At 53.6% G+C, this 56811-nt stretch carries 54 protein-coding genes and 3 tRNA genes (2 of these 57 running past the window's edge); 20 read left to right on the forward strand and 37 right to left on the reverse strand.

What is annotated here, in order from left to right; translation table 11 throughout:
- The 3 genes from RBR60_RS00480 to RBR60_RS00490 form a co-directional block, all read left to right on the forward strand.
- Positions 1–273 carry the 3' end of a MinD/ParA family protein gene (locus tag RBR60_RS00480; RefSeq protein ID WP_320353637.1) on the forward strand. The gene continues 615 nt to the left of window position 1, outside the view, so the window shows 273 of its 888 coding nt (coding positions 616–888); its start codon lies beyond the left edge, outside the window; its stop codon occupies positions 271–273.
- A gap of 88 nt (positions 274–361) precedes the next feature.
- The gene (locus tag RBR60_RS00485) at positions 362–808 is read left to right on the forward strand and encodes a MerR family DNA-binding transcriptional regulator (RefSeq protein WP_320353638.1); all 447 of its coding nucleotides are present in this window, start codon (positions 362–364) and stop codon (positions 806–808) included.
- Between the two features lie 31 nt (positions 809–839).
- Positions 840–2090, forward strand: a complete 1251-nt coding sequence (locus RBR60_RS00490; protein ID WP_320353639.1) for an acyl-CoA dehydrogenase family protein — start codon at positions 840–842, stop codon at positions 2088–2090.
- Positions 2091–2145: 55 nt separating this feature from the next.
- Here the strand turns inward: RBR60_RS00490 and RBR60_RS00495 are convergent, their stop codons facing one another.
- Positions 2146–3216 (reverse strand): DUF933 domain-containing protein, encoded by a 1071-nt coding sequence (locus RBR60_RS00495; RefSeq protein WP_320353640.1) that lies wholly within the window; start codon positions 3214–3216, stop codon positions 2146–2148.
- A gap of 441 nt (positions 3217–3657) precedes the next feature.
- On the opposite strand from RBR60_RS00495, the gene RBR60_RS00500 reads away from it, so the two are divergent.
- The gene (locus tag RBR60_RS00500) at positions 3658–3861 is read left to right on the forward strand and encodes a cold-shock protein (RefSeq protein ID WP_320353871.1); all 204 of its coding nucleotides are present in this window, start codon (positions 3658–3660) and stop codon (positions 3859–3861) included.
- Positions 3862–4031: 170 nt separating this feature from the next.
- Positions 4032–5204: an HD domain-containing protein gene (locus RBR60_RS00505; protein ID WP_320353641.1), complete on the forward strand. Its 1173-nt coding sequence runs from the start codon at positions 4032–4034 to the stop codon at positions 5202–5204.
- Here RBR60_RS00505 and RBR60_RS00510 read toward each other — a convergent pair.
- Positions 5155–5775 carry a LysE/ArgO family amino acid transporter gene (locus RBR60_RS00510; protein WP_320353642.1) on the reverse strand — a complete coding sequence of 207 codons (621 nt, stop codon included), beginning with the start codon at positions 5773–5775 and terminating at the stop codon, positions 5155–5157. The two genes, RBR60_RS00505 and RBR60_RS00510, sit on opposite strands and share 50 nt — an antisense overlap.
- A gap of 185 nt (positions 5776–5960) precedes the next feature.
- Here RBR60_RS00510 and RBR60_RS00515 point away from each other — a divergent pair, with 185 nt between their 5' ends.
- Positions 5961–6845 (forward strand): LysR family transcriptional regulator ArgP, encoded by an 885-nt coding sequence (locus tag RBR60_RS00515; protein ID WP_320353643.1) that lies wholly within the window; start codon positions 5961–5963, stop codon positions 6843–6845.
- 195 nt (positions 6846–7040) lie between these two features.
- On the opposite strand, the gene trpA is transcribed toward RBR60_RS00515, so the two are convergent.
- From trpA to RBR60_RS00570, 11 genes are all read right to left on the reverse strand, one after another.
- Positions 7041–7844, reverse strand: a complete 804-nt coding sequence (gene trpA, locus RBR60_RS00520) for a tryptophan synthase subunit alpha (RefSeq protein ID WP_320353644.1) — start codon at positions 7842–7844, stop codon at positions 7041–7043.
- Positions 7845–7856: 12 nt separating this feature from the next.
- Positions 7857–9089, reverse strand: coding sequence for a tryptophan synthase subunit beta (gene trpB / locus RBR60_RS00525; protein ID WP_320353646.1), 1233 nt, complete (start codon positions 9087–9089; stop codon positions 7857–7859).
- 50 nt (positions 9090–9139) lie between these two features.
- Positions 9140–9766: a phosphoribosylanthranilate isomerase gene (locus tag RBR60_RS00530; RefSeq protein WP_320353647.1), complete on the reverse strand. Its 627-nt coding sequence runs from the start codon at positions 9764–9766 to the stop codon at positions 9140–9142.
- Positions 9763–10575, reverse strand: coding sequence for an indole-3-glycerol phosphate synthase TrpC (gene trpC / locus RBR60_RS00535; RefSeq protein ID WP_320353649.1), 813 nt, complete (start codon positions 10573–10575; stop codon positions 9763–9765). The genes RBR60_RS00530 and trpC overlap by 4 nt, the downstream gene beginning before the upstream one ends.
- 509 nt (positions 10576–11084) lie before the next feature.
- On the reverse strand, positions 11085–11267 hold the full coding sequence (locus RBR60_RS00540) for a hypothetical protein (protein WP_320353650.1): 183 nt from the start codon (positions 11265–11267) through the stop codon (positions 11085–11087).
- Between the two features lie 4 nt (positions 11268–11271).
- Positions 11272–11661 (reverse strand): hypothetical protein, encoded by a 390-nt coding sequence (locus RBR60_RS00545; RefSeq protein WP_320353651.1) that lies wholly within the window; start codon positions 11659–11661, stop codon positions 11272–11274.
- Positions 11654–12403: an AAA family ATPase gene (locus tag RBR60_RS00550; protein WP_320353653.1), complete on the reverse strand. Its 750-nt coding sequence runs from the start codon at positions 12401–12403 to the stop codon at positions 11654–11656. Before RBR60_RS00550 ends, RBR60_RS00545 begins: the two co-directional genes overlap by 8 nt.
- A gap of 137 nt (positions 12404–12540) precedes the next feature.
- A complete protein-coding gene (locus tag RBR60_RS00555) occupies positions 12541–12876 on the reverse strand; it encodes an AAA family ATPase (RefSeq protein ID WP_320353654.1) in 336 nt (111 codons plus the stop codon).
- Between the two features lie 394 nt (positions 12877–13270).
- Positions 13271–14299 carry an anthranilate phosphoribosyltransferase gene (gene trpD, locus RBR60_RS00560; RefSeq protein WP_320353655.1) on the reverse strand — a complete coding sequence of 343 codons (1029 nt, stop codon included), beginning with the start codon at positions 14297–14299 and terminating at the stop codon, positions 13271–13273.
- Positions 14300–14302: 3 nt separating this feature from the next.
- Complete coding sequence (locus tag RBR60_RS00565) at positions 14303–14899, reverse strand: aminodeoxychorismate/anthranilate synthase component II (RefSeq protein WP_320353656.1); 597 nt, start codon at positions 14897–14899, stop codon at positions 14303–14305.
- 33 nt (positions 14900–14932) lie between these two features.
- Complete coding sequence (locus RBR60_RS00570) at positions 14933–16420, reverse strand: anthranilate synthase component I family protein (RefSeq protein WP_320353658.1); 1488 nt, start codon at positions 16418–16420, stop codon at positions 14933–14935.
- 694 nt (positions 16421–17114) lie between these two features.
- Between RBR60_RS00570 and RBR60_RS00575 the strand changes: the two genes are divergently transcribed.
- Entirely contained in the window at positions 17115–19613 is a 2499-nt protein-coding gene (locus tag RBR60_RS00575; protein WP_320353660.1) for a zinc-dependent metalloprotease, read from the forward strand.
- A 170-nt stretch (positions 19614–19783) separates the two neighbouring features.
- Here the strand turns inward: RBR60_RS00575 and mqnB are convergent, their stop codons facing one another.
- The 10 genes from mqnB to RBR60_RS00625 form a co-directional block, all read right to left on the reverse strand.
- Entirely contained in the window at positions 19784–20506 is a 723-nt protein-coding gene (mqnB, locus tag RBR60_RS00580) for a futalosine hydrolase (protein WP_320353662.1), read from the reverse strand.
- Positions 20503–21147, reverse strand: coding sequence for a TetR/AcrR family transcriptional regulator (locus tag RBR60_RS00585; protein ID WP_320353664.1), 645 nt, complete (start codon positions 21145–21147; stop codon positions 20503–20505). Before RBR60_RS00585 ends, mqnB begins: the two co-directional genes overlap by 4 nt.
- Entirely contained in the window at positions 21144–21599 is a 456-nt protein-coding gene (gene aroQ, locus RBR60_RS00590; protein WP_320353666.1) for a type II 3-dehydroquinate dehydratase, read from the reverse strand. The genes RBR60_RS00585 and aroQ overlap by 4 nt, the downstream gene beginning before the upstream one ends.
- Positions 21599–22276: a ribulose-phosphate 3-epimerase gene (gene rpe / locus RBR60_RS00595; protein ID WP_320353667.1), complete on the reverse strand. Its 678-nt coding sequence runs from the start codon at positions 22274–22276 to the stop codon at positions 21599–21601. Before rpe ends, aroQ begins: the two co-directional genes overlap by 1 nt.
- Positions 22273–23388 (reverse strand): PASTA domain-containing protein, encoded by a 1116-nt coding sequence (locus RBR60_RS00600; protein WP_320353668.1) that lies wholly within the window; start codon positions 23386–23388, stop codon positions 22273–22275. Before RBR60_RS00600 ends, rpe begins: the two co-directional genes overlap by 4 nt.
- Positions 23389–24768, reverse strand: a complete 1380-nt coding sequence (rsmB, locus tag RBR60_RS00605) for a 16S rRNA (cytosine(967)-C(5))-methyltransferase RsmB (RefSeq protein ID WP_320353670.1) — start codon at positions 24766–24768, stop codon at positions 23389–23391.
- A 54-nt stretch (positions 24769–24822) separates the two neighbouring features.
- Positions 24823–25752: a methionyl-tRNA formyltransferase gene (fmt, locus tag RBR60_RS00610; protein ID WP_320353671.1), complete on the reverse strand. Its 930-nt coding sequence runs from the start codon at positions 25750–25752 to the stop codon at positions 24823–24825.
- Positions 25752–26267 (reverse strand): peptide deformylase, encoded by a 516-nt coding sequence (gene def / locus RBR60_RS00615; RefSeq protein ID WP_320353672.1) that lies wholly within the window; start codon positions 26265–26267, stop codon positions 25752–25754. The genes fmt and def overlap by 1 nt, the downstream gene beginning before the upstream one ends.
- Positions 26268–26597: 330 nt before the next feature.
- On the reverse strand, positions 26598–27695 hold the full coding sequence (locus RBR60_RS00620; RefSeq protein WP_320353673.1) for a lysylphosphatidylglycerol synthase transmembrane domain-containing protein: 1098 nt from the start codon (positions 27693–27695) through the stop codon (positions 26598–26600).
- Positions 27692–28648, reverse strand: coding sequence for a bifunctional riboflavin kinase/FAD synthetase (locus tag RBR60_RS00625; RefSeq protein WP_320353675.1), 957 nt, complete (start codon positions 28646–28648; stop codon positions 27692–27694). Before RBR60_RS00625 ends, RBR60_RS00620 begins: the two co-directional genes overlap by 4 nt.
- Positions 28649–28827: 179 nt before the next feature.
- Between RBR60_RS00625 and RBR60_RS00630 the strand changes: the two genes are divergently transcribed.
- Positions 28828–28914 (forward strand) — tRNA-Leu (locus RBR60_RS00630).
- A gap of 60 nt (positions 28915–28974) precedes the next feature.
- A tRNA-Leu gene (locus RBR60_RS00635) sits at positions 28975–29061 on the forward strand.
- Positions 29062–29579: 518 nt separating this feature from the next.
- Here the strand turns inward: RBR60_RS00635 and RBR60_RS00640 are convergent.
- From RBR60_RS00640 to RBR60_RS00655, 4 genes are read right to left on the reverse strand one after another with little or no spacing between them, the layout of a single operon-like run.
- Positions 29580–30872, reverse strand: coding sequence for a TRAP transporter large permease (locus RBR60_RS00640; RefSeq protein ID WP_320353676.1), 1293 nt, complete (start codon positions 30870–30872; stop codon positions 29580–29582).
- Positions 30869–31366 carry a TRAP transporter small permease gene (locus RBR60_RS00645; RefSeq protein WP_320353677.1) on the reverse strand — a complete coding sequence of 166 codons (498 nt, stop codon included), beginning with the start codon at positions 31364–31366 and terminating at the stop codon, positions 30869–30871. The genes RBR60_RS00640 and RBR60_RS00645 overlap by 4 nt, the downstream gene beginning before the upstream one ends.
- On the reverse strand, positions 31363–32436 hold the full coding sequence (locus RBR60_RS00650; RefSeq protein WP_320353678.1) for a TRAP transporter substrate-binding protein: 1074 nt from the start codon (positions 32434–32436) through the stop codon (positions 31363–31365). The genes RBR60_RS00645 and RBR60_RS00650 overlap by 4 nt, the downstream gene beginning before the upstream one ends.
- A gap of 26 nt (positions 32437–32462) precedes the next feature.
- A complete protein-coding gene (locus RBR60_RS00655; RefSeq protein WP_320353680.1) occupies positions 32463–33050 on the reverse strand; it encodes a TetR/AcrR family transcriptional regulator in 588 nt (195 codons plus the stop codon).
- Between the two features lie 230 nt (positions 33051–33280).
- Between RBR60_RS00655 and RBR60_RS00660 the strand changes: the two genes are divergently transcribed.
- Positions 33281–35491: a DUF3141 domain-containing protein gene (locus RBR60_RS00660; RefSeq protein WP_320353681.1), complete on the forward strand. Its 2211-nt coding sequence runs from the start codon at positions 33281–33283 to the stop codon at positions 35489–35491.
- A 246-nt stretch (positions 35492–35737) separates the two neighbouring features.
- Entirely contained in the window at positions 35738–36142 is a 405-nt protein-coding gene (locus RBR60_RS00665; RefSeq protein WP_320353682.1) for a hypothetical protein, read from the forward strand.
- 114 nt (positions 36143–36256) lie between these two features.
- On the opposite strand, the gene RBR60_RS00670 is transcribed toward RBR60_RS00665, so the two are convergent.
- The 3 genes from RBR60_RS00670 to RBR60_RS00680 form a co-directional block, all read right to left on the reverse strand.
- Positions 36257–37912 (reverse strand): hypothetical protein, encoded by a 1656-nt coding sequence (locus RBR60_RS00670; RefSeq protein ID WP_320353683.1) that lies wholly within the window; start codon positions 37910–37912, stop codon positions 36257–36259.
- An 86-nt stretch (positions 37913–37998) separates the two neighbouring features.
- The gene (locus tag RBR60_RS00675) at positions 37999–39030 is read right to left on the reverse strand and encodes an LPP20 family lipoprotein (RefSeq protein ID WP_320353685.1); all 1032 of its coding nucleotides are present in this window, start codon (positions 39028–39030) and stop codon (positions 37999–38001) included.
- Between the two features lie 116 nt (positions 39031–39146).
- Positions 39147–39761: a penicillin-binding protein activator LpoB gene (locus tag RBR60_RS00680; protein WP_320353686.1), complete on the reverse strand. Its 615-nt coding sequence runs from the start codon at positions 39759–39761 to the stop codon at positions 39147–39149.
- A 339-nt stretch (positions 39762–40100) separates the two neighbouring features.
- Between RBR60_RS00680 and RBR60_RS00685 the strand changes: the two genes are divergently transcribed.
- The 3 genes from RBR60_RS00685 to RBR60_RS00695 all read left to right on the forward strand — a co-directional run bounded on the left by RBR60_RS00685 (position 40101) and on the right by RBR60_RS00695 (position 41649).
- Positions 40101–40185: transfer RNA gene (locus RBR60_RS00685), tRNA-Leu, on the forward strand.
- A 93-nt stretch (positions 40186–40278) separates the two neighbouring features.
- Positions 40279–41376 (forward strand): DUF3524 domain-containing protein, encoded by a 1098-nt coding sequence (locus RBR60_RS00690; RefSeq protein ID WP_320353687.1) that lies wholly within the window; start codon positions 40279–40281, stop codon positions 41374–41376.
- 72 nt (positions 41377–41448) lie between these two features.
- The gene (locus tag RBR60_RS00695; protein ID WP_320353688.1) at positions 41449–41649 is read left to right on the forward strand and encodes a hypothetical protein; all 201 of its coding nucleotides are present in this window, start codon (positions 41449–41451) and stop codon (positions 41647–41649) included.
- A 155-nt stretch (positions 41650–41804) separates the two neighbouring features.
- Here RBR60_RS00695 and typA read toward each other — a convergent pair whose 3' ends face one another.
- Positions 41805–43631, reverse strand: coding sequence for a translational GTPase TypA (gene typA, locus RBR60_RS00700; RefSeq protein ID WP_320353690.1), 1827 nt, complete (start codon positions 43629–43631; stop codon positions 41805–41807).
- Between the two features lie 452 nt (positions 43632–44083).
- Between typA and RBR60_RS00705 the strand changes: the two genes are divergently transcribed.
- A complete protein-coding gene (locus RBR60_RS00705) occupies positions 44084–44662 on the forward strand; it encodes a recombinase family protein (RefSeq protein ID WP_320353691.1) in 579 nt (192 codons plus the stop codon).
- Positions 44663–44718: 56 nt separating this feature from the next.
- Here the strand turns inward: RBR60_RS00705 and RBR60_RS00710 are convergent, their stop codons facing one another.
- Both RBR60_RS00710 and RBR60_RS00715 read right to left on the reverse strand, forming a co-directional pair.
- On the reverse strand, positions 44719–45918 hold the full coding sequence (locus RBR60_RS00710; RefSeq protein WP_320353692.1) for an aminopeptidase: 1200 nt from the start codon (positions 45916–45918) through the stop codon (positions 44719–44721).
- Between the two features lie 13 nt (positions 45919–45931).
- Positions 45932–46195, reverse strand: coding sequence for a cytoplasmic protein (locus RBR60_RS00715; RefSeq protein WP_320353693.1), 264 nt, complete (start codon positions 46193–46195; stop codon positions 45932–45934).
- A 181-nt stretch (positions 46196–46376) separates the two neighbouring features.
- Between RBR60_RS00715 and RBR60_RS00720 the strand changes: the two genes are divergently transcribed.
- Positions 46377–47333 (forward strand): alpha/beta hydrolase, encoded by a 957-nt coding sequence (locus tag RBR60_RS00720; protein ID WP_320353694.1) that lies wholly within the window; start codon positions 46377–46379, stop codon positions 47331–47333.
- 22 nt (positions 47334–47355) lie between these two features.
- On the opposite strand, the gene RBR60_RS00725 is transcribed toward RBR60_RS00720, so the two are convergent.
- Positions 47356–48207 (reverse strand): formylglycine-generating enzyme family protein, encoded by an 852-nt coding sequence (locus tag RBR60_RS00725; RefSeq protein ID WP_320353696.1) that lies wholly within the window; start codon positions 48205–48207, stop codon positions 47356–47358.
- Positions 48208–48311: 104 nt separating this feature from the next.
- On the opposite strand from RBR60_RS00725, the gene RBR60_RS00730 reads away from it, so the two are divergent.
- Complete coding sequence (locus RBR60_RS00730) at positions 48312–49028, forward strand: LysM domain-containing protein (RefSeq protein WP_320353698.1); 717 nt, start codon at positions 48312–48314, stop codon at positions 49026–49028.
- Here RBR60_RS00730 and RBR60_RS00735 read toward each other — a convergent pair.
- Together RBR60_RS00735 and RBR60_RS00740 are read right to left on the reverse strand one after the other, a co-directional pair.
- Positions 49025–50374 (reverse strand): serine/threonine protein kinase, encoded by a 1350-nt coding sequence (locus RBR60_RS00735; protein WP_320353699.1) that lies wholly within the window; start codon positions 50372–50374, stop codon positions 49025–49027. The two genes, RBR60_RS00730 and RBR60_RS00735, sit on opposite strands and share 4 nt — an antisense overlap.
- 13 nt (positions 50375–50387) lie before the next feature.
- Positions 50388–51122 (reverse strand): metallophosphoesterase family protein, encoded by a 735-nt coding sequence (locus RBR60_RS00740; RefSeq protein ID WP_320353701.1) that lies wholly within the window; start codon positions 51120–51122, stop codon positions 50388–50390.
- A gap of 636 nt (positions 51123–51758) precedes the next feature.
- On the opposite strand from RBR60_RS00740, the gene RBR60_RS00745 reads away from it, so the two are divergent.
- The 3 genes from RBR60_RS00745 (at position 51759) to RBR60_RS00755 (ending at position 54615) form a co-directional block, all read left to right on the forward strand.
- Entirely contained in the window at positions 51759–52658 is a 900-nt protein-coding gene (locus tag RBR60_RS00745; protein WP_320353702.1) for a poly(R)-hydroxyalkanoic acid synthase subunit PhaE, read from the forward strand.
- Between the two features lie 91 nt (positions 52659–52749).
- Positions 52750–53994 carry a class III poly(R)-hydroxyalkanoic acid synthase subunit PhaC gene (phaC, locus tag RBR60_RS00750; RefSeq protein ID WP_320353704.1) on the forward strand — a complete coding sequence of 415 codons (1245 nt, stop codon included), beginning with the start codon at positions 52750–52752 and terminating at the stop codon, positions 53992–53994.
- A gap of 201 nt (positions 53995–54195) precedes the next feature.
- Positions 54196–54615 (forward strand): MaoC family dehydratase, encoded by a 420-nt coding sequence (locus RBR60_RS00755; protein WP_320353705.1) that lies wholly within the window; start codon positions 54196–54198, stop codon positions 54613–54615.
- A 132-nt stretch (positions 54616–54747) separates the two neighbouring features.
- Here RBR60_RS00755 and ppdK read toward each other — a convergent pair whose 3' ends face one another.
- Positions 54748–56811, reverse strand: the 3' portion of a protein-coding gene (gene ppdK, locus RBR60_RS00760; RefSeq protein ID WP_320353706.1) for a pyruvate, phosphate dikinase. 651 nt of this gene lie beyond the right edge of the window; the window shows 2064 of its 2715 coding nt (coding positions 652–2715); the start codon falls outside the window, past its right edge; its stop codon occupies positions 54748–54750.

The raw sequence follows: 56811 nt of genomic DNA on the forward strand, positions 1-56811 counted from the left end.
GCTGCTGCAAGGCTTTCCCAGGATCTGGCGGCTCTGCGTTTTTATCTGTTGCTGAATCAGGTGCGTAAAACCCTGGATGCGGAGGTGGCTTCACAGCTTTTATCCTTTTATCCGAAATTTTTTGGTCCGGTTTTTTCCCTGGGCGCTGTGGTCAGTTATGGGGATGGGGTGGGCGAGAGTGTCATGGCGCGGGAACCTTTTTTGTACAAAAACAAGACCCATGCCATCACTCGCCAGACCATGGGGCTTGTGCGTCAGCTTCTGATGCCCTGAAGAAAGGGGCCGTGGGTTCCTGCTTGGGGGATATGGGAATATCTGCCCTGATAATTAAAGTTGACTTTAACTTTAAAGAGACTTAAAAATGAAATCCAAAACCATGTATGCCATATCCGAACTAGCGGCAGAGCTGGAGATCAGTCCTTCCACCATTCGATTTTATGAAGAAAAGGGGCTGATCCAACCCGAACGCAGTGCAGGCAACCAGCGACTCTACTCCCGCAGACACAAGGCAAGACTCAAGCTGATTCTGCGGGGTAAACGTTTCGGGTTTTCCCTTGCGGAGATTGCGGAAATGATCGGCTATGCCGACAGTCCCATGCATGAGGAAACGCAGATCCGTAAAAGTCTTGCCTTTGGCCGGAAAAAACTTGAGGAGATAGCCCGCACCAAAGAAGAGCTGGCCCTCCTTGAAGCGGATATTCTGGCCGTTCAGAAAATTCTCGAAAAACGCTTGCAGTCCCTTGAAAAAGAGGCAGACCCTTCCGGGAAGCCTGTTCCGGAAAACCCGATGCAGACACCGGATTCCTGACCCTTTTCCTTCATCCCAAAAGGAGATCACCATGTATGATTTTTTGCTTTCCCCGGAAGCCCTGGCCTTGAGAACGGAAGTCCGGGAATTTGTGAAAACCGTGCCAAGACAGCTGCTTCTGGATATGGATGCGGACAGGGTGCAGTTTCCCAAAGATTTTCTTGCGGAGGCGGGAAGGCGAAACCTCATGGGCTGCCGTTATCCCAAAGAGTGGGGCGGGCGTGGGCTTGACTGGGTCAGTACGGTCATGGTCATGGAAGAAATCGGAACCCTCGGTTACATCATGGCCTGCACCTTCGGGGTGGGGGCGGAGCTGGTCTGTGACGCCATCATCCGTCATGGAACGGATGCACAGAAGGAAAAATACGTAAAGCCTCTCTTAAAAGGAGAAATTTTTGCGGCGGAATGCCTCACAGAACCGAGAGGCGGTTCGGATTTTTTCGGCACCACCACAAGGGCGGAAGACAGGGGCGATCATTTCATTCTGAATGGCCAGAAGCGTTTCATTGTGGGTGGAGAAGGGGCGGATTATTTTCTCGTATACGCGCGAACGGAGTTTGATCCCAAGGTCAAATCCCACAAGGCGCTGACCTGTTTCATTGTGGATCGAAGTGCCGGGGTGGAGGTGGAGTACCTCTACGGTCTCATGGGATGCCGGGGAGGGGGAGCAGCCCGCATTGTATTCAGGGATGTTGTGGTTCCGAGGGAAAACATTGTGGGAGAACTGCACGGCGGGTATGCGGTGTTCAACACCATGATGATCCCGGAAAGGCTGGGTACTGCGGCCATGACCATTGGTGCGGCCAGACCTGCTCTGGAAGTGGCTACGGGGTATACCACAAGACGCAAGGCCTTTGGCCAGGAAATTGCCCGGTTTCAGGGGGTGAGCTTTCAGGTGGCGGAGGCGGCCATGCTTCTGGATGCCTGCCGGAGTATGGCCTACACCACCAGTCGCGCTGTGGATTCAGGTGTTCCGGAAAATGAAATCCGCAGGCTTGTTTCCGAAAGCAAGAAGTTCATCACCGAATCCTGCCAGAAGGTGGTGCACAACAGCATGCAGGTGATGGGGGGCATCGGGTATACCAATGTCTTTCCCGTGGAGCGGATTTTCAGGGATGTGCGCCTGGCCTCCATCTGGACAGGGTCCAATGAAGTCATGAGCCTCATCATTGCCAGCGAGTGGTACAGAAAATACATGGAGGACAGAGCTTCCGCCACTACCCGGAACTGTGAAGATGATGCAGCGGAAGCTTTTGCTCTGGAAGAAAAAATTTACGAATAACCCGCATGGCGCCATCAACCACAGGGATCTGCCTGCGGTTGATGGCTTTGTAAGTTCAGACCTTGAAGCGGATATTGAGAATATCTCCGTCTTCGACCCGATAGTCCTTGCCGTTCACGTAGAGCTTACCCGCCTTTTTCACTTCGGCTTCGTTTCCTAAAGCCATCAGTTCCGCATATTTAATAACTTCCGCACGGATGAAGCCGCGTTCCAGATCCGAATGGATCACGCCTGCGGCCTTGGGTGCAGGTGCATCTTTACGCACCAGCCACTGCCGGACCTCGTCTTTGCCTACGGTAAAAAAGCTGATGCGGCCCAGGGCCTTCAGGGCCGTACGGGTCAAAAGCCCCAGAGCGGGTTCGAGTATGCCCAGATCCTGAAGAAAGGCGGCCTTTTCCTCGGGGTCTTCAAGCAGGGCGATCTCCGCCTCCATTCCGGCGCAGACCTGGATCACGGGCATATGATCCCGGAGGCTGCGTTCTTCCAGGGCCTGGGGGGTCACGGGGTTGCCGATGGCATCTTCCCCGGTATTGAGTACCAGCAGCATCTCCTTGCGGGTGATGAGGGGATAGCTGCGTACCAGGGCTTCCTCTTCATCGCTCATTTCAAAAAGGCGCAGGGGACTTTCTGCTTCCAGGTGGGCCTGCATGCGCTGAAGGAGGGCAAATTCTTTTTTCTGGTCTTCATCCTTGATTTTTTTCAGGCTGAGTTCAAGGCGCTCCAGACGTTTTTCCACAAAAATCTGGTCGTGAAGAAGAAGCTCTCCACAGATTCTTTCCGCATCCCGCACAGGATTCACGTCTCCGTCCACGTGGAAGATGGCCTCATCCTCAAAGGCACGCACCACAAGACAGATGGCATCCATATCCGCAATGTCCTGAAAAATAAGACCCTTGGCAATGGTCTCTTTTTCAAGCTTGGGCAGGAGGACAAAATCAATGCGTGCAGGCTGCTGTTTTTTGGGTTCATACAGGGCCACCAGACGGTCAAACCGGGGGTCCAGGATATCCGCAGTTCCGGGAAGGGGCTTGGAAAGCTGGGTGCCCTCCTGAATTTTAATGCCCGTCAGTACGGTGAAAAGGGTTTTTTTTCCGCTCTGGGGCAGACCAATGATCCCGACTTTCATGGTTGTTTTTCCTCGCTTCCAAGGCCTTGTCGGCCTTTATATCCTGCCCCTTTGGGCGGTTGATACACATCTGACCTGTCTTTTTGCATAAAAAACGGTGCGGTTCCCGATTTGCGGCATTCGGGGCCTGCACCTTGCTTTGCCTTTCTGTCTTTGGCATAAAATGGCTTCCGCCTCAAGCCCCAGAAAAAAAATGGTTCACCGCAAAGGCAGGTACAAGCCCTTGGATGCGCAAAGGAGTGCTTGGGATTCAGATTTTTTTTAAACTATCTGAAAACGAATCATTGACAGATGCTCAACAAAACTTTAAAAGATAAATCTCAATCAGGTGCATCATGGTTGATGGCGCTTCATGGGCAGCAAGCAATTATGGTAATTGCGTCCATGCTTTCAAATTTTTTATGCACCACTTTAGATACACACGATGTTAAGGAGAAGAAATTGGCTCAAGGTACTGTAAAATGGTTTAACGAGGCGAAAGGTTTTGGTTTTCTTGCAACGGATTCCGGTCAGGATGTGTTTGTTCACTTTTCTGCCATCCAGAGCAGCGGGTTCAAAACCCTTCAGGAAGGTCAGCGGGTTCAGTTTGACATTGTCAGTGGTCAAAAAGGACCGGCAGCTGATAAGGTCGTACCCCTGGGTTAATCCAGACTTTTGAAAAAATTCAAGCGATCATCCCGTGGTTGTAAGACGGGGTGATCGCTTTTTTTGTTTCTGGAAGCTAGTGTCGGCGTTCAGGGCATCCATGTTAAGCTTTGTGACAGATTAAGGCCTGTGTGCCTTGAAAATCCAAGCCCATGACAGGTGAAAAGATTATGCTGAAAATCTATGCGGTGGGCGGAGCCGTCCGGGACAGACTTCTGGGCCGCCCTGTGAAGGACAGGGACTTTGTGGTTTTGAATGCGGATGAAGCGACCTTTCTTAAAACCTTTCCTGCAGCCCGCAGACAGGGGAGGGAGACCCCGGTTTACCGCATCGGTGCGGATGAGTATGTGCTTTCCAAAGCTTCCAGCATTGAAGAGGATCTTGAGGGCAGGGATTTGACCATCAACGCCCTGGCGGAAGATGAAAATGGCACTCTTTTTTCTCATCCCCTTGCCCTTGCAGATCTTGAAGCCGGAATCCTTCGACCCGTTCGCAAAGAAAATTTTCTGCATGACCCCCTTCGGGTCATGCGGGCCGGACGGTTTGCGGCCTTTTTTCCGGAATTTGAGCCTGCCCTTGAATTGAAGGAAGCCATGACCCAGGCAGCCGCTTTTCTGCATCGTCCTGCGCCGGAACGGGTGGCAAAGGAAGTACTCTGCGCCCTTGGGGGCTGCAAACCCTCACGTTTTTTCAGACTTCTTGCCCAAACCCAGTGCCTTGATCCTTGGTTTCCTGAGATGAAAAAAGCCATCGAAGTACCCGCAGGCCCCTTTCCTTATCATACAGGCTCCCTTTTTGAGCACCTCATGGCTGTTGTGGACACCCTGCACGGCAAAGCCCTTTTAGGCTGGATGGGGCTTTGCCATGATCTGGGCAAGCTTGCAACCTCGCCTGAAAAATGGCCTTCCCACCATGGACATGACAGGGCAGGGGAGGTGTTTGCGCGGGAGTTTGCCCGGAGATTGCGGCTTTCCAGCCGCTTTACGGAAGCCGGAGTGCTGGCTGCCCGGCATCATATGCATGCCGGAATATATGACAGGTTGAGGCCGGGAACCCGGGTGGATCTGCTTTGTGCCCTTTTGCGTGCCGATCTTGTGGAATCCCTTTTTCGTCTGGTCCGGGCGGATCACGGGGAAGATTTTCTGCCCATGGCCCTGGAAGACCTGCAGTGTATTCTTTCTGTGCATCTTCCTGAAGATCATGGCCTCACAGGCAAGGCCGCAGGAGTTCGCCTGCGGGATCTGCGTTCTCAGGCCCTTAGTCGGAAGGTGCAGGTGAAAAATTCAAACGCTCTCAGAGTGTTCTCGCCTGCTGCACAAGGGCAGCGGCAATGCCCCACATGATCAGGCAGACCCCAGCATCCAGAATCCGCCAGGCCGAAGCCTTTTTAAACCAGGGAGCCATGAAGCGGGCGCCAAGGGTGAGGGAAAAAAACCAGAGCGTGGAGGCGCAGACCGCACCCAGCCAGAATCCAAAGCGTTCCGTTCCCGCGTAAGGGGCAGAGAGCCCTCCCATCAGCACAATGGTGTCCATATAAGTGTGGGGGTTCAGGAAGGTTACACCCAGGGTGGCGAGAATGAGGGAAGGGGTTTTGATGGTGACCTCTTCCCTTTGTATTTCAAGGCTTGCCCCTCCACGGATGGAGGATTGGAGGGCGCGGAAACCGTACAAAATGAGAAAAAGGGCACCTCCCCAGGTAGCCCAGCGAATAAAATCCGGCCTGGATACAAGGATGCTCCCCAAACCTGCCACGCCGATGCCAATGAGCAGGCTGTCACAAAGAATGCAAATGAGGGCGATGAGCAGCGGTTTGTTGTTGCGGATGCCCTGGGTCAGGATAAACGCATTCTGGGCGCCAATGGCAATGATCAAACCGAGACAGACAGAAAATCCATACAATGCAGGGGTCAGCATGGCCGTGTTCCTTGAAATCCGGGTTGCGTTTTATTCGGGAGCAAAATAAGACGGAAAAAATTAAAAGTAAAATTCATTATTTTTATAATTTATAAAAATTGCTTATATGTTTTTGGAAAGCGAGGCGGAAAAAAGCTGGAATCAGAAACAAAACCCATACCCAAGAACGCACGGGGGAAGGTGCCATGCTGGATTATAAACTCCTTGAAGCTCTGGCCAGGGTGCTGGAGGAGGGAGGATTTGAGCGGGCGGCTCAGGCGCTTTGTATCACCCAGTCCGCCGTATCCCAGAGAATCAAACTTCTCGAAAGCCAGGTGGGGCAGGTGCTGCTGGTGCGGAGCACCCCGCCCAGGGCCACGGTGGCGGGGCTGGGGCTTTTGAAGCATTACCGCCAGGTTGCCTGCCTGGAGGCAGACTTAGAAAGCGCCCTCCTGCCCCAGGGACCGGAGGGATTCAGGACGCTCAAAGTGGGACTCAATGCGGACAGCCTCATCACCTGGTTTCCTGGGGCTGTGAAAAATTTCCTTCTTTCCGGAAAAGTGCTCCTGGATCTTTTCACCGATGACCAGGATGTGACCCACCGTCTGCTCCAGGATGGGGAGGTGATGGGCTGTATCACAAGCCGGGATAAAGGTTTGCAGGGCTGTCGCATCCATCCACTGGGCAGCATGCGGTACCGTATGCTGGCCTCGCCTGCTTATATGAAACGCTGGCTGCCCCAGGGGGTGTCCGGCTTGAAAGATTTCGGGGGGCCTGTTCTGATCTTCAATCGCAAGGATCGTTTGCAGGATCGTTTTTTCAGTGCCGTACTGGGATTTTTCCCCAGCCCGCCACTGCATTATGTGCCTTCTGCCACAAGTTTTCAGACCTTTGCCCTTCTCGGGTTGGGCTGCGGCATGATTCCCGATCTCCAGAGCCGGGATCTGCGTTGTTCAGGAGCCTTGGTGGAGGTGGTACCGGATATGCCCATGGATGTACCCCTGTACTGGCATTGCTGGGATCTGGATTCCGCACTCCTGACGACATTCACGGACATGCTGGTCAGGGAAGCCGGAAAGTGTCTTTTGTGAGGATCTGTCCATGACAACCCGAGCCAAGGACCGTGGCCGATGGAGGAGAATGCACTGAAAGAAGGCAAGGACGGGATGAAAACCTGGGCAACCCCAGAGGCTGCCCTTTAGAAAAAAGCCTTTCCATCTGCGGAAACGGGCATGAAAAAAACAGAGACCGGGATGCAGGCCTCTGTTACGGAGAAGATGTTGTTTTTATCGGCCTTGCTTGCAGGCTGCCTTGAAATCCCGCGTCATCTCCCCAAGGAGGGCCGGGATTTTTTCTTTGTCCGCCGTCTCCCCGATTACCCGGACAAAGGCGGAGCCAATGACAATGCCATCACTTTCAGGAGCTAAAGCCTTCACCTGGGAGGCCTCGCTGATGCCAAAGCCAAGGGCCACGGGAACAGGGCTCAAGGCCCGCACCCTCCGGGCCAGGGCACCCGCCTTTTCAGGATCAAGGCCGCCGGAGCCGGTGACACCGGTCATGGACACAAGATAGACAAAACCTTTGGCGTTTTTGCAGATTTCCCGCATCCTTTCTTCCGGTGTGGTGGGGGCCACAAGGGGAATGGCAACAAGCCCCGAAGCCTCAAGAAAGGGAAGAAGCTCCCGGGATTCCTCAAGGGGCATGTCCACCACCAGCACTCCGTCGGCCCCGGCTTCTGCGGCATCCTTACAGAATTTCTCCGGGCCATGGGCCAGAATGGGGTTTAAGTAGGAAAAAAGCACGATGGGCGTTGGGTGGCGTTCCCGGATCTCTTTTACCATCTTCAGGGCGGCCCTGACGTGCATCCCGGCCTTGAGGGCCCTTTGGGAGGCAAGCTGGATGGCGGGCCCGTCCGCCGTGGGATCGGAAAAGGGAATCCCCAGTTCCAGAAGATCCAGGCCCGCATCCAGCATGGAGAAGATAAGGGCGCGGCTGGTGTCGATGTCCGGATCGCCTGCGGAGACAAAGCCGATGAGTGCGGCCTCATTCCGGGCCTTGCACTGCTCAAACATGGCGCGTATGCGGTTCATGGCGTTTTTTCCTTATGCATTGAGAAGAAGTTTGGGATCAATGCGTTCAAATTCCGGATGGCCCGTGGCATTGGCCATGTCCTTGTCGCCTCTTCCGGAAAGGTTCACGAGAATGCACTGGCTTGCCGGACGCTTCCGGGCTTCGAGGATGGCGGCGGCCAGGGCATGGCTGGATTCCAGGGCCGGAAGGATGCCTTCCGTCAGGGTGAGGAGCTTGAAGGCAGAAAGGGCTTCTCTATCCGTGATGGCGGTGTAGCGCACCCGCCCGCAGTTCTTGAAGAGGGAGTGTTCCGGCCCCACACCGGGATAGTCAAGCCCTGCGGACACACTGTGGGCCTCCAGAATCTGGCCGTCCTCATCCTGAAGCACGTAGGACTTGGAACCATGGAGAACGCCGATGCTGCCCTTCAGAAGGGTGGCCGCATGGCGGCCTTCAAGGCCCTCGCCTGCGGCTTCCACGCCCAGCATTTCCACTTTCGTATCGAGAAAGGGAAAGAAGAGTCCCATGGCGTTGGAGCCGCCGCCCACTGCGGCCACAAGAAGATCCGGGAGGGCTCCCGTTTTCCGGAGAAACTGCTCTTTGGCTTCTTCGCCGATCACCTTCTGAAATTCCCGCACCATGAGGGGATAGGGATGGGGGCCAGCCACGGAACCGATCACATAGAAGGTGTCTTCCACACAGGCCGTCCAGTGACGGAGGGCCGCGTTCATGGCGTCTTTCAGGGTGGCGGTTCCTTCGTCAACGGAAACCACCTCCGCACCGAGAAGCTTCATGCGGGCCACGTTGGGAGCCTGACGGCGGATGTCTTCCTTTCCCATGAAAACCGTGCAGGCCATGCCGAACCGGGCGGCGGAGGTGGCCGTGGCAACACCGTGCTGACCGGCTCCGGTTTCCGCGATCACCCGGCGTTTTCCCATGCGGTGGGCCAGCAGCACCTGCCCCAGGGTGTTGTTGATCTTGTGGGCTCCGGTGTGGGTGAGGTCTTCCCGCTTGAGAAAGATCCGTGCGCCGCCCGCCATGTCCGAAAGGCGGTCTGCGGGGTAGAGGGCCGTGGGACGGCCTGCGTAATCCTGAAGAAGGCTGAGAAGTTCCCGCTGAAAATCGCTATCCCTGCGGACGGCTTCAAAGGCTTTTTCCAGCTCCAGCAGGGCGGGCATGAGGGTTTCGCCCACATAACGGCCCCCAAAGGGCCCAAAATGGCCCTCTGGATCGGGAAGGGCGGTGAAATCCGGGTAAGCTGTCATGGTTTTATCCTTATGAATGAAAGGGTTTCCTGTGAATCGGATAGCTGATTTCAGATTTCAAGGCTGCGGACGGCTTCCACAAAGGCCCTGATTTTTTCATGATCCTTGATGCCAGGGGCGGATTCCACCCCGGAGCTGACATCCACCCCAAAGGGGCCTGCGGCCATGAGGGCCTCCCTGACGTTCAAGGGGCTGAGTCCGCCCGCAAGCAGGGCCGGATATTTCTGGCAGAAATCCCTTGCCGCAGACCAGTCCCAGGTTTTGGCATTACCGCCGGGCATGACACCTGAGGACGCTTCCACAAGAAAGCGGTCTGCGGGATAGCGGGAGGCGGAGGCTGTGGAAGGCTCCTGATGCAGATACAGCCCCTTGATGAGAAAAAAGCCTTCTTCCATGAGGCGTGCCGCAAGTTCGGGGCTTTCTCTGCCGTGAAGCTGGATGGCCCGGCATCCGGCTTCTTTTGCGGTGCGGATGGCCGTTTCCGCATCCGGGTTCACCATCACGGCCACGGTGAGGATGTCCGGGGAAACCGCATCCGTGATGCGTTTTGCCGTCTTCACATCAAGATGCCTCGGGCTTTTCGGGAAAAAGACGCAGCCGATGGCATCCACGCGAAGTGCTGAGCAGAAACGGGCCGTGTCCGGACGGGTGAGACCGCAGATCTTGATGAAGCTCATGGGAGACCCCCGCTTTCCACCATGGCCTTCAGGTCTTTTTCCGGATCAGGGCTGCACACAAGGCTTTCGCCCACAAGAAAGCTGTGCACCCCAAGGTGTCTGGAGGCGGCGATGTCCTCAGGCCCCCGGATGCCGGAAAGGGCCACGGGAATCACCCCCTGGGGCAGGAGGGAAGCCATGCGGGGGGCAAGGCGGATGTCCGTTTCAAAGGTGGCAAGGTCTCTGTTGTTGATGCCCACAAACCGGGCTCCGGCATCGAGGGTCTGGGAAATTTCCTCTTCCCCGTGGATTTCGTGCAGCACCTGAAGGCTGAGATCGGAAGCCAGAGCCGCCAGCTCTTTGTGAAGCTGCCGGTCGAGAATCCTTGCGATGAGAAGGATGGCATCTGCCCCCATGACGGCTGACTCCAGCACCTGATAGGGGTGAAAGATGAAATCCTTTCTCAGTACGGGAAGAAGGGTTGCCGCCCGTGCGGCCTCCATGTCTTCAAGGCTGCCTCCGAAAAAATCGGGCTCCGTGAGAACGGAAAGGGCCGAAGCCCCGCCCTTTTCATAGGCTTTTGCAAAAGATGCAGGATCAAGATCCGGATTCAGGTCTCCCTTGGAAGGAGATCTGCGCTTGATTTCCGCAATAAGGGCCGCGGGTTTTTGGGCGTTCTGGTGCAGACCAGCTCCGAAATTCCGGAGGAGGGGCCTTTGGGAAAGCATGCCAAAGAGAAGGGCTTCAGACCGCTTTTTTTGTGCGTCCTCAATGCGAAGTTTTCGTTTTTCAACGATCTTTTTCAGGATGGATGTCATGGTATCGGCCATGGGCGGACTCCTTGGGAGAATTAGGACAGAAGGATAACAAAAAAGGGCTGCGGTATTCCCGCAGCCCCATCTGTAAACCGGATTCTTATCCATGGCTGCGGGTGTGTGTCGGACACCCATCAGCCTGAAGAAAAGCCTATGCCGTGGTATGCCCGGAAGAGAAGGGCCACCACCAGAGAAAGTTGTGCATTTTTTGTGTGCCGAGGCTTTTCATGTTCTTTCCTTTTGAATCTTTATGTTTCTGTTGATAGAAACATTTGGGATATAAACATGCGTTCTTTCTCTTGTCAAGGATCATTTTTTTATGGTGAGATTCAGTCTCCTGTTTTTCTCTCCTTGGGTGAGAATATTCTTTATGGAACCCTCACCCAAGGGGCAGGCACAGGGGCCTGCCCCTACAAAACAGAGGCTGCACAATTCATTCGCAGGTGCAGATTGTGTCTGCCCTACCTGCTCCTTTATGACGTAGAGGCCGGTCGTGAGTATTGTCGTTAAGGACTTTAAGGTCTTTAAGGAAAGTGAGGGAAAAAGAGCATTGGGACACCCTCAAAACTATATTTTTGCAACTCAACAGGCTTGATAAAATCAGATTCAAGAATCGCTGCGGCAAGCCAGGTTCCTGAGGATTGGGCAGGCATGCACAGGAGGGTTTTATTCCCCTTTTTCACCCTTCCCAACCAGCTTTCCAGCATATTTTCAAGCTGCTCCACGGTGCTGAGAACAGGGGGGGCAGGGCTGATTGCAGGGAAGGGGATGCCATACCATCTGCCGTGCCAGATCCATAACCTCTGGTCCGCAATCTGCATAACGAAATGTCGCCACATCCACATCCAGATGAATGATGACCAGGTCAAAGAGGGAAAGGGTGGGATCATCGTCCAGGGTTTCCGTATGGCGGAGACGGGTGTCATGGCACCACTTCAGCACACCACCCCAGCCTCCTCCAAAGGAGGGGCGTGTCGGTTCCGGCGGAATCAGGGTCAGGATGAAGGGACGGGATTTTTCCAGTACGGCACCAAGGGCCGCTTCAATGATTTCCTTATCCGTTGGCCCTTCCGCAACAAGGGCGATGTGCAGTTCAGACATTGGGGACGGCTCCCAGATGCCCCATGAGCCAGAGCCGTGAAAGGGGATACTGGGCATGGAGTGCCTGAAGTCTGGAATCGGGCAGGATACGACGAACCCGTGTCAGACCATGACTTGTGCGCTCAACGGCAAAGAGCCGGGTTTCCGGGTCATCCAGATCCAGGCCATCCAGCACCGCAGGATTGTGCACCGTGAACAGAAGCTGTCGATCCGGCCCGCTGTGATGAAGCCAGCCCGAAAGACGTGCGGTCATCCGCGCCAGAAGCCTGGGATTGAGGGCCTGATCCAGGTTATCGATGGCAAAAATGGCCGGAGCCTGGGGCAGCAGGCAGAGGATAGCGGAAAAAAGAATATATAAAGCCCCTTCACTTGCATCGTAGGCTGTAAGTTCGTTGCGGGAGCGGTTCATGAAGCGGTCGGTGAATTTCAGCATCAGCCGGGTTCTGGGAACCTTGGAAGACACAAGGGAAGCCCCATGGCTGGTGGTCTGCACATCGTCCACCCAGTCGATCAGTTCCAGCACCTGATCCAGCATGGCAAGGCCTTCCTCCCCCCCTGACTCCAGATGCCTGCGCAGCAGGGCAAAACCCTCGGCCAGTTGCCCCCCGTTGAGTCCTGCGGGTTGGCGGGACTGCATGTCCGGAACAATGCCCCGCAGGGTGGGGGTATTGGGACAATAGATGGCATAGGATTGTAATTTTCCCATGAGGCGGGCCGCCGCATTGTCCGGATTCAGATCCACCTGCTTCAGGGCTGCAAGGCCAGCTTTAGGGTTCAGATTCTTTTTGTTGCGGACACCATCAGAAACAATTTCTTCGCGCCCGTCCGTCAGTTTTTCGGTTTTAAAAGACCAGACCGGTTCCGGGGATTCCAGGGGGTTCAGCAGGGAAACCCGGTAGCCTCCCCCTGTTCACCCTCCAGCCCAAGCCCGATGTGGCCAGGCGTTCTTTCCGAGGCAAAGGAGCTTTTATACAGCCGGGGCAGACCCGGACGCACCCCACGGCGCAAGAGACTTTCATCATCCACCACCCCGTTTGCTGCGGCACCGAGAAGGCCCATGGCCTCCAGTACATTGCTTTTGCCAACACCATTGGCACCGATGAAACAGGTGACCCGGCCGAGTTCAATGCGCTCCTCATGGATGGATTTAAAGCCCTGAATACTGAGGAATCTCAACATGCTCCTGGGGAGCCGGGACAGGGGTCTCTCTTTCATTTGCTAGTCTCCTCTTTCCGTTCACCATGGAGCAACCCTGTTTTTCCGGTCAGCAGTTCCTGCATCATGGCCTGTTTCATGTCCCTGTCAGCTCCTGTTTTTCAGGGTAGTGGGTTTTTGCCACCCCCATTGCAGGAAGGCGAAGGTTTCAATGCCTGTGTGTAAGGAGGGGGAAACGGGCTGGAAAAGCGAAAAAAGGCTTTTCCGAATCGAAATTTTCGAGGGTATTCAGGACAGGCAAGCGTGTCAAATGTTTTTCTGATAGTCACCTTATTTCAGTTATCCTTCCTGCGCTGGAGCATGGGAACGATAACTGAAGTACGGTGCTGATCAGAAAAAAAGGCCCCGCTTTCTGGCGGGGCAGGGGAAGGACAGGAGACGGTTTTTTTGAATATCAGCGACCCTTTGCCGCTTCCTGTGTGAAGCGGATGAGCGCTTCAAGCTTTGCCATGGCAGCACCGGAATCAATGGCTTCTCCGGCAAGCCTGATACCTTCCTTGATATCTTCGGCCTTTTCACAGGCCACCAGGGCGGCAGCGCTGTTAATGAGGACAATGTTGCGTTTTGCCCCCTTTTCACCGGAAAGGATGGCGCGGGTGATGGCCGCATTTCTTTCCGCGTCCCCGCCTTTTAAGTCTTCGGGATCTGCGGGTTCCCCAAAAAAGATTTCCGGATACAGATCATAGGTTTTCAGCCTTGCGTCCGCCACTTCCGTCACCCGTGTGGCCGCACAGACGGAAATCTCATCGAGTCCGTCATGACCATGCACCACAAAGGCCCTGCGGGTTCCGAGATCCAGCAGGGCCTGGCCCATGCTTTCCGTGAGATCGGGCTTGAACACGCCGATCACCTGACAGGCGGCTCCTGCGGGGTTGGCCATGGGGCCGATGGCGTTGAACAGGGTGCGGATGCCCAAGGCTTTTCGTGCAGGCCCTGCGTGGCGTACGGCGGCGTGGAAGTTTGGGGCAAAGAGAAAGCCGATCTCAATCTCGAAAAGGGCTTCCTCCACCGCTTCTGCGGGGATGTCGAGCCGCACGCCCAGGGTTTCCAGCACATCGGCGCTGCCGCATTTGCTGGAAACCGAGCGGTTGCCGTGCTTGGCCACCACAGCCCCGCAGCCCGCCACCACAAAGGCCGCTGTGGTGGAGATGTTGAAGGTGTCCGCGCCGTCGCCCCCGGTGCCGCAGGTATCCACGGTGAGGGTGGCAGGGGTCTGGATGCGCCGCATGTTCCGCCGCAGCACCCTGGCCGCTCCCGCAAGTTCGCTGGCGCTTTCTCCCTTCACCGCAAGGGCTGCCAGAAATCCCGCAACCGTGGCGGGATCGGTTTCACCGGTGAAGATGGCGTCCAGGGCCTCGCCGCATTCCCTTTCCGTAAGGTCTTCGTGGCGGATGAGTTTTTCAAGAAGGCTTTTAAACAGCATGGTTCACTCCTTTTCTCCGGCTATGGCCTGATCCAGAAAATTGCGCAGCAGGCGTTTGCCCATGGGCGTCATGATGGATTCGGGATGAAACTGTATCCCTTCGGTGGGGTGTTCCCGATGACGAAGCCCCATGATTTCCCCGTCTTCGGAGCGGGCCGTCACGTCAAGGCAGGAAGGAAGGCTTTCCTCCCGGACAGCAAGGGAATGGTAGCGCATGGCTTTGAAGGGGCGGGTGATGCCCGTAAAAAGGCCTTTTCCGTTTGCGCTGACATCGGAAACCTTGCCGTGCATGAGCCGTTTGGCATGAACCACCTCGGCACCAAAGACCCGTGCGATGCTCTGATGGCCAAGGCAGACACCCAAAATGGGCAGAGTTCCGGAAAAGCGGCGGATCATCTCCATGGAGACACCGGCCTCGTCCGGCCGTCCGGGGCCAGGGGAAATCACCATGGCCTGAATGTTTAAGTCGGCCACCTCATCGGGACGGATGCGGTTGTTGCGGAAGGTGAGCACCTCGGCTCCCAGCTCCTCCAGATACTGCACCAGGTTGAAGGTGAAGGAATCGAAATTATCAATCATGAGAATGCGGGATCTTTGCATGGTTTTTTCCTCTTTACGCCTCATTCAGGCGGATCAGCGGGTCTGGGGGCCCGCCAGCATGGCAAGGGCCGTCTGAAGGGCCTTGGCCTTGTTCAGGGTTTCCTGTCTTTCCGTTTCCGGGTCTGAATCCGCCACAATCCCGGCACCGGCCCGGATGCAGAGCCGTTCCCCTCGGATGGTGGCCGTGCGGATGACAATGGCCAGATCCATGTTGCCGCTGAAGCTGAAATACCCCACAGCGCCACCATAGGCATCCCTTGGCTGGTCTTCATTTTCCGCGATGATTTCCATGGCCCGGATCTTGGGCGCACCGGAAAGGGTGCCTGCGGGGAAGGTGGCGGCCACAAGATCAAGGGCATCCACGCCGGGCTTCATCTGGGCGGTGATGTTGGACACCAGATGCATGACGTGGGAGTAACGCTCCACCATCATGAGGTCGGTCACCTGAACAGAACCGGTACGGGCAATGCGGCCAAGATCGTTGCGACCGAGATCCACCAGCATAAGGTGTTCCGCCTTTTCCTTTTCATCCTTTAAAAGATCATCCGCAAAGCGCCGGTCTTCCGCAGGGTTTGCGCCCCTGGGCCGGGTGCCTGCGATGGGCCTTAAGGTGGCAAGGCCGTCTTCAAGGCGCACCATGGTTTCCGGAGAAGAGCCCACCAGGGTCTGGCCTCCTGCACGGAGGAAAAAGAGGTAGGGCGAGGGGTTGGTGTAGCGGACAGCCCGGTACAGGGCCACGGGATCATCGGGGGCCGGGCCTTCAAAGCTCTGGGAAATCACGGCCTGGATGATGTCGCCCTCCAGAATGTGTTCTTTCACCTTTTTCACCCGGTCGCGGAAAACTTCCGGGGAGGTCATGGGCTCAAGAACCGGGGCCGGGCCCTGGAAGATCCGCTCTTCGGGTGCGGGTTTTCGGACCGTTTCAAGGAGGGCCTCCAGCCGGGCTTCCGCTGTGCTGTAGGCGCTCTCGGCACTGGCTCCGTCTTCAAGAAAGGCAAGACAGATGCAGGTTAGGGTATGGCGGTGGTTGTCAAAGACCATGAGGGTGTCGGGAATGAGAAAGACACCTAAGGGCCTTGAGGCGGGAAGGCTGTGGGGAATGGCCTCAAAGCAGCTCACCGCCTCATAGGCAAGATAGCCCACCAGCCCGCCGGGAAAGGGGGGAAGATCCGCAAGCTCGGCCAGCCTGTAGCGGGAAAGAATCTCGCGCAGGGCAGGGGTGAAATCGCCATCATGGGGGAGGATTTCCGTGGCCCCGGGCCCGCGTTTTTCCACCCGGTCCGTGTAAATCCGGATTTCGGAGCGAAAGCTTGTGCCAAGGAAGCTGTACCGCGCCCAGCGCTCGCCGCCTTCCACGGATTCAAAGAGAAAGATGGGATCCTGGGAATTGTGGAAACGCCTCAGCATGGAAACGGGCGTTTCACTGTCCGCAAGGATGCGGGCGCAGAGGGGAATGACGTTGCAGCCCTCTCTGGCTTTTTCCTGAAACAGGTTTTTTGCGGGGAAGCGGTCAAGCAGCATGGAATTTCCTCATATTTTTAAGTGTTTGAAGAATGTATATTCAGATTCTTTTTTCTTTTTTTGTTTTTAAGGCACAAAAAAAGGGCTGCGGTATTCCCGCAAGCCCCTTTTTTTTGGATTCTTATGCATGATCCATGGCCTTGCGGGTGTGTGTTCAGACACCCACGGGCCGAATGTGAAAAGCCTATGCCGTGGTGTGCCCGGAAGAGAGGGGCCACCACCAGAGAAGAGATGAAGTTTTTGGTGCAGGAATGCTTTTCATGGTTTTTCCTTATGTGTTATTGTTTCTTTCAATAGAAACATGGCGGATATAAACACGCGGATCTCAGTTTGTCAATGATCTTTTTCATGCCTTGGTTCAGGCCTTGATCCCACCATAAAAGCCGACCTCAGGGTGGATCTGAGGTCCGACATTTCAGGGCCCGACGCTTTGAAAGGCGAAAAGATCTTGATAGATGGATGGATCAGGGCTTATAAAATGGCATTTATCATTATGAACTCCCGAAAACATGGAAAGCTCAGGATGGAATTCCAGCGTCTTCGTTGTGTCCATGGCAAGGGAGATTTCTGCTGAACGCGACTGTGATGGATTTTTTGGGGGTGAAAAATGAAAAAGAACGTGAACACAGCAGTTCCCAATTCCGGGTCTGCCTCCGGGAAACGGAAGAAGAAGGGATATGGACTTTTTTTTCTGATGATACTCGCTTTCCTCATGCTCCTTCCTTCCTGCAGCAGCAGTGGTGCCAAGTCTGCGGATCCGGAGATCGGGGTTTCCCTGCGCACCCATGAAAAGGACGGTGAAGTCACCATTGCCATTGCAAAGGAAGCCCTGAACCGGGAGTTTCTCTTTCAGGGGAACCGGGTGATTCTGGATCAGGCGGGATATTTCACGGGTCTGAAAAGCCGTATCGTGACCTTTCAGCGCAAGGGTTCAAGTCTTTTTCTGCTGGAGTCTCCCAAGGGGCACACCGTGACACCGGATACGCCTTTTGCCCTGATTCTTGCGGAATTTCCCATTCTCAAGGACGAAGAAGGCTGGATCACCTTTGATTTCAATGCGGGCATGTCGAAAATTTTCATGACCGAGGAGATGTATGCTTCGGATTCCGATGGGGAGAATTATAAGTCTTCCTTTAAAACCGCTTTGGTGCGTCACTGTTTTCTTAAAGGTGCGGATGTAAGGCGTCAGAACCGTCTGGCCGTACACCAGGCTGCTCAGGTGGAAAATGAGGCTGAGGTGATTCATGCGGAGCTGCACTACTACATCTCTCCTTATCAGCCGGACCCGACTTTTGAACCCACGCCCTCGCCTGGGTTCAGTCATGCAGGGTATTTTGAGGTAATGCCCCAGTTGAAGCCTGGGGGAGGGACGGAAGTCTTTGCCATGAAGTGGAACATCCACAGGGCTCCCATCACCTACTCCATGTCTGCCAACACGCCGGAAGAATTCCGTGAGGCTGTCCGAAACGGAGTCTTGTACTGGAATGCAGCCCTGGGACAGGATATTTTTACCGTGGACGTGGCTCCGGAAGGTGTCAGCGCTCCGGATATGGACCGGAACATCATCCAGTGGCTGGATTTTGATACGGCGGGCTCTGCCTATGCAGACATACAGGCGGATCCGAGAACGGGCGAGATTCTCCACAGCCAGATTTTTTTGAGCAGCATGTGGTCCGTGAAAAGCCGCAAGGACGCCTGGCGTTTTGTCCATCAGCAAGCCCAGGCCAAGGGCAGGGCCACCCACAGGGATGTCGCCCTTGCCAATTTCCACAGCCCCCATGTCTGCATCATTAAATCCGAGGACAGAATGGTGACGGCCATCGCCCGTCTTCTGGCATCCGATGCCACGGATGAGATGTTTCTTCGGGCCGCCCAGGCGGAAATCCAGGAGACCGTCACCCACGAGGTGGGCCATACCCTGGGCCTGCGCCACAATTTCGCAGGCAATCTCAACGCGGATTTAAAGGGCTACAGGCGGGAAGCGCTGTACCAGCTTTTTCTGGATCAGGGGGTCTACCTGCCCGTCATCCCCACCAGCAGCATCATGGATTACAACCTGCATTACGAATCCGCCCTGAACACCCGACGCTACCATGAGGAAAAGAAAGCCCTGCCCCATGACATCAGCACCATGCGCCATCTGTACCTGGGAGAGCCTCTGGAGAAACATATCCCCTTCTGCACGGATACGGACACGGAGGATCTGATCGACTGCCTCCGTTTTGCCTATGGCAGCTCTCCCATCGAATACGTCTCTTCGGAACTCCACAACAGGCTGGATCCCCAGAAATTACCCATGCAGATTTACCTGAATATGGTGCTTGAAATTCTGGATGGAACGGCGGTCAGCGACATTTACCTTTCCCCGGAAGAAATGGCTGAATCCCTTCTTGGGGGAAAACATCTGCTTTTGATGCCTTTTACGGAAAAGGGGCTGTATGTCCGTCCTTTGAAAACACGGTACCCGGATCTGAAAAAAGTGGATGCAGAACAGATGCGGCGGGATGTGATGCCCGTTGTGGAAGAAGATCTGAAACGCTGGCTTCGGGATAATCCCTATGGATGGAATACCCTGACCGATATGTTCAGGGTGGTGGACCCTACCTGGGAAGCCCAATGGAAAACGAACTTTAACCTCATTGTGAACGATCCCGCCTTTTACAATATCACCTCCCATGACGGAAAAATCCTGGAACTCAGTGCTGAGGAGCGCGGTCTTCTGCGTGACAAGGCCGCTGCTTTTTTTGAAAGGCTCATTCCGGCGCTTGTCAGAGCAGACATTGAAATTATTTCCGACCTTCCGCCCATCGATCTTGTGGACGGTGAGGCCGGTGATGCGCTGCTGAAAGCCTTTTCCAAGACCAGTGGCACCTATCTCATGGATCGCACGGGGGTTGTCCTGGATGCCACCATTCAGAACCAGGACCTCTTTCTGCCCCTTTTCCGGTATAACTGGCAGCTTCGCTCAGACGCCAGGAACCTGTTCAAGGACAGGGCCGTATCCTCGGCGCTGTGGTGGGGCAGGCGGGAAGCAGCAGACATTCATGAGGAACTGCTGGATATCCTGGATGATGCCGTGGTTCCAACGGGAGTGAAGTTTCTTGATGGATCCCTTTTCAACGATTTTCAGAAATCCACGAACCCCGTTTTCCAGTGGTATTTGGAAAACCATCGCCTGGCGGACAACGATTGATTGAATGCAGAATCAGAGCATCAGGGCAGCTTTTCCTGTCCTGATGCTTCCCCCTTCCTGGCCATGGTTCGTTCTCATGACAGAAGTGGCACGCTGGGCCTGCAGGAAAGCCCTCCTCACCTGGAACATCCGCCTTGTCTTTCAGGGGGAAACAGACTTCATCATAAATCTCAGCCCTTGAGCCCTGCTTCCAGCAGGATTCTTGCCCCTTCTCCTCCCCGTATAAAAGCCGTTTCAAGGTCCCAGTCCCCTTGTTTTCGGCTTCCCACGGGATTGCTGACGCTCCGCAGCGCCAGAATGGGAACCCCGTACAAGGCTGCGGTGTGAAAGGCGGCAGCCCCTTCCATGTTTTCAAGAATGCCGCTGGTTTCCCTTGCAATGGCAAAGGCTGTTTTTTTCTTCGTGGTCACAGTACTCACCGTGACAAAGGGGCCGCAGACAGGAGGGCGGGGGATTTTTTCCTGAAAAAGGTCCATGGCCTTTTGGAGGAGATTTTTTTCTGCAAGATAGCGGCCTGGCCTTAAGGGGGTGTTTTCAAGAAGGGAAAAGGGCAGGGGAAAAGGGTATACGGAGGCAGATTCCAGGCCCGTATGCAGGTCCAGCTCTTCGGTCGCCAGGGCAAGGTCGCCCATGGCAAGGCCGCTTCCCGGATACATACCGCCACAGCCCACCTGCAGAACCCAGTCCGGACGGACTGTGGCAAGCACCACGGCCAGACGCGCCGCCGTGTTAGAGACTCCGGCCCCGGAAGTGAGAACCCAGACGACATTTTTTCCCAGAAGTCCCCGCACAAGGGAAAGGCCTGAAACCTGAAATCGTTCCCGATTGTGAAGAAAGGCTTCCACGGGACGCGCTTCCTGGGGAACGGCGGTAAGAACAAGAACAGGTTTCATGCCCTTTCTTCTCCACTGGCCATTCCCCGCTTCAGGATATCCATAAAACCATGGATGCGTTCTTCAGGTCTCGTATTTTCCAGGAAACCGCCCCCAAGATAGGGAAGAACCGAGGCGAGAAGGAAACGATCCATGAGGGCTTCGAGAAGAAAGAGGGTTTCAGCTTCAGGAAGATCCGGACGGATTTCCCCCCGTCTTGCTGCGGCCTGGAGCAGTTCGGAAAGAAAGGTCTTTCCTTCTTCCCGGAGCCGGGTAAGGAAAAGATCCCTGAAAGGAACATCTGGTTCCATGAGCAGATGGGTATAAAGCCTGTAAATGAGCGGATGGTTGCGGGTGAAGGCCAATCCTGCTTCAAGAATCCGGGCAAGGCGGGAAAAGATTTCCACCTCTGAAGAACTGTCCCGGACCTTGCGCAGGGTGTCCTTCACCGCATCCAGGCTGTGGAGAAAAACTGCGGCGAAAAGACCTTCCTTATCCCCGAAGTACTGAAAAATGGACCCTTTGGCAATGCCAGCCCTCTCCACCATCCGGTTGATGCTGGCAGCGCTGTAGCCTTTTTCCGCAAACTCCTGGAGGGCTGCGTGCAGTACCCGCTCTTTTTTTTCTTCGGGAAGGCGCTCAAAGGTTTTTCTCGGCTTCACAGAAGATCGTCCCTTTTCCGCAGGAGGGCCATCATGGCTTCCAGGGCGAGGAGGTACCCTCGCACGCCAAGGCCCACAATCTGGCCTGTGGCGATGTCCGAAACATAGGAATGCCTGCGAAAGGCCTCGCGTTTGTGGATATTGGAGATGTGGACCTCAATGATGGGTACATGCAAAAGCAAAAGGGCGTCCCGGATGGCCACACTGGTGTGAGTGAAGGCTGCGGGATTGATAATGACTCCGTCCACCTTGCCAAAGGCCCCCTGGATACGATCCACCATGGCTCCTTCATGGTTGGTCTGGAAGGTTTCAAGGGAAAATCCCCGCTCTTCTGCCATGCGGACAAGGACTGCGTTGATACCATCCAGGGTGAGTTTGCCGTAAATTTCCGGCTCCCGCTGCCCCAGCATGTTGAGATTGGGACCGTTGAGCACAAGAATTTTTTCCGTCATCAGGACTCCCTGCCATGGGCGCTTTCAAGGATTGCATGAAATTCCGAGATGGTCCGGCCATAATCCGGGGTGCTGAAAATGGCAGAACCCGCCACCAGGACATCGGCTCCGGCCTGGGAAACGCTTTTAAGGGTTTCAGGGTTCACCCCGCCATCCACCTGCAGATGGATGGGACGTCGGCTGCGGACAATACGTTCCCGGATACGGGCGATTTTTTCCAGGCACTGGGGAATGAACTTCTGGCCTCCGAATCCGGGATTCACCGTCATGACCAGAATGAAATCCACATCCTCCATCACCCAATCGAGAACCTCCGGCGGTGTCCCAGGATTGAGGGCAACCCCAGGTCTTGCCCCCAGGCTTCGAATGAGCTGAAGGCTTCTGTGCAGGTGCGGACAGGTTTCCGCATGTACGGAAATAAGGTCCGCCCCGGCCTTGACAAAGGCGGGGATGAGGGCGTCCGGCTCCACGATCATAAGATGCACGTCCAGGGGAAGGGAAGTGCTTTTGCGGGCGGCTTCAACAATGATGGGACCATAACTGATGTTGGGTACAAAACGACCGTCCATGACATCAATGTGAATCCAGTCCGCACCTGCGTTTTCCACAGCATGGATTTCTTCACCCAGACGGGTGAAGTCCGCAGAGAGAATGGAGGGGGCGATGAGGGTTCTCATGGGTTTGTATCCTCTTGGGGTCGATCTGGAGCGTTCCGGGGTTCGGGGAGATTGGAAGGGTCAAGGGCCATAAGGGAAAAACCGTACCGGCCTCCTGCGTACAGGATATCCGGTTTTCCTGTGAAGGGATGCAGTCTTGCTTCAAAAACGGGAAACCCGTTCTCCTCAATGCGGACATGGGCTTCGGAGGAGCCTGGAATGAGGAGGAAAACTTCCTGGTTCCCCTCGAATACGTCATCCACAAAATCAAAGGTAAGACCCCAGGCCGTAAGACTGCCGCGGATGTGGGAACGGATCAGGGTATGGGGCAGCCTGTAACGCACAAGACGCATGCCCTGGATGAGGTCCAGGGCGTCACGCGGCGTCTGGGGCTGGTTCATGATGACCCCCACACCAGAATGGGCAAGTACGGGCGAACCCGGAGGCGGGGTCTGATCCAGGACGCGGTTGGGCGGAAAATCCGGGTTGCTGGCGCTGCGCAGCTCGCTGATGCGGAGATTCAGCCTGTCAAGGGTGCTGAGCATATCTTCGGCATGCATGCCCTGAAGGTCTGGCATGCGAAGGATCAGGGGACGTTTACCCGCACTGAGAAGGAGGTTTACGGAAGATCCCGCCGGAAACCAGCTTGCCGCATCGGGATCCGAGGCAATGACATGGCCTTCCGGTATGCTGTCGTGAAAAAGGAGGCTGCTGTGGCCTGCCTTGAAGACTCTGGCTTCCAGATGGCTTAAGGCTTCTTCCCTGCGCAGTCCCCGAAGTTCTGGCACCTGGATTTTCTGCGGCCCTCTGGAAAGGAAAAGCCGAATCTCCCGGCCGGTTTTCAGAACATGACCCGGCGGCGGATCCTGACGCACCACATGATTCTGGGCCAGGGTGTCCGAATAGTCAAAGCCCGCCACCCGGATGCCCAGGTTTTCCGTCTCCATCTGCTCAAGAACATCCACAATGTCCCGGCCTCTGAGGTCCGGAACCGTCATTTCCTTGGATTTTCCAAGGACAAAACCAAGGCTGAGGTAGGCCGCAAACCCCATGAGACCGCAGAAAAGGGCAAGTCCCAGGATAAAAATCAGGGTCTGCTTGAGAATACGGGATGTCCTGGTGGAGCCTGACATTTATACGATAACCTTACGTCTTCCGGTTTTTCGGAGAGCCACGGCGAAAAAGCCATCCAGCTCAAAGCTTTCCTTCCAGGGCATGAACTCGCCCTTTTCCGTGATGAGGCTGCGGGCCTGATCGGGAAAGCGCGCGCCGGGAACCTCCCGCTGCATTTCGGGATGGGCGGCAAGGAACTGGTCAATGAGCTCTGTGGTTTCTTCGGGTTCCGTGGAGCACACGGCATAAACCATGAGACCACCTGGTTTGAGAAGCAGCGAAAGGGTATGGAGCAGGCGGGCCTGGCGCTGGGAAAAATGCCCGAAGCCGCCTGGTTCCCGGTTCCATTTGATGTCCGGATTTCTGCGGATCACTCCCATACCCGAGCAGGGCGCATCCAGCAGTATCCGGTCAAAGCGGCCAAGGTTCAGACTGCTTTGTTCATGGGTAAGGTCGGCTGCCTGGGTTTTCACCAGGGTGATGCCCAGTCGCTGCATTTCGTGACTAAGACGCATCAGTTTGGCCGCGCTGAGATCCGAGGCAAGAATCTCCCCCTTGTTCTGCATGAGCTGGGCCATATGACCGGTTTTACCCCCATAGCCTGCGCAGGCGTCAAGAACGCGTTCTCCGCTGCGGGGGGCAAGCATGAGGGTAACAAGCTGGGCTGCGGCGTCCTGAATCTGGAAAAAACCGTCCCGGAATCCAGGAAGACGGTCAATGGCTCCGTCGGGATGGGAAAAGTCGATGGCATCCTCCACCCAGGGGTTGGGCTGGATATCCCTCACCTTGTCCGTAAGCAGTTCCAGAACCTTTTTCTGATCCGTACGCAGGCGGTTCACCCGAAGAGTCATGGCGGGAATGCGGTTTACCGACTGGGCAAGAGCTTCGGTTTTTTCTTCACCGAAACGGGCGCACCAGCGTTCCAGCATCCATTCCGGTATGGCCTGCTTCCAGGCCAGACGCTGAACCAGGGGCGTATGCGCGGGGGGGTCATAGACATCCCGCCAGACCTTCTGAACATTCCGCAGCACCCCGTTGACAAAACCGGGGGCTCCACGGGTGCTGCTGATGAATTTGGTAAGGTCAACGGCTGTATGGATGGCAGCGGATTCAGGCACCCTGTCCAGGTAGATGAGCTGGAAAATGGCAATGCGCAGGATATCCCGGATTTTCGGCTCAATTTTGTGCAAGGGGGTTCTGGAGCTTTCGGCAATCACCCGATCCAGACGGCTGCGCCACCGCAGAACACCGTAAACGATGGCGTTCATGAGACGCCGGTCCTTGGGATCCATGGCGTTGATGGTGGTCTGAAAATCCTCGATGACAAGGTCCAGGGGCAGACGGCGGGCCTGGATCTTGATCAGGATCTGAAGGGCGGTTTTTCTGGCATCGCTTTGCATGAAGTTCCTTATGCGGGTTCTGAGCTGGGTAAAAAGAGGGTTTTTGTACGCCCTTTATGAAAAAACAGCGCCTGGTGGCAGAGGACGTCCCCGGAGAAAATCCGCCGCAGGCATACGTTTTCCAGACGGCCCCTGCAGGCTGTTCACAAGGACAGCGCCCTCTCCTGCGGCCACCATCAGGGTGGCGGGAGGGGCTTTGAGAAGGGTGCCCGGAGAGGCCTTTTCCGGAGAAGCGATGGCCTGCACCTCAAAAATTTTGAAAACCCTGTCGCCCAATTGCGTGAAGGCTCCCGGCCAGGGGGTCATTCCCCGGACATGAGCATCGATGGCTGAGGCGGGCAGATGCCAGGGAATACGACCGTCCTCTTTTTTCAGAAGGGGAGCATAGGTGGCCTCTTCCGGGTTCTGGGGAATGGGTTTTATACGCTTTTCTGTAAGGGCATCCAGGGTTTCCACAATGAGATCCGCGCCAAGGAGGGAAAGTCTGTCATGGATATCCGAAGCTGTATCCCGCTTTTCGATGGGAAGGACTTTCTGAAGGAGAATGTCGCCCGTATCCATGCCCGCATCCATCATCATGGTGGTGACACCGGTCTCTTTTTCCCCATGGGCCACAGCCCACTGGATGGGCGCAGCGCCCCTGTATTTCGGGAGCAGAGAGGCATGGATATTGATGGCTCCCAGGGAGGGAAGGGCCAAAAGCCTGGCAGGGAGAATATGACCATAGGCCACCACCACAAAGACCTCAGCCTGATGTGCAAAAAGCTCTTGGTAAACCGCATCCCCCTTCATGGAGGAAGGCTGAAAGACGGGCAGGCCCAGGAGAAGGGCTTCTTCCTTCACCGGAGGTGCCTGGATTTTTTTCCCTCGGCCCTGGGGTTTATCCGGCTGGGTGTACACCGCCACAATTTCATGACCTGCGCGGACAAGGGCTTGAAGGGGCGGCAGGGCAAAATCGGGGGTTCCCATGAAAACAATCCTCATCAGGCCATCTCCCTGCGGATCTGCTTGGCGACACGTTTGGCATAGAGGCTGCGCTTTAAGGGGCTGATGCGATCAATGAAAAGAATGCCCGCAAGGTGGTCCATTTCATGCTGCACAATCACCGCCTCAAAACCTTCAAGATCCAGGGTCAGAGGTTCGCCCTTCTCGTTCTGGCCTTCCACCCGGATACGGGTGAAGCGGTTCACGTTGGCGCGGAAATCCGGAACACTGAGGCAGCCTTCGTTTTCAGAAACAGCACTCCCTTCGCTTTCCAGGAGCCTTGGATTGGCAAGAACCCTGAAGGCTCGTTTTTCCGGATCCGCATCCGGGTCATAAACGATGAGGCTCAAGGGTTCTCCGATCTGGTTGGCTGCAAGACCGACCCCTGGCGCTTCATACATGGTATCCACCATGTCCTGGATAAGATCCTGAAGAGCCTGGCCGAAATCTGTGACCGGCAGGGTGCTTTGTTTTAAAAAAGGATCGGGATAGGTAAGGATGGAGCGTATGGCCATGGCAAACCTTTCATTAAAAGGCAATGGAGCGGCGCATGCCGGAGGCATTGCCTCAGAAAATCAAAAAAATGTCGGTTAAGACTTTTAAAATGCGTATTCCCGCCTGAACCTCGGAGGCTTACGGGTGCAGCGCCCCAAACCCCAGGGCGCTCTTTTTTAAACCTTGATGTCTTCATACAAGTATCTGTTTGCCGATCCAAAGCCCTTGGGAAGGCCTTATCCAGGATTGGAGCCGGGATGGGCGCAGCTCTGAACAACCTTTGATTATAGCCCATGGGAAGGAAATGAAAAGAAAAACCTCAAGGCTTACGGACAAATCCATGGGCAGGATCACATATCCCGAATTTTTTCTGATTGCAGGTCAGGGACTTTGGAGGTGGCGCTTGAAAATTGAAAACCGGTCAGCAGGGCAGATCCGAGCCCCACAAAAATCACAGGGAACATCAGCACCACATGACTGAGCAGGGCATAGCCCGCTGCATCCGCACCACGGATTCCGAACAGGGCCAAGCCAAAAACAACCCCAGCTTCCCATATCCCCCAGAAGCCGGGCACCGAAGGAATGGCGATGAAAAAGTTCACAATCACCATGACCGCGATAAGATGAAGAAAATTCTCCGGAATGCCGCTGCTGGCTTTGGCGAGAAACCAGTAGGGCAGTACCTGCATCATCCAGATGGCAAGGGAGAGAAAAAGGCAGTAAAAAAGCCTTGCGGGCCTGCGCAATCCTGCAAAACCCGATGCAACCTGATCCAGAATTTTTTCCATCATCGGAACAAAGCGGCTCAGGAGAAAGGTTCGGAAGGAGGAGGGGAGGCCTGGAAAATAATAAACCAGACCACGGAGCATTTTTTTCCCTGCCTCCCTCAGGATGGACATCTGGAGGCCGGCGATGAGCAGCACGAGAATCAGGCAGAGCCAGGCCATTTTTCCGGCAATGGCGAGGAGGGTCTGACTGCTGAGCTGGTATCCGCCGAAATCATGTACACCTGCCCCTCCCATGTCCATAAAACCAAAGACAAAAGCAAGCAGGGTAAGAAGCACAACCAGATCCAGCACGCGCTCCGCCGCAATGGTGGAAAGGGTGGTGGGGAAAGGCACGGATTCTTTTTTTGCAAAAAGCACAGGCCTTACAATTTCTCCCACTCGGCCAGGCAGAATGCTGTTGAGCATGAACCCGATCATCATGGGGTGAAAGACCGGAAAAAAGGAAACCTTGCGGGTGTGGGCCAACAGACTCTGCCAACGCCAGGCTCTGAGAACAAAACCCAGGACACAGAAAAAAACGGCGGGAAGAATCCATACATAGGCGATATTCCGGAAATAGGTCAGAACCTCCCCTAAAGGCGCATGCCGGAAAGCCAGGTACAGAGCCCCCAGAGACAGAGGAAGAGCAAAGAAAAGCCCCAGGCGCTGTGTCTTGTTCATGGGATCTCTGTCAGTCCTTTCTCACAAAAGAGCATTCTTGCGTTTTGAATGTCCTTTTGGATCTGGGCGGAGAGCGCTTCAATGCCGGAAAACTTTTCTTCCCCTCTCAGGCGTTTGATAAAATTCACCCTGATTTTCTTTCCATAGAGATCACCTGAAAAATCAAGAATATGAACTTCGACGGTGAAAAGATTGTCGCCAAAGGTGGGGCTGTATCCGATATTGGCGACCCCACAGTGCCTGCCAAGGTCGCTTTCCACGGTAACCGCATACACCCCTGTCGCAGGGCAGAGTTCATCCTGAAGACGGATATTGGCCGTGGGGAATCCCAGAAGTTTGCCTCCCCGCTTACGCCCAGGCTCCACCTCGCCCCGCACCTGATAAAAACGTCCCAGCATGGGGACAACGCTTTCCATATCGCCCTGGCTCACCACCTCCCGGATACGTGTGCTGCTGATCCGTTCTTCCATGTTGTCCGGCGCGACCCAATCCGGAACCATGACATCAAAACCAAGGGATTCGCCCATTTCCCTGAGCAGGGAGATTCTTCCCTCCCGATTGCGGCCAAAGGCATAATCCGGTCCCACCACAATGGCCTTCATCCCAAGGGTTTCCAGAAGAAGATTCTGGATGAAATCCTTGGCGGACATATGGGCGAAGTTTCTGTCAAAGGGAAGCACCAGCAGGGCATCCAGGAGTCCGGATGCAGCAATGAGCTCGATTTTCTGTTCCTTCAGCGTAATGAGGGGAGGGCGGCGCTCCGGTCGCAGAACCACCAGGGGGTGGGGATCAAAGGTCATGGCTACGGCTTCGCCCTGGATGGCGTCCGCCTTTTCCCGGACCATTTTAAAAAGGGCCACATGGCCTTTGTGAACGCCGTCAAAATTACCGATGGTGACAACCGCACGGGTATAGGGTCGAAAAATTTGTGAAATATGCTCAATGACTTGCATGATGGAATGCGTCCTCTTCCCAGGGTTCCGGATATGAATCCGAGGCCCTTTTGTCCTTTATCAGGTCTGGTCTTAAATTTTTCTTCTTGACACCACAAACTGAGGGCTATATAAATCGTCGCGTTGCTGAGGTCAATAGGGTTTATTTTTAATAAAACCTCTTGAAATCTCAATAAAATGCCGAAGTGGTGGAATTGGTAGACACGCTAGGTTCAGGGTCTAGTGGATGCAAATCCGTGGGAGTTCGAGTCTCCCCTTCGGTACCATCAGTTAAAGATTGACAAGTGTTCGGATACAAGGTAATACATTTTCGTTTATAGTTATGCGCCGAAGTGGTGGAATTGGTAGACACGCTAGGTTCAGGGTCTAGTGGATGCAAATCCGTGGGAGTTCGAGTCTCCCCTTCGGTACCATACCCCGCACATGTGGTTCGGGGTTCTTCATAGCTGGATTCGGTTTTGGAAAATTCGGGTTGAGGTGCGTGCACCCATTTGGGATTCTTGTGGATTTCAAAAAACTTGAGTTTAATGAAAACCGTCCGGCTTTTGTTTTGTCAATGGGGTCGAACATACAGCCCTTTTTTCACAGGGTCGATGTACGGACCAGGAAGTAATCATGAAAGCAAAAACGGCTTCTGCTCCCATATTTTATAACCGACATCATCCGTGGACGCCCTCTTTCTTTTTGCCCCACCATTCCTCTGATGCCTCTTTTGCCATTCCCCAGAACACGGTAAAGTCCCTGACCGGGCTGCGTGAATATTCCCCACGGCATGGACGCTGGGATGCGCCCCATTTTCCCATTCCCTTCTTCTGCTGCTGAACCATCCTGTCCTTAATTTTACAAATACAGGCGTTTTACAGAATTAAATTGCAAGCGGCCCTGCCCTTTTTTAAAAAGGTAGGGCCGCTTTTTTGTTCACCCGAGGACGCTACGGGATATACCCCAAAACACGGGGAAGCCAGAGTACGGCGGCGGGAAAATAGGTGAGAAAAACCAAGACGACAATCTGTATGGCAAGAAAAGGCATCACAGCCTTTGACATGAACAACAGATTTCTGTCCGCCACGGAACCTGCGATGAAAAGACTGACGCCCACAGGCGGGGTACAGTATCCCAGGGCCAGGTTTACGGTGAGGATCAGCCCAAAATGCAAAGGATCAATGCCGTAGTGAGCGATGATGGGCAGTAAAACGGGACCGAGGATGAGGGTGGCTGAAATGATATCCATGAACATCCCCACAAAAAGGAGGAGAATGTTCATGGCAAGGAGCAGTATTTCAGGGGATGTAATACCAGAAAGAACGGCTTCAGTGATACGGCCTGGAATATTTTGAAGGGTCATGTAACGGCCGAATACGGAAGCACCCGCCACAATGATCAGAAGGCTTGCGGAAGTGACTGCAGAATCCACCACCACACGCCTAAGACGCCTGAGATCCATGGATTTATGAATGAAAATTTCCACAACCATGGCATAAGCCGATGCCACCACAGCCGCTTCATTGGCGGTGAATATGCCGGAAAAAATGCCTCCGAAAATAATGACAGGCAGCAGAATGGCCCAGATTCCGTCTTTCAGTGCCGCCTTCATTTCGCGGCTATCCATGCTGGTGGCATGTAGATCTTTGTTGTTCCGGAAGATCCAGGCCGTATACAGGCAGGTTCCCAGGGTAATGAGGATGCCGGGCAGAAAGCCTGTGAGGAACAGGCCTTCCAGGGAAACATTGCTGATCATGCTGTAGAGGATCATGCCGATGCTGGGCGGTATGATCACTCCGAGATTGGGGGCCGTGGTCATGACGCCCGCAGCATAGCTTTCCGGATAACCATGGGCTTTGAGGGCGGGAATCATGAAACCACCGATGGCCACCACCGTGGCCACCGTGGAGCCGGAGATGGCTCCGAAAAAAGCGCAGGCCACCACACCTGCCATGCCAAGTCCTCCGGGAAGAAAACCCACAAAGGCCTGGGCAATGCGGATGAGTTTTTCCACAATTTTGCCGGATGTCATAATATTGCCGCAAAGAATGAAAAAGAGCACCACCACCAGGGCAAAATTATCAAGACTTCGTAAAAGGGTCTGAAACACAAGCAAGAGAGGCATTTCCGTAAACAGGAGAAAGCCTCCCAGAGCGGCAAAAATGAGACAGATGAAGACGGGAATATAGGCGGCCATGGCGCCCATGAGGATGAGCAGAAGAATCAGATCCGGTGTGGTCATGTTTTTTTCCGGGCTTCGATCCGGGCTCCCTCAGCCTGCCATACTGCCAGCGCCTGCTCCCCTGCGCGGATCAGCATCAGGAGACCGGACAGAGGGAGGATGCCATATAAGATCCAGAGGGGCATGTTCCAGATAATGGTGGCCTGCCCCGTACGGTACATCATGAGCATCAGCTCACCGCCAAAACGCAGCATCATCAGGGCGAAAACCATAACGGCAAAAAGGCTGATCAGGGACAAAAGCCGCTGGAGTCTCGGAAAGATCTGGGCCAGGGCATCCACCCGGATCAGTCTGTCTTTGCGTATGGCCACGGAAAGCCCCACAAAGGTGGTGTAGATGATGGTGTTGCGGACCAGCTCATCAGCGCCTGCAAAGGTGATATGAAAACCATAACGCAGGACAACGGAGGCAAAAAGACCCAGCAAAGCCGCCATGACGGCGGCAAAAAGCGTCCACTCCTCAAATTGCTTGATGAGATAACAGACCCGTTTCAAGGCTTTTCTCCCAGAAAACTCTGCACTTCCATCAGATAATCCTTGGGACGGTAGGTGTCGTGGCGATGGAGACGGTTGATTTCGTTTTTGTATCGCTCATGAACCTTGGCGGATCGGGTTTTCAGTTCCGCCATTTCCTGTTCAGGCAAGGTATGGAACTGAACGCCCGCATCCTTGGCTTTTTGAATTTCTTCTTCTTCCTGGGCCTTGGCCAGTATCCGGATTTCTGCGGCTACTTCCTTTACGGTTTCAATGAAAAGGCCCCGTAAATCTTCGGGGAGACTGTTCAGCCAGGCCTGGTTGAAAATCCAGATAAAAAGTCCCTGGGCATAATTAATCTGGGTGAAATGGCGGGCGACCTCAAATTTTTTGGTGATATTGCAGACCGTTGGCGTATGGTCGAGGGCATTGATGACCCCCTGTCTCAGGGCCACAGGCACATCGGGCCAGGGCATGACCACAGGACGAAGGCCCCATTCCCGGTAGATCAGCTGATTGACAGCCGCTTCCGCGATGCGGAAACGTACGGTGCGGGCTTCGGCCAGGGTGGTGATGGGCTGAGTGCTGGCCCAGCCGTAACTGCCGTAAGCCGTGATGTCGAGTCCGACAATCCCCTGGTGTTCCATGGCTTTGAGAAAATGCTCAAAGAGAATACCGGAGTTGACAAAGCGCTCCAGCTGTTCAAAGGAGTCCACGAGAAAGGGAAGATTGACAAGACCAAAGCGCGGCCCAAGGTTGGTGGCGGCCACGGAGCTGACACCCATGCCCTGTATGGCCCCCATCTGCAGCAGGTTGAGAACTTCCACTTCGCCTCCGAGGAGGGAGAGGGGCTTGAAGTCCACATAGATTTTGCCTTCGCTTTTTTCCCATATGCGATCCCGAAGCACAAAACCTGCCGACACCCCCTTAATCACAGGATGGGAAACGTTGGATACAATGCAGCGGTATGGGGCACTTTCAGGGTTAAAGGCAGGGGTGAAGGCTTCCAGCGCACTGTTGGCAAAGGCCAGGACAGGCGTCAGCATGAGGCTGAGTGTGAGCGTGGTACGGAAAAAGAGGCGAGGCAACATGAAAACTCCTTTGTCAGAGCGGCAAACTACGGGTTAAAAAGGGGACGCCCCAGCGTGAGAATGGCCCTGCGCAGATCTCTCAGAGACAATACATTGCTGCCGATGCGTCGCTGGATCAGATATCCCTCAAAAAGTGCGGTAACCAGGGCCCCGAGCTTGCGGAGGCCTTCGTAATCCGTGGCATAGGGAGAAAGGATTTCCGCAAACAGGTCGCTGGAAAGCCTGTATATCCCCGTATTCAGCCGGTCCCGGACTTCCGGATCTCCGGATCCCTGCACGGTGAATTCAAGGAAGATTTTGGGCCATTCATCATCTCCGATCATGGCTTCGAGGAAGTCCACAAGAACTTCAAGGGCGCTTTCGCCATCCTGAGCTGCATCCAGGCGGGCCTTGCGTTCTTCCCGGTGCTGGTGCAGTCTGGCCTGCATGATGTCCAGGAAAAGGGCGTCCTTGCTTTTCCAGTAGCGGTAGAAATTCCCCTTGGCGTATCCGGCGCGTTCGGTGATCTCTGCAATGGTCGCTGCAGCATAGCCCTTTTCACCAAAAACCTGGACAGCCGCAGCCATGAGTTCTTCTTCGGTCTGCTTTGATTTCATCTGTTGCTTGGTTTGCATGATGACCCTTATTCATTTTATGACCAATGGTCAATGTTTGGGGGGATTAACATTCCGTCCGCCCCTTGTCAATGGCAAGCCTGTTTTTTTTCTGCTCGGCCGTTCCGAATTTTTAAAATGGTTGCAACGCAAAAAAAAAGCCCTATAATTTTTTTCAGTTTTATCTTTTCAAGGGTTTCAAAATCATCTGTTCCATACGGATAGCATAAAGACAACAAAGAGGAAAATTCATGCATATGCCAGCCTATGATTTTTTTAAAGCCGCTTCTCTGACAGGGGAGCTGGTGGATTACGCAACGGACACGTGGCAAAGGCAGATCCTGTTCTGGGATATCTTACGTAAACGCGGCAACATGTACCTTGAACATCTGGAAAAGGGACAACCTCCGGTTCTTGTTTTCAAGTATGAGGAAATCATGGATGCCCGCACCTTTGAGCGGCCTGTGAATTTTTCTCTGGTGCGGATTCTGGACAGCCGCGCACCTGAGCAAGCGGCCCTTTCCAAAGAAATGGAGAGACGGGAAGATCCCGTGCAACCTTCGGCAAAGGTGAGGGAGCTGCCCAAAAGACCCATTGTCATCATTGATCCCAGGGCAGGTCATGGCCCTGGCATCGGAGGCTCCAAGCAGGATTCAGAAATTGGTATGGCCCTGAAAAACGGGCACCCTGTCTATTTCATGCTTTTTTACACAGAGCCATGTAAGGGACAGACTCTGGCGGATGTACAGGCTGCCCAGGTTCGTTTTCTTGAGGAAGTGCGCCGCAGACATCCGGATACGGAAAAACCCGCCATCATCGGAAACTGTCAGGCGGGCTGGGCTGCGGCCCTTGTGGCTGCGGACCGACCGGATATTTCAGGTCCTCTGGTACTGAACGGCTCCCCCCTTTCCTACTGGTCCGGTGTGGAGGGCGCCAATCCCATGCGCTACAGGGGAGGGCTTCTGGGCGGGATCTGGATGAACTCCCTTCTCAGCGACCTTGGCAATGGCCTTTTTGATGGCGCCAACCTGGTTGCCAATTTTGAAAATCTGAATCCCGCCAACACCTACTGGACCAAGCTTTACACGGTTTATGACAAGGTGGATACGGAAGAAGATCGTTTCCTTGATTTTGAAAAATGGTGGGGCGGTTTTTTCATGCTGACCCGGGATGAAATCCACTTCATCGTGGAAAACCTCTTTGTGGGAAACCGCCTGGAAAGGGGAAAACTCTGGCTGCAGGAAGGTCAGGTCCTGGATCTGAAAAAACTTGAGGATCCCATTGTGATCTTTGCCTCCAGCGGAGATAACATCACCCCCCCCCAGCAGGCCCTGAACTGGATTCCCCGGGTATACGAGACCACAGAGGATTTAAAACGCCATAAACAGGTAATTATCTACATTGTACATGAGGACATCGGGCATCTGGGAATCTTTGTATCCGGTAAAGTCGCCCAGAAGGAGCATAACCAGATCATCGGATCCGTGGAAATGATTCCTTATCTGGCACCAGGCCTTTATGAGATGATCATTGAAGAAGAGCCCTCAAAGCCCTGGATGAATGACTACAAGGTCCGCTTTGAAGAACGAAGCGTTGAACAGATCCTTAAGTATGACGACGGCGTTGAGGATGAAGCTGCCTTCATCCCCGTATCCACCCTCTCCCAGGCCAATGATTATTTTTACAAAGTTTTTGTGAGCCCCTTGGTCCAGAAACTATCCAATCGCTACACAGCCGAGGCCTTGAAACAGCTCCATCCCCTGCGGGTACAGCGTTACGCCTTTTCAGATCTCAATCCCTTCATGCTGCCCTTTAAGACCATGGCCCGCATGGTTCTGAAAGACCGTAAGCCCATTGACCGGGAAACCAACTTCTTTGCCAGGATAGAAAAAGATCTTGCCTCAGGGATCGAAGACAGCCTCAATACCTACCGTGATATGCGGGATAAACGGGATGAACTTCTTTTCAAGGCCTTGTATGACACCTCTGTCATGCAATTCTTTTTCGCTCCGGCCATTGACAACCTGATCCGCGGCAAGAAGCCCGAAGCTGAACTGCTGGCCAAAGAAGCCCAACGCCAATCGGACCGGGAGTTCTGGCTTTCCAAAGTTGCGGAGGGAGGATTTAAAGAAGGCCTTGTGCGCATCATGGTGGCCATGATCAATGCGGATGCCATTCTGGATCACAGTGAATTGATCATGGCGCAGAAAATCATCATGGAGCATCCGAGATTGCGACGCATGAAACCCGATGCCTTCCGAAAGCTTGTGGTGGAACAGTCCCGCATCCTGCAGATCGACAGAGAAGAGGCCCTGAATGCCCTGCCCAGACTCATTCATCTGAAAAAAGACAGGGAGGAGGCCCTGGCCATTGCAGACCGGATTGCCCACGCGGATGAGGATTTTCCGGAGCCTGAGCGTCAGCTCATGGATCGCCTGCGGGCATCCATGAATATCGCTTAGAAGCGGACTTTTCATGGGCTGGGAGAATTTTTTTTCATTGAAAGATGCGGGGAAGGGGAAAGGCCAGTCAGGAGCACGCCTTTCCCCTCGCCTTATGGGAGGACGTGAAAGGTGTTTCTTGCAGGTATACAGGAGGAAAAGGGAAGGGGACTTTGGGTGTCCATTCTTGAAATGGACCGAAAGCAGGTGGTTAAAAAGTATCGAAAAGCCAGGTGTTTTTTTCACCCTTGCACGGATTTCACTGCAATGTCGGATTTTCTGACAGGCCTTTACAATGATGAAGGACTCTGGGTTCGTAAAAAACAATTCAGTCAGCTGGGGCGGCCACCCAAATACCGACAGGTGCCTCCCCGCATCCTTTTTCGCCCGGAGAGTGGAGGGGGCGATGCGGAGTACTTGGCTCTTCTTTCGAGTTTGCGCATTCCCCCCTCTGTGCTGATATCCCATGGGAACGATCAGATTCCGAAAACCTTACCTTGTGAATGTGTGGGCCCAGAAGCACTTCTTGATCTTGCCAGAGGGGTTCTCGAAGAAAAAAGACTGCACCTCGAGACGGTTTGTTCAGAAACACAAAAAGGACTTTTCATGGCTACAGCCATCGCCCTGTGGGGCGGAGAAAAAAATTGGCGACTTGTGCGCTATGGGGGATGAGGGCCCAAGGGCATCAGCGTTTTTCCAGACAAAAGATCCTGAGGATATGGACGTTTTTTCCATATCCTCAGGATCTTTTTTGCAAGAAGAGCAAGAAAAACACGCAAGTCTTTTTTACCTGGGGCCTGCCATGCTCCGCTTTCTCACTATCTGCTGATCTCCGGCCTGCAGGGTGAGGTCTGAAGCCTGTTCATGTCTGAAGGCATTGGAGTAACTGACAAGACGGATCTGATAGGATCCTTGCGGAAGCACAAGGCGCTGGATTCGGATGGTATGGGGCAGGGTGAGCCAGGAACGGGTATCCGCCATAGAAGTGGAGGCTGCGGCAAGGGAGCAGGCATAGGGCGGCATTCCCGTGAGAATGCAGGTTGTAAGGCGTAAGGATTCCACGGCCATGGCCTGTGTCAGTTCACTTTGTGCCCGGACCAGGGCGTTGGCCATCTGCAGACCTGCGATGCTGTCCGCATCCATCAGGTTACCCGCAGGTTTACCATTCACAAGCAGGCTGCTCTGAAAAGGTGCTGCATCATAATAGTAAAGGGGAACAGCCAGGCGAATACCCAGCTTGAGAGCGTCCACAAGACCCGAGATTTTATCCATGGTTGGGCGAAGGGGGCCAATCCCTATGGTTTTAGGTCGGATTTCATTGGGATTGTAGTAACCTTCCTGGTGGATACGCTGCACAGCATTGATAATTCCCTTAGGCGCATACAAATAATAAAACCAGGAGAGCTGATAAGCCCTTTCATCCGGGGTTCCGATGAGGATGGGGCTGATCTGCAGCTCATTGGTATCGGCATTAAGGCGCATGAGGAGGTTGAGCTCACCCTTGGGTGCGCTGAGATCCACCTCCTGAATGACCAGAAGATTTCCATCCCTGCCAGGAACATAGGCTTCCAGCTGGCGTTTGAGTTCGGGGGATGTGATGGTGGATGCAACACGCTGCCAGCGAGTGTCCTTTTGGGTTTTCAGGATGCGGGCCGCATCAAATTTGACCTGATCCACCATTTCCGGAGAGAGACCGTACTGCCGCACATAGCCTTTCTCGTAAATGGAGGCGCTGCGTTCATAACTGATACGGGCGTTGTCCAGTTCCCCATACTGCTCATACATGACTCCCATCATATAGTGGAGGAAAGCATTATCCCGAAAGGTCAGCTCCCTGGGGTTGATGACTTCCCCATTGAGCTTGGCAAAAAGATCCATGAGCTGATTGAGAAGTCTGGCCTTATCTTCTTCTGCCTCCTCATAGCTGCCTGTACGGAACAGATGATCGTCCAGGAGAATCTGAGCCCGGCGCCCCTCGATCCTCACCCCATCGAGAAGCTGACGTCTTTCTTCTCCGCTCACCTGTTCTGCAAGCTGGATATAATTGAGCATTTTATAGTAATGAATGTAAATTTTTTCAAAGATTTCGCTCTTGTAGGGCAGCATGGTGGCATTGGTGCTGGCCCGTGTCATCAACTCCCGCAGGGTGACGCCATAAAGATCTTCGGCTTTGAGGTAGGCCTCTTCCAGCAGGCGGTTGCTTTCCAGATAATCTCCCTGCTCATGGCGAAGAACCCCCAGCTCCATATTGCGCAGGAGACTGTTCCTTTCAGCAGACAAGACCTCCTGAAGCTTTTGTTCTGCGGTTACAAAATCGCCTTCCCGGAAAGAAAGGGTTGCCTGGTCAATCTGTTTGGAATAGGTGGCACAACCACTGATGAGAAAAACCAGGAAGATCGTAAGAAAAAAGCGCAGTAAATCGTGTCTGATACACCTTGGCATGGTCTCTTTCTCCGGATTTGGGATGGAGGCGATCTGTGCGCCGGGCTTTTTTTTAAAGCCAGGTCAGGTTTCCAGCAAAAAAAATTCTAAAGGTTCTCAAACAGACCCAGGGCCAGGGCATCAGCAAGTTTCTGCGCCATGTCTTCAACGGCTTTATCCCGGGCCACACTGGGATCGCTCGAAGAAGACCTGCCTGACTCCCGCAGGGAATACAGCGTGCGGCCGTCCGGTGTTTTTACCTGCCCCTGGGCCTGACTTACCACATGGAAAAGTTGGTTTCTGTGAACGGGGGTCATGGTGAGATTGAGGCGGATAATGAGATCCGGGCTCTGATCGTGGAGGGTAAAGCCCATGTGGTTGAGGGTCTGGGCCATAATTCCCTGCATCTTCTTTGCATCCTCATTTTCACCGTCCAGCCGTATGGTGAGGCTTGCCAGGAGCTTACGGATTTCCGCCTGCAGGGCGTCGGTACGCTGCCCCTTTTCTCTGTCCGGAATTCGGCTTCCCGCAGCAAGAAAAGCAATCTGCTGCTGAATGTGGCGGCGTTCTTCCAGCTCTCTCAGGCTGGGAATGATGTGGCGTATGCGACTTAAGGTGTCGCCACTGCCCGTTCCACGGCTGAGAAGTTTGTCTTCCAGGTCTTCCAGGGAAAAAATCAACTCACTTTCCGCCTGTGCCCGGTTCAGCCTCGCCAGCGCCCAGACCTCGGTCTCCGCAGGATTGGTCCAGGTTTCCCGGATTTCAATGCCTGCCATCTCAATTTCCTGAACACGGCTGCGGGTCTGCTGCTCCACCACTTTATGGATGCTGGCAAATTGAGTGTCTCCGCCTTCCACGCGAATGCTTGTCTGAAATTCTCCACTTACTGTCACGCGAAGCTGGGAAAGCAGGTCGACCTTGGCTGCTTCCTGGGCACGCTGTATGGCGGTTCGGGTATTGCCATAGGTTTCCACGCTACCGACACCAAACACGTACCCCGCCTGCCGGGGTGGGGAGGTGGTCCACTGGGGTCTTGAAGTTGCGTTCTGTTGCCCGGTCTGCACGGAACCGCCCTTTCCCATACAGGCGGTGAGAAGAAAGGGGCAGAGAATCAGTAAAATCAGAAAAAGTCTGCGCATGGAAGGACTCCTTATGGGTACAAGATGGGGAAGGGTTTTTTTCGTATCCGCCCCGGGTTCTGACGGATTGACGCAAAAAAATCCTTCCCATGCCTTGGGATCTGTCCTGGATGTTATCAGAATCTCAGACGGCTTCGCTCCTGGAATTTCTGGATACGTTTCTGACCGGACCAGACCTCCCGGTTGGTGGTGATATCAATCAGCCGAAGGTCAATCTGGTAACTGGTGGCCCGGCGGCCATCCACCTGATCCACAAAGGAATCAATGGAGCCTGAAAGGGCGAAGTTGGCGCCGGTTTCCTGGGCCAGGGCAGCTGCGGTTTCAGCGGTGGCCTGGAATTCCTGGTCCACCCGTTCCTCCCGAATGGCGGCGCGCTCCTCACCTCCGGCAACGAAATCAATCTTGCCGGAGCGGATCATGGCGCGACGAAGATCATTGACAAAGGTATCCACGGCAATGTGTTCGTGGGAACGGTTGCGCACTCCAAGGACAATGACCGTGGGCTGGGGATTTCTGGGATTACCAGCCTGCCACCTTGTGATCCATGGAAAAGAGAGCATATCATTGATCATTTCTTCGGAGACCAGTCTGGAATCCGTGGCATTCCATTTGTCGGTCAGAGCGATTTCTTCGGAAGGATCCACTCGTTTCACGGTGGTTCCGCCACAGCCTGTGACAATCAGGGCGCAAGCGGCGAGAAGACAGAAAAACAAAACTTTCGAGCGCAGCATAAAACCTCCTTAGAATCTGAAAACGTTGATAAAACCATCGAGTGAAAAGCAGGGCCTGGGATATGCCATCCTTGGGTTGATATCCAGAAGATGTCTGAAGCAGTACGGTAAGATCTTAAAAAAAAATATCTGTTTTGACCCTTAGCATTTTTTCGAGGGTTGGCCTTGAAAAAGAACAGGGGTTCCATGAAAATAGCGAAGCATCTTCCAATGTGCAGATGAAATTTTGTAAAATATCACCGTATAAAAGTCAATTGAGAAGGGACTTTTTGTGGTGTGCAAAGGGATTTTTTTGCGCCTTGACCTCTTAAAGAAAATCCCGTAAAGACAGCATACATTGCCGAAGTGGTGGAATTGGCAGACACACCAGACTTAGGATCTGGCGCCTGCGGGCATGGGAGTTCGAGTCTCCCCTTCGGTACCAAATGAAAAGGGGAAGAAGGTCTCAAGAACCCGTGACCTGACTTCCTTTTTTCTTTCATGGGGCCACCTGAAAATCAGACAAGGAAAAAACGGCATGCGTTTTCTGATGCTGGAAGCCTACTACGGCGGATCCCATAAGGCCTTTCTTGATGGCTTGGTTTCCTGCCTGCCTTACAGTATGGACGTGCGGACCCTTCCCGCCCGTCACTGGAAATGGCACATGCGCGCCGCTGCCCTGCATTTTCTCAAAGAACTGCCGGATCTTGCCTCCTATGATGGGATATTTACCACCAATATGCTGGGCGTGGCTGAATTCAAGGGACTTGCAGGGCCGACCTGTCCCCCGATTTTTCTGTATTTCCATGAAAACCAGTTTGACTACCCGCCTTCCCCTTTGAGTACGCCGGATCTCCATCCCGCCATAACGGATCTCACTTCCGCCCTTGCCGCGGACGCCCTTGCCTTCAACTCCCAATCCCATAAAGATCGTTTTTTTGAAAGCGCACAAAGGGTTCTCAGTCGTTTTCCAAAACCGCGGCTTACCTGGACCCTGGAAGGAATCCGGCAAAAAAGCCTGGTTCTCTATCCGGGCTGCGATCTGGCTATTTTCAGTCCCATGCAAAGGACGCCGCCTCAGGAACCCCCCTGTATCGTATGGAATCACAGGTGGGAACATGATAAAAATCCCAAGGTCTTTTTTGATGCCCTGCGTAGGCTTCAAGAGAGAAAAATTCCGTTTCGTCTCCTGCTTCTCGGCGCCCGAAACCTTCGTATTCCGGATATTTTTGTCCAGGGCATGTCAGATCTTAAGACCTGCCTTGTGGGATGGGATTATCCTGCAACACGCGAGGCCTATGCACGCCGTCTCATGCAGGCAGATATCGCTGTCAGTACAGCCATTCAGGAAAACTTCGGAATGGCCATCGTGGAAGCCATGGCAGCAGGCTGTGTTCCCCTGCTGCCCAGAAGGCTTTCCTACCCGGAAATTCTGCCTGTGGATTTTCATGACGATCTTTTGTATGTAAACGATGAAGCTTTGGAGGGACGTCTCGCCTGGTTGCTCACCTCCCTTCCGGAACAAAGAAGATCATTCCAGGGGCTTGCATGCTGGGTGAAACGTTTTGACTGGAAACATCAGAGCGCTTTCTTTGCTTATGCGCTCAGACAGATGGTCCTTCAAAAAAAGAACTGAGCGGACTTCTTTGCCAGGCAATTCTTTTTCATCGGACAAGGAAGGTAAATTCAGAGGATAAGGAGTTTGTTTGTGAGTGCACCCGTAATGATTCATGCCAATATTTCCGTAAGTGCGGAAACCCTGGCTGCTGTTGTACTAAATTCCAAGAAATTGGCCCGGGAGCGGGGAGAAAAACCCGATCCAGCGGAGACCTTGAATCTGATGCTCACGCGCTTTCTTGCGGAAAAAAATTTTGAGGCTTATGTGGAAAACCCTGAAAACTACCCCTGAGACACGCCTCAGGTCAAAAGAGGCCTTTTTGTGACAAAAAAAAAGCCCAATCTCCAAAATCCGTCAACGATTTCTGAGGGTCTGAAGTGCGTTGACGCAGATTTCTGAAGATTGGGCCTTGTCTGTCCTTATTGTGAAACCATAAAGTCCATGGCTCAGACGTCTTTTTGTTTTTTATGTTTCTGACGATCCTGAAAATTCAGATAGGTTTTGCGAAGACGAATACTCAAGGGAGTCACCTCCACCAACTCATCTTCAGAGATAAACTGGAGGGCGGATTCCAGAGTCATGGGCTTGACCGGCCGTAAGAGAATATTATCGTCTTTTCCTGAAGCCCGCATGTTGGTCAGTTTCTTTTCTTTACAGGGGTTGACATCCAGGTCATTGGCCTTGGCGTGGGCACCTATGATCATTCCCGCATAGACCTGGGTTCCTGGTGTTACAAACAGTTCTCCCCTGGGCTCCAGGTGGAAGAGGGCATAGGCCACAGCCACTCCGGAACGATCCGCCACCAGGGATCCTGAAAAGCGGCAGGGGAAATCGCCGCGATAAGGTTCATATCCGGCAAAAAGGGCATTAAGAATACCAGTCCCCCGTGTGTCTGTGAGAAACTCGTCCCTGTATCCGATCAGGGCGCGGGAAGGTGCAATGAAGTGCATGCGCACCCGACCCGATCCGTTGTTCACCAAAGACTCCATGCGGCCTTTGCGGATGGACATCTTTTCCGTCACAACGCCCATGAAAGTTTCATCACAATCAATGAAAACTTCTTCCATGGGTTCGGTTTTAACCCCCTTTTCTTCCCGGAAAATCACCTCAGGCCTTCCAACGCACAGCTCAAATCCTTCCCTGCGCATGGTTTCAATGAGGATGGCCATCTGAAATTCTCCACGACCCTTGACAAGAAAGGTGTCCTTGTCATCCGTATTTTCAAGCTGTATGGCCACATTCCGCTGGGTTTCCCGTTCCAGGCGTTCGCGGATTTTGCGGGACTGAACAAGACTGCCTTCACGTCCGGCCAGGGGAGAATTGTTGGTGGTGAAACGCATGGCCACCGTAGGCGCATCCACGCGGATGCGGGCCTGGATCAGTGGGGTTTCCGTGATGGTGAGGGTATCTCCGATTTCCACATCATTGTTTCCGGAAACCACCACAATTTCACCAGCATCCGCGCTTTCCACGCGAACGAGCTGAGTACCTTCATAGATCTGAACCGAAGAGAGGCGGAACGGGAGCAGCGCCTCATCAGCATTGGCAAGTACAATGGGCATGCGGCTTTTAAGGCTGCCGCTCCGGATCATACCTATGGCCAAGCGACCCAGATAATCCGAATATCCGATATCTGAAACAAGAAGGGAAAAGGGACCTCCGGGATTGACTCTGGGAGGGGGAATATGGCCCAGGATGGTATCAAAGAGAAGGGTAAGATCCGCTCCCAACCCCTCAGGCGTCATACCGGCGCGGCCGTCCCGTCCTATGGTGTACAGGCAGGGAAAATCAATCTGGGCTTCGGTGGCATCCAGATCAATGAAAAGGTCATAGATTTCATTGAGAACTTCCGCAGGACGCGCATCGTGACGGTCTACCTTATTAATGGCCACAATGACGGGAAGATTGGCTTCAAAGGTTTTTTTCAAGACAAAGCGGGTCTGGGGCAGGGGGCCCTCTGCGGCGTCTACCAGCAGGATGGCGCCATCAACCATGGAAAGGGCACGCTCCACCTCAGCGCCAAAATCCGCATGGCCCGGAGTATCCAGAATATTGATTTTTGTATTTCCGTAACGGACAGAGCAGTTTTTGGCGGCAATGGTAATGCCTCGCTCCCGTTCAATGTCCATGCTGTCCATGATCCGGTCCGCAAATTCCTGATCCGGTCGAAAAACGCCGCTTTGGCGAAACATGCTGTCCACCAGAGTGGTCTTTCCGTGGTCAACATGGGCGATGATGGCAATGTTTCGCAAGTGTAAGGTTTCAAATGACATAAAATTCCTGAGAGCCTCCCCGCATTTGCGGGATGTAAGGTGTGGAAAAAAAGAAGAGCGGAGTCTGAAAGAAAACCAAGACTGGAATCCATCTGTGGTGGTGTGGTTCCACCGATAGACGGTCGTACATTTTTGAAATCAGAATGTTATTTTTCCTCATGGTTTCCAGGTTCTGCCTTTTCAATCCTCATGTCCGGGCGCGATTCTGGACGGAAGAATCAAAAACCGCTTTTTATACCTGAAAAAATATGGAATTGACAATTCCTATTTATATCCTGTATATTTTTTTAAATCCTTCAGATTTCATTAAGAATTTATTTTTGCTCTTTTGCGGGGCAAAAAATGCCAGACGCCGATTATTCAGGATGGAGGTCTGTCCTTTTTCTGCACGATGGCTATCTTTTCCCCAAGGCCCTGCGCCGACGCCATCCTTTTATATAAAGGAGAAAATCATGAACGAATTTTTGAAAAATCTCCGCTCCGGCCAGAAAGATCGTTCCCAGGGAAGCGCCAGGGGAAGTTACGACTCTTCCTATCCCCACCCGGACCGCAGAACAGGGCCGGACCGTCGCAAAACGCCCCAGAAAAGAATCTCCTACCAGACGACGGACGAACTTCTTCAGGGCATTGGTGACGTTCTTCTGGGGATTCAGGGCTTGCTGCAAGGGATGGGAGAGGCCACCCTGCGCATGGCGGATGCCAGGGAGCGGCTTGCGGAATCCGAAGAGCGCAAGGTCGCCATGCTGGAAAAACTCATCCCTCTGTGCCAGGACTTCCTCGAACGTACGCCCAGCCGCCCCCTGCCCGACCTTGCCAGGGAAGCCCATGGCGAAGAGGCGGCAATGCCCATACCCAAAAAAGTTTCTCCAGAGGAGAGAAAAAGTATTGTTCAACGCATCCGCGCCATGCGCAAGGAGGGTGCCACCTATGATCAGATTGCGGAATACCTTGAAAAAAATCAGGTTCCAACCTTTTCCAATAAAGGCAAGTGGCACGCCCAGACCATCCACAGGCTCTGCAGAACATCCTGATAAAACCTACAGTTCACACCAGGGGCTACCAGCAGGGCAGCTCCTGGTCCGGGATTTTAAGGATGCATGAAGAGTCCATTTTCATAAATGCGAATGCGTTTACCCGAATGGAGGAGGGCATCCACTGTTTTGGGTTGGGTGTTGACCAAATCCCAATGCAGAGCCGAGTCATTAAAGCCCAAAGCCTTCTTTTCCTCAGGCCCCAGGGTGCTGAGATCTCCCGTAAAACTGTCCGCATAGGCAGAACCCACGGCAATGTGGCAGTTTCCCCATTCCCCTCCGTAGTTTTCATCAAAAAGTGTATTGGCCATAAAGCAGTTAATCCGCGAGAAACGCTTATCCGTCAGGGAGAATTCTCCCACACGCCGGGCTCCCGTGTCTGTTGCCAGCTGCTGATGTAAAAATTTTTCTCCCTCATCCGCCCTTGCCCGCACCACTTCTCCTCCGGCAAACTCCAGACGTACGCCAGAAACCTTGTGTCCGCTCCGGAAAGAAATCTGATCCGCATAAAATGTACCTTCCACCCCCCGCCAGTCCGGAGAGATAAAAAGCTCAAAACTCGGAATATTATGACCGGAAAGCCCGAGCCATTTCCGTTGATCTCCCGGCGTGATGAGAAGGTCGCAACCTTTGGCCTCGATATGAAACTTTTGCACGTCCAAACTGTTCAGCCAGGATTTCAAGCGATCGGCCTTTTCAAGGATGCTCTGCCATTTTTCCACGGGATTTTCCATATCCAGAAAACAGGCATTAAACACCTGTTTTTCATAGGCTTCCAGGGTAAGACCCGCCTGGCGGGCCAACTCCTCGGTGGGATAGATGCAAAGGGTCCATCCGAACTGCCCCCTTGCATCCCGTTCATCCAATATGTCCTTGAAGGGCTTGCGACTGCGGGCAAAGTAGGCGATACGCGAAGGATCTGTTTTTGCCAGATGGGTGAGGGATTCCGGCGCATGCAGGGTGATGCTGCCGTTCAAGCTCAAAAAAAACTCCTTTTCACCCGGCGCGTGAAAGCCGATCTGAGCATCGGATCCCTTCCCATAGAAGCTTTCCTCCATGGCAGGCGACAAAACGACGCGGGGAATGGGATGGGCGCCCCTTTCCAGCAGTTTATCAAAAAGTGTCTCTGCCAAAGGGAGGGCGGGAGCATGGTAGCGGACCAGAACCATATCCTCTTTGGAAATTGGAGTCTTACGGGCCGTATCCAAGGCCCAGAGCAGCACTTCCGCGTAGCGATTCAGAAGAGATGTGGACATAAAACTTCCTTATTCAGTGATGATGCTTGTCTTTCAGAAAAAGGGCGTGGTATTCATCCTCGGAAAAATGACGCTTCAGGGTTATGTAGATGAGGTCGTGCAAGGCTTCCATTTCCTCATCCGTAAAACGGGGCAAAAGGGCTTGCAGACAGGCGTCGTCGGAGAATTTCTGGAGGAGAAAGGCAAGGGTTTCTTCATCCGAGCGACGATCAAGACCAAAGGCACCAATGCCTTCGTAGGTTTCAACGTGTGTGTGAGAATGGCGTTTTTCTGCCATGAAAACTCCTCAGGGGTGAAAGGTTCCATAAAAATCCGCAGGCTGCATCCTAAGGAGACAGTCCTTTGGAATATTACTATACGGAAATCTATCGGACAAATGTATCACAGTCTCTTTGAAAGGCAAGGCCGGAAGGTTTATGGGCGGGCGCGCATGTTGTCAGAATATCCGGAGCCATAACATGAATAAAGAACCCATCGCATGGGTGAAAGAAGCCGCATTTCTGGGTGCCTGTGATGGCCTGCCTCTGCGCTATCATATAGGTTTTCCTCCAAAATGGCATGCCGGGGATCCCATCGTCATTCTTCTTACCGGTCGGGCGGAATGCCTGGACAAGTATGACCGGGTGCAAAAGGCCCTTTTGGAAAGGGGAGTGGCCGTACTGCGCAAGGATTGGCGTGGTCAGGGAGGTTCCGGCCGGATGCTGCCGGATTCTCACAAGGGGCATGTGACGGACTTTGCCCTTTACCTGGATGATCTGCAGCGGATCCTCCAGATTGTGGTTACGCCCCTTCAACCCGGCGGCCTTGTGCTCATGGGCCATTCCATGGGATCCCACCTTGCCCTGCGCCATCTTCTTTCCGGCGCAAAGGGGGTATGCGCGGCCATTCTGGAATCTCCCATGTTTTCCATTGATACCTGGCCGCTGCCCTACGGGCTTGTGCGAAAAATCTGCACGAGGGCCAGGGCCATGGGGCTTGAAGACCGCTATATCCCGGCAGGTGGCCCCTTTCGTGCGGATCTGGCTTTCAAAGGAAACAATCTCACCGGAGATCCCGAACATTTTTTCAGATTCCAGAATTTTCTTATCCAGCATCCCTCCATGCAGATGGGGGCTCCCACCCTGGGCTGGCTGCACGCAGCCTCCCTTTCCATGGATCAGCTCTGGCAGGAGCTGAAGAAAAAAAAACTCGACACCCCCATACTGATGCTTTCCGGCGAAGCGGATCAGGTGGTGAGGCCGAAAGATCATAGAAAAGCCTGCACCTTTCTCCCCAGAGGCATTTGCGTTTCTTTTCCCAAGGGGCGCCATGAACTCTTTATGGAAAGAGCCGAAATCCGCCAGATGCTCTGGCAGCATGTGGATGTTTTTGGAAGACAACAGGGTTTTTTCCCAAAGCTTCCTGCCCAGGTGTAAAAACCAGCGCCTCTCCCATCTCTCAGGGCATGCGTACCAGCCGAAAGCCGATATAGCTTCGCCGGACATCCGGATGAAAAGCGCTGCGATTGGCGCTGCGGCTGTGCTCCGGACTCTGAAGAAAGGATCCTCCCCGCACCACCCGGCGGCTTCCATGGCGGGACAGCGGATCCCGAATTCCCTCTTCATAGGTGTCTGTGAACACTCCGGCCCTGCGACTGAAACTGGAGCGGGTTTCGCAGGCATCCAGACACCACTCCATGACATTGCCATGGGTATCATAAAGGCCAAAGGCATTGGGTTTTTTCCGCGCCACGGGTTGAACCTTGAAGTCATAAGCCGGATTTTGTAAGCCCGAGTTCCCGCAATACCAGCCCACCTCATTAAGTACAGGATCCAGCGGCGTGCATGTGGTTTCCTGTATGGGACCATTAAAAAAAGCCGTCTGGCTACCTGCGCGGCAGGCATATTCCCACTCCGCCTCCGTCGGCAGGCGGTAATTCCGGGTCTGTTCCATGGTGTTGAGACGGCGGATGAACTCCTGGATATCATTCCAGGAGACGCTGTCCACAGGACAATCTCCGCCGCAACGGAAAGAGGCCGAAGGTGTGGTTCCCATCACATCAAACCATTGGGTCTGGGTCACCTCCGTGGTGGAGATATAAAAACTGCGGGTAAGGGTTACGGTGTGCTGTTTTTCGTCCCATTGCCTTCCTTTTTCAGAAGAAGGGCTTCCCATCTGAAAAGTTCCCGGAGGAATCAAGACAAAATGCATACCAATGCTGTTGGTGAAAACGCCGGAGGCCCATGCAGAACCATGCATGCAAAGGATGAGAAGGATCACAGACAGAGGGCGGAGGGTCAGGACATTCATCTCATTGTTCTCCCAACTTGATTTTCCGATTTTCCAATGGCATGGTTACACGTTGTGAAAACGGGGTCAATGCCAACCCTGGAAAATATGCATAAGGAGGTTTTATGGATCCAAGGATTCGCGCCAATCTGGATTCTTCCTCATCGGAAGAACCGGCTTTTGGCCCCCCCCCAGGGAAAAGACCCTGGCACCGCAGCATAGAAATGCCCTTTGTCTGGCTGGGAGCCGGACTGGCAGTGGTTCTTGTGCTGTTTCTGCTGTTTTTTCCGGGAAAAGAAGCCGATCCTGTGCCCGAGCAGAGGTACCCGGCCTCTCTGGATCTTACGCAAATTTCCGAACGCCTGGACAGGCTTGCTGCAAGTGTGGAAGCCCTGCGCATGCAGCGCATGTTTGCTGAAACCGGGGAGGGGGGACAGGAAGGACAGGCGGAGCTTGTGGCTGCGATCCGGAAACTCAATGCCGATATGTCTGCGCAGATGGCGGCTCTGTCCAAAAAGCTGGACGGATTCCAGGGCTCTTCCGGCGCTGCTTCGGCTCCCGCGGCACGTGCGCCTGTGGAAAAAAGTGCGGCCCTCTCCTCTCCTGCGGTACCGCCATCCACGGCTGTATCCCAGGGGGATCCGGCCCTGAAAACCCGTAAATCCCCGACTCCACACCCAACAGAGGGCGGTGCGGTTTCGGAATACCGGGTACAGCGAGGCGATACCCTGTACAGCATTGCAAGAAACCATGGCGTATCCTTGGATGCTCTGCTCAGCGCCAATAAAATGCGCCAGAACGACCCCATCCATCCGGGCCAGCGGCTTGTCATTCCCCGTTAGGATGAGGGACCGCAGACCGCCCGTGTAAAACAGCGCCCATCTCTGTCCATGGGTGCTGTGAAACCCCGAACAAGATCCACAAACCAGGCGCTGATGTGGCTGCGGGTATCCGCACTCCAGATCCATGCCTGGCGTGGATCCATCGGGGATTGCTGGCAACGGGGGCGATCTGCGGGCGTATCCCCTACCAGTGAAAAGAGTTCCGGAACCGTTGGGAATCTCCAGTTCCTCTCTCCTCCCATGGCCCTTGTATTGGCTGCCCGAATCCAGTCTTCAGCCCCAGCCCTGTTCACAGGAAAGGGGCTTCCGGATTTTTCCCAAAGAAGGCCTGTGGTTTCATCACGTACCACCGCAGGGTCACAGGCTTCCATGAAACGATTCAAAAAAGATCTGGCCGGAGAAAACAGCGAATCCGCATCGAGACTCAGCGCGGGGTTTCCCACCACTCCGGTCCGCAAAGGTGTGTTCCGGAGCCCTATGATTCCTTCGGGGGCCTGCAAGGGCTTTCCCCTGAATGGGAAGAAAAGGCATTCTTTTTCCTTGAATTCGGTCCAGTCAGAAGCAACGATTTCCAAGGCCCGAAGCATGCCTTTTGCGTTTTCATGGCGTTTTTCCGGGTCAGAATCAAGGGCTGGCCCAAGAAATGACATCCAGAGGTCCACAGGCTGAGGAAGCTCTTTTTCCATCCTTTTTTTTTCGGGAAAATGTCCGGTAAGCATGCGGTAAAACACCACCCCCGCGCTGTAAAGATCCGATCGTTCATCCGCGCTGTCCGCGTTTTTTTCCTGCTCCGGCGCCGCATAACCCGGAGATCCGACCTTAATATTTGTCGGTGTCCGGGTCACTTCATGACGCAGACGGCTCAGGCCGAAATCTCCGAGAATCAGGGTATCGGCATCGTTGAGGAGAAGATTCCAGGGTTTTACATCCCTGTGGATCATTCCGTAAAAATGCAAACAATGCAGTGCATTGAGCAGTTCGCGCAGGAAATGGATGGCGGAATCAGGATCCAGTTTTCGGCATGGACTTTCCGGATCCCCCTTTTCTCCCATGAGCAAGCCCAAGCTCCTGGGGTGATAGGCCATGGTATAATAGGGCTCCGGGGCAAAGGAAAAATCCTCGACAGAAGCCAGGTTCGGATGGGAAAGGCTTGCCATCTTGCATGCTTCTTCCCTGAACATCAAAAGCAGCTCCTCCTTTCCCACTGCGGAGATGAGAAAAGGATGAGGCGCAAAGGCCTTAACCGCAAGAATCCTTGGAATTTCCGGATGCATGACTTTGAAAACCCTGCCCATGCCGCCCCTGCCCAGTTCACCGGTTATCTGGTATTTTCCGATTTTTCGCACGGATATAGTCTCCTCATCCAAGCCGTCTGGCATACACTTCCGGAAGTCCGACCCGCCTGATGGCCGCAGCGGTACGCTCCACGTCATAGGTCACTTTACGGAGAAAAAGCGAGCGGGATGCGGGTACATAAATAACGTACTTTGCCCGGTTATCCCCATCGCGCGGCTGGCCCACGCTACCGCAATTGATAATGGCACGGACCCCTTTTTCCAGAGTAAAGGGAATTTTTCCAGGACTTTTGCGCACAATCTCGCTGCCATTCCAGAGAATGCCTCCAATCTCATGGGTATGGCCCACAAAGCAGATGGCTTCGCCGAAAACCTGAAAAAGACCTGGAAGCTCGGATTCTTCTTTCTGAAAAAGATAGGTCCGGATGTCCGCGGGCGGGCATCCGTGGACAAAGCGCAGGTTTTCCATGGAAAGACTCAAGGGATAGGCGCTGATGCTGCGGAGGGTGGCTTCATCCAGCAGTCGACGTGTCTGCACAATGGCTTGGCGCGCACTGATATTGAACCACCTCTGTTCAGATACCTTCAAGACAGCGGACTCATGGTTGCCCATGACCGAAGGAATTTTTCTTGCAAGGAGCATGCGAACCACTTCATTGGGCCAGGGACCATAGCCGATGTTATCTCCCAGGCTGACAGCCCGGTCTATCCCCATGGCATCCATATCCGCGAAAACCTGGCTAAGGGCTTCGCTGTTCCCATGGATATCGGACAAAATGGCAAGGGGTCTTGATTGCATCGTTTCACCCGAACCGCCAGATCAGCGGGGTTTTTTGTTGCACCTTTACAAGGTGGTAAGAAAACGGACACCAAGGTAGGAAAATCGGAGACAAACACATATCTTGTGCATGATCGACCAATGCATGCTTCATGTTGTTGTTATTCTATATGAATATTCATTTTTTATACATAGCATTTCAACTTATGATACATAAAGTTGAGACTGCAAGGAAGCATCGGGAAAAAATCCCGAGCATTTTGTGAAAACTTCCTATAGACCTTGCCGATTATTTACGATATTGATACAAAATCAGTTGACATTTCAGGTCATCCTCCACAACCCTACTGACTTCAGTTCCAAATTACTCCTTTTGCAAGCCCGGCAGATTCCTTGCCTGACCATTACAGACAAACCACCCAACTTTTTTGTCCAAGATCAATCTCTGCATATAAATTTCAGTTGGATATGGCTTATCCATGTACTGGCCTGGGGTTGTCCGACGTTTAATAATGCGTTTTCCTTGACAGCCCAGAATTCTTGCTGATCTTTATCATACAGCAGCTTAAATCCACAAGGCTTGAAAGTTGCATCAGGGTAGCGGACAGATGCTGACAGATTATGCATAACAGATCCCGTACCTTTACAGGAGGTTCAATGACAAAAAATCAGGAATCAACGTTTTTTTCCAATGCGGTTCAGGGATGGACACAGGCCACAGGTGAATTTTGGCGATCTTTTTCCGAAACCCTCAGGGGAGCTTCGGAAAACTTTCCAAAACATGCGGAATCCATGCAGCAGAATGTCGCGCAGACCATGACGGCAAACTGGGATATCTTTCGTAAAATTATGGAAAATCTGGGTGATGGTATGCAGAAAAAAAATGAATCGGGTTTTGACCCCGCAGATATGTCTGCCCAGCTTGAGGCGGTAGGCCGCTTCATGCAGGTTTTCCAGAAGCAGACCGACTTCATCCAAAAACGCTTTATGGAAAATACGGAAAAACTTGGCGAGGTGTTTGAAGTCATGGACTCCGCAGGAACGGGAAGTGACCTTCTCCATGCCTGGCAGGAAATCTATGAAAAGGAAATCCGTAAAATTTTCCATATTCCCCAGGTAGGTCTCGGCCGGGAGTATCAGGAACGGATGATGGCGGCCCTGGATCGTTTCAGTCTTTTCCATGGCAATGCCATTGAGCTGCTCCACTTCCTCTATATTCCCATGGAACAGAGTTTTTTGCAGATGCAGAAGGACCTGGAAAAAATGGTGGCGGAAGGGCGTATTCCCGACGACCAGGAAGAATATTACAGGCTCTGGCTGCAGAAACTGGAATCCCACTACATGGAACTCTTCCGTTCTCCGGAATACACATCCGTTTTGGGAAAAACACTGGCAGCCATGGGAGAATTCAAGTCCGCCAAGGATGCCATCATCGAAGATTCCCTCCAGTCCTTTCCCATACCGACCCGCTCAGAAATGGATGAGCTTTACAAAGAAATCTATGCATTGAAGCGGCGGATTCGGGAGCTGGAAAAGGCACGTCACCCGCAGGCCTGAAGAACAGGCCGGATGAAAGGTACCTTGAAGTTTTCAGTGCAGGCGCTCATTGTCGGGAACAGGCAGCACCAAGTAACGGGGGATAACAAATATGGATATGGGTAAACTGACGGATAAATTTCTCACAGACCTTGAAAACAACACGGAAAAGACGCAAGCCTATCTCAAGGATGCCTGTGATGTTTTGCTCAGCGCCCTTGATGACAACATTGCAAGCACACCCTACGAAATTGTATGGCAGGAAGACCGGGTGCGGCTGAAGTTCTATCGGTCAACGGCGAAGGACAAGGCACCCAGAAAAACACCCATCCTTGTGGTTTATGCCCTGATCAACCGAGAAACCATGCTGGATCTGCAACCTGGTCGCAGTGTGGTCGAAAAATTCCTTGCCGATGGCATGGATGTGTACATGCTGGACTGGGGCTATCCGACCCAGAAGGACAAGTTTCTCACCATAGACGATCATGTGAATGTCTACCTGGACGATGCGGTGGACTTTATCCGGGAACGGGAAAAGGCCCCATGTCTCAATCTCATGGGAATATGCATGGGCGGTACCTTTTGTACCATTTACGCAGCCATTCATCCTGAAAAGGTGAAAAATCTTGTCCTCACCGTAACGCCCACAAGCTTTGACCATGACAAAGGCTTGCTCCATGTCTGGATGCGTGACCTGGATGCAGATTCCATCTTGAAAAACTATGGCAATATGCCGGGCGACCTGATGAATTTTGGTTTTCTGCTTCTCAACCCCGCCCGCCTCATGATCGATAAATATCGCTCCTTCCTTCAGAATCTGGGGGATAAGGCCTTTGTGGAGAACTTTGTCCGCATGGAACGCTGGATTTATGACAGTCCGGATGTGCCCGGAGAAACCTTTCGTCAGTTCATCGAAGACCTTTATAAAAAGAATCTTCTCATCCAAAACAAGATGCAGGTGGGCCCCCACCTTGTGAACCTTCAGAATGTCACCATGCCCGTTCTTAACATTTATGCCCGCTTTGACCACTTGGTTCCCCCGGCGGCCAGCGAACAGATCACAAGCAGGGTAGCAAGCAAGGATACAAAGGACCTCTGCCTGGATACGGGCCATATCGGAATTTACGTCAGCTCCAAATACCAGAATGAATTTGTCCCCACCATTTCACGCTGGCTCCTGGAGCGGGATGCTCCGGCAGAAACCGCATCCCTTACCGAAGCCCTGGAACAGTCCAGGCCTGAAGAGGTGACCGAGGGCATCCGTAAAGAAAAAAAGAGCCATGCCTCCCCAGCGGGCAAAGGCCGTGGTGCTTCGGATAAAAAGTCCTATGCCGCAAAATCCCCAGGAAAAATCTAAAAAATGCCAAAACCCCAAGCCTTTGCGGGAAAAGACCGCCTCAAAGGCTTGGGCTGTATCTTCAAAGAGTGGTCGTTTTTTGCAGCGGTTGGGGGCGGGTATTTTTTTAACCGTACTCTCAGAAACCGATCCAGGCGAATACTGTTCTGCAATGGATCACAACATAAGATTCCCGCTGAATATAAGAAATAAGGAGCAGGCATGAAAGGATTGACCATTCAGCAGATGGCCATCGGAGACAGCGCCACATTCACCAAAACCGTTTCCGAAAGTGATGTCTACCAGTTTGCAGGAATTACGGGTGATTTCAACCCGGCTCACATCAATGAGGAGTACGCCAAGGATACGGTTTTTAAAACCCGCATCGCCCATGGTATGCTGAGTGCCGGTTTTATTTCTACGGTCCTTGGCACCCGACTTCCGGGACCAGGTACCATCTATCTGCGCCAGGAACTGAAGTTTCTTGCGCCCGTGCGCATTGGAGATACCATCACAGCAAAGGCAGAGATTACAGGCCTTGTGCTTGAAAAGAATCGGGTGACCCTGAGAACCACCTGCACCAATCAGGAAGGGGTTCTGGTGGTGGACGGGGAAGCCCTGATGAGTCCGCCGAAAGCCTGATCTTGTCCCTTGTTTCATTCTGGGAAAGCGGACATAGAAAAAAGCATGCGCCCCCTTTTCAGGAAAGCGCATGCAAGGTTCAATGGAATACCAAAGGGTTGCAGCGCTTCATGCGAAGGCTGCAATCCTTTTTTATTTTGCCGCCCTCAGAGCCGCCTGGGCTGCGGAAAGGCGGGCGATGGGAATCCGGAAGGGAGAACAGCTCACATAGGTGAGGTCGTTCGCGTAACAGAACGCCACGGAGGCAGGGTCTCCACCCTGTTCGCCACAGATCCCGATTTTCAGATCCGGTCTGGTTTTCCGTCCTCGCTCAACGGAATACTGGATGAGCTGGCCCACCCCATCCTGATCAATGGTTTGGAAAGGGTCGGCTTCAAGAATGCCGGAATCCAGATATTCGGACATGAAACCGCCGGTATCATCCCGGCTGAAACCAAAGGTCATCTGGGTGAGGTCATTGGTGCCAAAGGAGAAGAACTCGGCAATCTCCGCCATCCTGTTTGCCAGAAGGGCGGCTCTGGGAATTTCAATCATAGTGCCATATTTGTAGTCAATGGCAGTAAGGTTGAAGGCTTTCAGAACATCCCCATAAACCTTGTCTGTGATGGCCTTGGCAATGACCAGCTCCTTCACATCACAGGTGACAGGGACCATAATTTCCGGCAGTGGTTTTTTTCCTTCACGGAGCAGCTCGGCCGCAGCTTCCAGAATGGCCCGGACCTGCATTTCAGTAATTTCCGGGTAGGTGATCCCCAGACGCACGCCTCTATGCCCCATCATGGGATTGCTTTCCTGCAGCTCCGCCCCCCGCCTGGCCACATCACTCACATCAATACCAAGGGCCAGGGCCAGCTCTTTCTGGTGCGCTTCCCCATGGGGAACAAACTCATGCAGGGGGGGATCCAGAAGGCGGATGGTGACGGGCATGCCGTCCATGGTTTCCAGGGTTTCCCGGATGTCCTTTTTCATAAAGGGGAAAAGTTCTTCCAGGGCATGACGGCGCTCATCCTCCGTATCACTGAGAATCATTTTGCGCAGGAGAAAAAGGGGTTTTTCGGAGTCTGTTCCATAAAACATATGCTCGGTGCGGAAAAGCCCAATTCCTTCGGCGCCATACTCCAGGGCGACGCGGGTGTCCTGGGGGCTATCCGCATTGGTGCGGACTCCAAGTGTTCTGTATTTATCCACAATGGACATAAAGGCTTTGAATCTGGGGTTTTCCGTGGCGTCCACCATCTTGAGAGCCCCTTCATAGACAAGTCCCTTGGATCCGTTGAGGGTCACCACATCGCCCTCTTTATAGACCTTGCCTCCGATGCGCATCTCCTTGGCCCTGGTGTCAAGGCGAATCATGGCGGCTCCCACGATGCAGCATTTTCCCCAGCCTCTGGCTACCAGGGCGGCATGACTGGTCATCCCCCCACGTGCGGTAAGAATGCCTTCGGCCGCACGCATGCCCTCCACATCTTCGGGATTGGTTTCCTCGCGTACGAGAATCACCTGTTTGCCCTGTTTCTGCCAGTCCACCGCATCCTGGGCAGTAAATACGATCTGACCAAAAGCGCCTCCAGGTCCTGCAGGAAGGCCTTTGGCGATGAGAGGGGCCGACTTTTCATGGTCAGGATCCACAACCGGGTGCAGCAGTTCATCAAGCTGGGCGGGCTTGACCCGCATGACACAGGTTTTCTCGTCAATGAGGCCTTCGGTGAGCATGTCCATGGCCATGTTCAGGGCCGCAGGACCTGTTCTTTTCCCCACACGGCACTGGAGCATGTACAGACGCTTTTCCTGGATGGTAAACTCGATGTCGAGCATATCCCGGTAGTGTTTTTCAAGATTTTCCCGGATGGTGCAGAGTTCCTGATAAACAGCGGGCATTTCTTCCTCAAGGGAAGGCAGGTGGGCATTCTGGTCGTTTTTGGTATCTGTGTTCAGGGGATTGGGGGTACGGATACCTGCAACAACATCCTCACCCTGGGCATTGGGAAGCCATTCTCCATAAAAGCGGTTTTCTCCGTTGGCCGGATTTCGGGTGAAAGCAACGCCTGTGGCGGATGTGGATCCCATGTTGCCAAAGACCATGCTCTGCACCGTGCATGCCGTTCCCCATTGATCGGGAATGCCTTCGATGCGGCGATAGGCAATGGCCCGACGGCCGTTCCAGCTCTTGAAAACCGCACCAATGGATCCCCAGAG

Origin of the sequence: Desulfobotulus sp., assembly GCF_034006065.1 — a bacterium.
Lineage (GTDB): Bacteria > Desulfobacterota > Desulfobacteria > Desulfobacterales > ASO4-4 > Desulfobotulus.

Coding starts and splice junctions, on each gene's coding strand:
- RBR60_RS00755 (WP_320353705.1), top strand. CDS start 54,196: ATGAAAGGATTGACCATTCAGCAGATGGCCATCGGAGACAGCGCCACA.
- RBR60_RS00665 (WP_320353682.1), top strand. CDS start 35,738: ATGTCGGATTTTCTGACAGGCCTTTACAATGATGAAGGACTCTGGGTT.
- RBR60_RS00540 (WP_320353650.1), bottom strand. CDS start 11,267: ATGCTGGAAAGCTGGTTGGGAAGGGTGAAAAAGGGGAATAAAACCCTC.
- RBR60_RS00650 (WP_320353678.1), bottom strand. CDS start 32,436: ATGTTGCCTCGCCTCTTTTTCCGTACCACGCTCACACTCAGCCTCATG.
- RBR60_RS00575 (WP_320353660.1), top strand. CDS start 17,115: ATGATACTCGCTTTCCTCATGCTCCTTCCTTCCTGCAGCAGCAGTGGT.
- RBR60_RS00555 (WP_320353654.1), bottom strand. CDS start 12,876: ATGAAAGAGAGACCCCTGTCCCGGCTCCCCAGGAGCATGTTGAGATTC.
- RBR60_RS00740 (WP_320353701.1), bottom strand. CDS start 51,122: ATGCAATCAAGACCCCTTGCCATTTTGTCCGATATCCATGGGAACAGC.
- def (WP_320353672.1), bottom strand. CDS start 26,267: ATGGCCATACGCTCCATCCTTACCTATCCCGATCCTTTTTTAAAACAA.
- mqnB (WP_320353662.1), bottom strand. CDS start 20,506: ATGAAACCTGTTCTTGTTCTTACCGCCGTTCCCCAGGAAGCGCGTCCC.
- RBR60_RS00485 (WP_320353638.1), top strand. CDS start 362: ATGAAATCCAAAACCATGTATGCCATATCCGAACTAGCGGCAGAGCTG.
- trpA (WP_320353644.1), bottom strand. CDS start 7,844: ATGAACCGCATACGCGCCATGTTTGAGCAGTGCAAGGCCCGGAATGAG.
- RBR60_RS00490 (WP_320353639.1), top strand. CDS start 840: ATGTATGATTTTTTGCTTTCCCCGGAAGCCCTGGCCTTGAGAACGGAA.
- RBR60_RS00505 (WP_320353641.1), top strand. CDS start 4,032: ATGCTGAAAATCTATGCGGTGGGCGGAGCCGTCCGGGACAGACTTCTG.
- RBR60_RS00655 (WP_320353680.1), bottom strand. CDS start 33,050: ATGCAAACCAAGCAACAGATGAAATCAAAGCAGACCGAAGAAGAACTC.
- RBR60_RS00515 (WP_320353643.1), top strand. CDS start 5,961: ATGCTGGATTATAAACTCCTTGAAGCTCTGGCCAGGGTGCTGGAGGAG.
- RBR60_RS00730 (WP_320353698.1), top strand. CDS start 48,312: ATGGATCCAAGGATTCGCGCCAATCTGGATTCTTCCTCATCGGAAGAA.
- RBR60_RS00495 (WP_320353640.1), bottom strand. CDS start 3,216: ATGAAAGTCGGGATCATTGGTCTGCCCCAGAGCGGAAAAAAAACCCTT.
- RBR60_RS00600 (WP_320353668.1), bottom strand. CDS start 23,388: ATGTCAGGCTCCACCAGGACATCCCGTATTCTCAAGCAGACCCTGATT.
- RBR60_RS00625 (WP_320353675.1), bottom strand. CDS start 28,648: ATGCAAGTCATTGAGCATATTTCACAAATTTTTCGACCCTATACCCGT.
- RBR60_RS00570 (WP_320353658.1), bottom strand. CDS start 16,420: ATGCTGCTTGACCGCTTCCCCGCAAAAAACCTGTTTCAGGAAAAAGCC.
- RBR60_RS00720 (WP_320353694.1), top strand. CDS start 46,377: ATGAATAAAGAACCCATCGCATGGGTGAAAGAAGCCGCATTTCTGGGT.
- RBR60_RS00725 (WP_320353696.1), bottom strand. CDS start 48,207: ATGAATGTCCTGACCCTCCGCCCTCTGTCTGTGATCCTTCTCATCCTT.
- RBR60_RS00680 (WP_320353686.1), bottom strand. CDS start 39,761: ATGCTGCGCTCGAAAGTTTTGTTTTTCTGTCTTCTCGCCGCTTGCGCC.
- RBR60_RS00675 (WP_320353685.1), bottom strand. CDS start 39,030: ATGCGCAGACTTTTTCTGATTTTACTGATTCTCTGCCCCTTTCTTCTC.
- RBR60_RS00745 (WP_320353702.1), top strand. CDS start 51,759: ATGACAAAAAATCAGGAATCAACGTTTTTTTCCAATGCGGTTCAGGGA.
- trpD (WP_320353655.1), bottom strand. CDS start 14,299: ATGCTGTTTAAAAGCCTTCTTGAAAAACTCATCCGCCACGAAGACCTT.
- RBR60_RS00670 (WP_320353683.1), bottom strand. CDS start 37,912: ATGCCAAGGTGTATCAGACACGATTTACTGCGCTTTTTTCTTACGATC.
- RBR60_RS00620 (WP_320353673.1), bottom strand. CDS start 27,695: ATGAACAAGACACAGCGCCTGGGGCTTTTCTTTGCTCTTCCTCTGTCT.
- RBR60_RS00510 (WP_320353642.1), bottom strand. CDS start 5,775: ATGCTGACCCCTGCATTGTATGGATTTTCTGTCTGTCTCGGTTTGATC.
- typA (WP_320353690.1), bottom strand. CDS start 43,631: ATGTCATTTGAAACCTTACACTTGCGAAACATTGCCATCATCGCCCAT.
- RBR60_RS00660 (WP_320353681.1), top strand. CDS start 33,281: ATGCATATGCCAGCCTATGATTTTTTTAAAGCCGCTTCTCTGACAGGG.
- RBR60_RS00545 (WP_320353651.1), bottom strand. CDS start 11,661: ATGTCTGAACTGCACATCGCCCTTGTTGCGGAAGGGCCAACGGATAAG.
- trpC (WP_320353649.1), bottom strand. CDS start 10,575: ATGGCCGATACCATGACATCCATCCTGAAAAAGATCGTTGAAAAACGA.
- RBR60_RS00565 (WP_320353656.1), bottom strand. CDS start 14,899: ATGCAAAGATCCCGCATTCTCATGATTGATAATTTCGATTCCTTCACC.
- RBR60_RS00640 (WP_320353676.1), bottom strand. CDS start 30,872: ATGACCACACCGGATCTGATTCTTCTGCTCATCCTCATGGGCGCCATG.
- rpe (WP_320353667.1), bottom strand. CDS start 22,276: ATGAGAACCCTCATCGCCCCCTCCATTCTCTCTGCGGACTTCACCCGT.
- RBR60_RS00705 (WP_320353691.1), top strand. CDS start 44,084: ATGAACGAATTTTTGAAAAATCTCCGCTCCGGCCAGAAAGATCGTTCC.
- RBR60_RS00715 (WP_320353693.1), bottom strand. CDS start 46,195: ATGGCAGAAAAACGCCATTCTCACACACACGTTGAAACCTACGAAGGC.
- trpB (WP_320353646.1), bottom strand. CDS start 9,089: ATGACAGCTTACCCGGATTTCACCGCCCTTCCCGATCCAGAGGGCCAT.
- phaC (WP_320353704.1), top strand. CDS start 52,750: ATGGATATGGGTAAACTGACGGATAAATTTCTCACAGACCTTGAAAAC.
- RBR60_RS00690 (WP_320353687.1), top strand. CDS start 40,279: ATGCGTTTTCTGATGCTGGAAGCCTACTACGGCGGATCCCATAAGGCC.
- fmt (WP_320353671.1), bottom strand. CDS start 25,752: ATGAGGATTGTTTTCATGGGAACCCCCGATTTTGCCCTGCCGCCCCTT.
- aroQ (WP_320353666.1), bottom strand. CDS start 21,599: ATGACGGAAAAAATTCTTGTGCTCAACGGTCCCAATCTCAACATGCTG.
- rsmB (WP_320353670.1), bottom strand. CDS start 24,768: ATGCAAAGCGATGCCAGAAAAACCGCCCTTCAGATCCTGATCAAGATC.
- RBR60_RS00530 (WP_320353647.1), bottom strand. CDS start 9,766: ATGAGCTTCATCAAGATCTGCGGTCTCACCCGTCCGGACACGGCCCGT.
- RBR60_RS00710 (WP_320353692.1), bottom strand. CDS start 45,918: ATGTCCACATCTCTTCTGAATCGCTACGCGGAAGTGCTGCTCTGGGCC.